Here is a 54,764-nt window from a genome sequence, read left to right as displayed (position 1 = left end):
AGGTACAACCGTAGAGCAATGGGGAGATGACTTCGGGACGGTCGCCGATGCAGACCCGAACCTGGATGCGATGACCATCGAAGTCGGTCAGAACAGTGACCGAGATGGGATATCTAATACGATCGAGGGTCACATCGACGATTATCCAGTTGGGGCATACTATACCCGTGATTCGATCGCCGACGCAGTCAACTCGAGCCCCTGGTCTCAATATGGGTGTTCGACGTGTGACACCAACCCAGAGATTTACGCCCCCGAGGTCGACTTCACGCTTCAATGCCAGGCGCCAGACGGGTCGACTTCCTCGATTCAGATGCAGGACCAAGTCCTACGGGAACAGGTCGCGCAGGGAGGTGACTCGGGTGGTCCCTGGGTTGGAATTTACCCGATTAACATCCCACACACGGTCGTGGCTGGGATGGTGAATGGGAGCACGGTTGTCAATAACACACCAGTGGACTTCGGCACTGCAGCATTCGCAATCCAACGCGATCTTGATGTTAGCTTCGGGCCGTTCAGAGCCCGCTGATTCAGGCATAAAATATTCAGTACTTCGCCACTATTCCTATGTATGGAGCGAAGAACAGTGTTATCGAATTTGGCGGTATTAACTGGTTTAGGTAGTGTTTCTACCGTTTTTCCAGAATCGAATATAGACAACGAGTCAATTAGTGATAATAGTATGAAACAAGAAGGTTTTGTTCGAATCACCGTGTCGAATTCGTTGGGAAGCGACGCACAGACATCACTGACGCTCCGGTCCGGGGATGATGAGTTCCTCTCCGCAGACTTCACCAGCACTCCTGACGAGCCCCAGGAACTCGGAATTCCAGCGCCGACTAATCGAGAGTTTCAACTTCACGTCTCTATCGACGCGACACTCGACGGGCCAGACGAAGTGACGCTCGGACGTGAAACGGTACAGGCCAGCGGTTCGTCATTATCGACCGAAGATAGTCATCGGTTCACCCACAGAGAAACCACAGAGTTGGACGTCTCAATTGGTGATGAACCGCTACTCGACATCGAACAGGTCGACTGAGAAACACCGATACGATAGTAGCGGCCACGTCCAATCACGTTCGCTCTGTTGACCTGACCTCAGAGTTAGTACCCCAGTTCTCTTGGGCGTAGAGGACGCGTCGATTGGTTTAGATCTACGTTCTGGGGGATACAGTAGTGTTTAATCCGCCTCCATCGCACTATGGTGTGTCGTATACTCGTCTAATGCGTTGGCGATACCCTCCAAGCGAGTTCGGGGGAACAGATTCTACACCCGCTGCCCAGTTCTTGATAGACCCGCACACTTACTCACAATCCACCTCAGGAAGATACAATCTGACTTCAAATGAGAAAGGTCGTGGCTGTGCGCACAGCGAGTGAGACGAACGGAGGCACGGAGTGAGTCTCGCGAGCGAGCACGGAGCGGTGGGTGGGGAGGAGGGGACGCGGTGCCAGGGCGACGAAGACCGTCCCAACCGGTTCGATGATGACCCGTCCCCTGACCAGCGAAGCGATGGCAAAAAAGAGAGCCGTTGGTGGCCGAGCGACCGTTCCCGAGCTCAGCCCCTGAGCACGTCCAGTTTCTGTCGCCTCGACCCGCCGCTGAAGTTCGCGTGGGTCACCGTCCCGTTTCGCGGGCTCGGACCGTCGCCGCGTTCGAGCACGGAAACCTCCGATTCCGACGTGCATGCCAGCGTCGGCTGGCCGCCGTACCAGCCGACCTCACAGTTCAAGAGCCGAATCCGGTCTCCCTCGCGGAGCACCGTCCCGACCTGGGAGCGCTTCCAGATCGTCACCTTCGCCGTTCCTGAGCCGTCTTCGAGCACGCCGACCTGTTGTTGGTTGACCGCCGCTGGCTGGTAGAGCGTCGTCATTTCGGCTTCGACGTTCGCCTGAATCGAGTACTTGGGATGGCCCATCCACTCTGCGATGGTCCCGATGGGCTGGATTGCGTCCGTGCCCTTCGCCACCTCCTCGTTCGTCTTCAGAACGGCTGCCGTCAACCCCATGTTCTGGCATGCCACCTTCTCCGCGAGTTGCTTCGCGTAGGTTGCCCGAGTGGGCCCACGGAAGCGCTCCGCCAGATGCATGCCGTATCGGTTCACCCCGCCCAGGGTCTCCGCGTCGAGTCGTTCACGAGGATCGACGTCGGGGTCGCCGCCGCTCCCGAGGACGCCCCGTTCTCTGAAGTCACGGACGCGCCCGCTCGATTCCCACTCCGTCTGCACCCTGCATGACCGCTCTCGGTCGAGGCCCGCCCTATCAGCCGCCAGCGCACGGTCTCGATACCGGTCTAACTCTCGTTCCTCACCCAGCCGCCGTTCCTCCGCTTCGAGCGTCGTTCCGTAGGGATGGTCCAGCCCGGCTTTCCGGCTCCAGTCGTAGTCGATTCGACCTTGCTTCTCGAGTTCCACCGTGGGTCGCAGCTCTGGGTCGTGCTCCCCACATTCCGCTTCCGCTAGCAGCCCGCTTTCGTCATCGATGGCCTCCCCGATGGTCAGCTGTTGAGTCGTCTGTGCGTCCGAACCTTCATCACGGATCGTGTTTCTACTAGACATTGGTATCTTGCTAGGTACCGCTGAAGGCGCTCACTCGGCGTCTTCTTCCGACATCACGACTCTCCAGCCGTGGCTTTCGTCACATCGTCCTCCCAGGGACGTTGTCCCCGAGGCGGTCGCGGCGCGCCTTCGGTGTAGTACTGGCGCGCCGCGACGCCGGCGACACTCCCAGACAGACCAGTGAGGGGTGGAAGCTCGCGGTGCGCGCGCGCTCACCGACGTAATCCTGCTGACCCGCGGGTCTGTATCGCCGCGTCCGTCGCCAGACGCAACGCAAGGCGGGACAGAGACGGCAAGCAGCACGGTTTACGTCGGTGGACGGCCTCGCACAAGGCCGCAGCGAGCGTCGACGCGAGAGCGGGTTCGAGCGTCGGCGCTCGCAGGCGAAGATGCAGCCGGTCCGGTCCCGGTCGGACCCGGTCGCGGGCCGAGTGCTCGCAGGCCCGCTCTCGGGTGCGTCCGGTATCGGGCGGCTGCACTCGGCCCGACCCGGCCCAGGACCGTGTCCCGTCCGTCGGAGACGCAACGGAAACGCGAAAGCCCGGGCCCGGCAGGAACGGTCTGCACGGCCGGAGCGCGCGCAACCCGAGGAGTCCACCCCGAACGGACCGTCGGTCGCACAGCTGTCCCCCAGGCTCTCGACGCGATTGAATTTCTGTAGTGGAGCAACCCGAGTGCAGGTGCGTTCGTCCAGCGTCGGAAAATGGGCGTAGTCAGCGATCTGACTAGCAGTTCGCTTCCGAATAGAACGAAGACAGGCGCCCGCCTTCCCTGATGAACGAATTATAATTCTTCGGGCACTCTGAAGCAGTGAACCGTGGTGAGAGGCTTTGACTGCTGCCGTTTTCTAGGACGATTTCGAGCCGATACGCCGCTGGTTCCGACGGGAACTCGTTGTAGTAGAATCGGCTGTCCATATTGTTCCCCGTCGCTGCGAGGGTTGCCTCCGTGTGCAGGATAGTTTCTTCGTTGCGTTCAACGGTGATCGTTGCGACGTGTTCGTCCGTGTCTTCGTTAATCATACCGACTGATTCGACCACACCGTGATTCGAGCCGGCCGTTGTCGTACTTTCTGGGTCAGCACTGCTGGAGAGACAGCCGGCAGCAGGTAGAATTGCTGTCCCACAGAGTAGCTGGAGGGCTTTTCGTCGATGCATGGATACTGGTACCATTTACTACGTTAAATCTCCTTCAGATATCGTCAATAGTGGTGAACTTCCCGGGAAGGGCGAACCAGTCCAAATAGTCCTCGTCTTCGGCGAACTGATGGAGTGGACTTCCGCGCTCGAGAGCGCTCTTGCGAATCCGATTCGAAGGGTAGCGTCGATGTAACTCTCGTCTGGTGAGACCGCGGTCGAGGACAGCGTCGACCACTACCTCGAGATTCTGGGGCAGGTCATGGGTACGGAGCGGTTCGAACGCGCCGTTCGCTCACCGGACGTGATTCGCTACATGGTGAAGGCGCTCTACGACCCAGTGAACGGCTCCGACGCCTTCTCACATCGAGAGCTACACGCAGCGGTCCGCCAGCTCCACGAAGGACAGACTGCACCGGCGGTCTCTGACCCGGACCTCGAACGGATGCTTGCGGGAGTCACGGCGAACCGCGCACGGTCGTTCGACGAGATCATGCAGGGGGTTGCGAACCGCATCGAGAAGATCCCCATCGACCAACGACTCGCCGCGATCTTCGACCACGTGCCAGAAGGCGACGACCCACACTTCGACCTTGTCGACTACCTCGACGAGAACGTCGTCATCATCCTCGACACGGGCTCGCTCCGGCCGGCTGCACAGCGCGTGCTTACGCTCGTGATGCTGTCGAACCTCTGGACGGCGCTGAGACGCCGCCTGCGCCGGTCCAACGGCGACCCGCAACTCGCGAACCTCTACATCGAGGAGGCCGCCAGCGTCGCCGACTCCGACCTCCTGCAAGAGTTACTCGCGCAAGCACGCAGCTTCGGCTGCTCGGTCACGCTCGCCATGCAGTTCCCCGCCCAGCTCAAGGAGGACAGACGAACCTACGACGAGATCCTGAACAACGTCTCGACGGTCGTCACGGGCAACGTGCCCCGCGACAGAGAGCTCGCCGCTCGATTAGCCACGGACGACATGGACGCCAGAGACGTGGGAAACCGCCTCCGTGCACTCCAGCGCGGCCAGTGGATGGTGAAACTCCCAGCCGCATACGGTCAACCGGAACCACGGCCGTTCACCGTCGAGTCCGTCGCTCCGCCCGCAGGCCATCCGGCCCACGGCCACAATCCATCCCGGAGAGAGGAGTGGAAGTTCCAGGACGCAAAGCTCGACGTCCACGAACGAACGCTCGAGTCCGCTGGCCTCGTGCTGGACTCGCCCAGTACCACGGTCGAACCGATCACTGACCCCGAACCGGACCCACAACCAGCCGACACCAGCCCCCGTACCGACTCCGCGCTCCCCCACACGAAGCGCATGCCCTCGACCGTCACGTACGACGATTCGACCCACGCCCTCAACTGTACAGAGTGCGAGAACCGCTACGACCCCGACATCAAGGGGATGAAACGCGCCATCGAGTGTTGCTCGTCACTCGACGACACTGACAGGGACGACATCCCCGTCTGCAACCTCAACCTGAAACTCACCGCCGAAGAGCTCACAGACGCCGACTGGAGTATCGAACAGCTGCTGTTCATGCAGGCCGTCTACAACGCACAGCAGTTACGGTACGACCCGCTGGAGTACGACCTGCTCAACGACTCGATGATCCGACTCACGGAGTACGTCGGCATCGACAACGGCGCAGTGCAGGACCTCATCGACGAAGACCTGGTCCGGCACGATACAGACCACCCGCACAGGCTCTACACCGTCTCACCCGAGGGTCGGAAGGTCATCGGCGAGAGCTACCGTCAGGGCATCGACTACGGCCACGGCGCCGGCGACCTCGAAGAGTCCTCCCTCCACGTGCTCGCCGTCGAGATTGCACGACGCTACCTCGAACAGGAGTACGTTGCGAACCCCGACTCGCGGGTCACGGAGACCGTTCCGTACCACGACATCGACGAGAAACGCCGGCTCGACCTCGCCGGCGTCGACGACGACGGAGACATCATCGTCGCAGTCGAAGCCGAACGAGTCAATCACGACCTCATCCGCGCCGTCCCGGAGGACTACGACAAGATCGCCGACGCCGACGTCGACGAAGCAATCTGGGTCGTCACGAGCCAGCCCGATGGCCACAAAGTGCTGGCTGCGCTGAACGACCCACCCGAAGGCGACCCCCGTGTCGAGAAGACGTACTCGAAGACCACTCCCCCACACCAGTTCAGGATCGACACACCTGGGCTGACCAGGATGTTCACGGTGAAGAACCTCCGGAACAGACTGAGGTGACGGTTCGGAGTTGGGAGAGATTCCGCGGAACACCCGAGAACGATACGCACCGCTCGAAGAAATTGGCCGTCGGAAGGAGTAGTCCTGGGAGGATTCGAACCTCCGTCGAAGCCCCCAGAAGGCTTCATGATTGGCCACTACACCACAGGACTTCACTCGAGTGGAGGAGACTGGGTTACTAAATCCTGTCGCTTTCTCCTGCATCGGTCGGCGCATCGAGGTGCTCCCGACGGTGGCAGTTCGCACAGAGGACCTCGCACTTTTCCACCTCGTCCCGGACCGCCGATTCGGGATAGCTGTTCGCGATCATGGCTCCGACGCCCAGTGTCTTCTCCGCGACGTGGTGGAACTGGAGGCAACGCGGGTCACGCTCCTCACACTGTCGACATCCTCGCTCTCGCTTGTACGTTCGAGTCCAAGATCGGAGACGGTCCTCTTTCGTTCTCTGTTCGCTGGAGGATTCGATTCGGGCCGTGTGTTCGCGAGCGTGGCAGTTCGCACAGAGGAGGATGCACTTCTCGATCTCGGCACGGATATCCGCCCTCGAGTAGCCGTGGGGGACCATCTTGTTCACAGCCATCTCCTTCTGCTCTCCCTCACGATGATGGAAGTCGAGACAGATTGGAGTGGACACGTCACACCGCGTACAGCCGTTACTCTCGCGTTTGATCTCGTGGATCCAGCGACGGAGCGACGCACGTCGTTCGAGCGTCCGTTCGGTGTTCCATTTCCGGTTCCGGTAGTGCCAGCGCTGGTCGACGGTAAGCGACTCCCAGGCGTCGTCGACGTCGGCAGGGAGGTCGTCGGGCTTGGAGCCGACGCGGGTCCCGGAGGAGGGGTGTGTGTCGAGTCCGGCAGCTTCTTTCGCGTCGTTCCAGCCACCCATCGTCCGCATGATGGTGGCCGATGCTGGACGCAGTCCGAGCTCCTCGTAGGCGGCTTTCGTGGGGGATTCATCGAGGCGTTGCGCAGCCGTTTGGAGGGCTTCGATGCAGGCTGATTCGGTCGTCATCACCCGTTCGTGACCGGACAAACTGGCTGGCGTGTGTCTGTGTAGGGACGCTGTCCGCTGTCTCTGAAGTCAGGCATGCACACTTCGAGCCGACCGAATAGGAGCGTGACTGGATTCTCGTTGAGCTGGCTTCACACAGATCACGTATCGACAGAAGTCCGTGTCATCAAGCACCTCGCAGTGCCGAAGCGTCCTATAGAACCCGCGTCACGTGCCGACTATCTCAGTACTGGTGTTCGAACTCGAGCACCGAGGAAGCGAAAGAGTACACGCTGACACCGTTCTCGTCACAGAACGAGGAGAGCTCGTTCGGCTGGTGGTAGAAGTCGTCGTCGACCACGTCCTCGAGCTGATGGAGGAACGCGACGCTGATGTCCTTTTTGTGCTCGTCGTTCGTTTCGACGACGACGGCGAGATCGGGGTCGTCGTAATCCGGTTTGATGACGTGATCGCCGGGAGTGAACGGCTGTTCTGCGTGTTTGAGGTTGGTGTGCTTGTAGGTGTAGAGCCTGATGCTCTGGTCGTCGCAGTAGGAGGCGAGCTTCGCGGGTGGGATCGTCCGCCAGTCACCGGGGCCGTCGTCAAGCATCTCGGGGAACGCCACGTTGACGGCTTCGCCGTCCATCGTCTGTCCGAACGCGGTCGTGTTCTTCTCCGGTGGGAGGACTTCGACGACGACCGCGACGGATGCGTCGTCGTCACCGGCTTTGGTGACTCTGTCGCCGGGCGAGAACGGGTTCTCGGGTTTCTGGTTGAGGTGGGCGGTGTTCGGCCCGAGGTCGTGCAGCTCGTTCATGGGTCTCGCGGAGAGGTGTGCGAGCTTCTCGGGTTCTTCACCGGAGTACTCCTCCTGGGTTTCGACCTTCGATTTCAGGGTCTCGGTTCGCTCCCAGCCCAGGAGGATGAGCCCGTCCTCGTTGTCTCGGTGCCAGACCATGACGACGATGTCGTCGTCCGGGTCGTTCTCGAGCATGTTCGCTGGTCGGAACGCGGAGACGTCCCGCGAGGTCTTCACGTCGATCTCGTAGCCGAACACCTCGAAGTCGTAGCCGGAGAAACTCTCGGGGTTGCAGCGACGGAGGGCTTCCTCGTTCTTCCACTCCCACATCTCGACGGGGAGGTACTCACGGCAGAACTGCTCGAACGCCAGCTCTCCGAGGTTGCCGATGCGCTTGACGTCGACATCCTCGGACCCCTGGATGACCGCCTGGTGATGTGCGCGCTCCCGGTCTATCTGATCCGGTGTGTAGAGATACACAGCATGTGTTCCGGCGAAGGGTGGTGATATATCTCTACTGCTGCCATATTCATGCCCGCTGTTTCCATCGGTGAGCGACCGAGTTATGTGACTGTCGTTCGGAGGGATTCGATGTGCTAGGGTTCGGTCAGCATAGTTGTTCGTAACCGACAATAGGGTCGTGTGAATCTGATGTACAAGCCGCGTTAGGGTTCCACGTAGTGCTCTTTCCGGTGGCAGTTCGCACAGAGCACTTCACAACGCTCTATCTCCTCCAGTATCGATTCTCGGCTGTATCCGTACATGACCATCTCAGCGATGCCCATCTCCTTCTCGCCGGTGTGATGGAAGTCGAGGCAGGCTGGGTCGCCTTCGCCACAGCGGACGCAGGCACACTGCTGTAGTTTGTACTCGTGGAGCCAGGACCGCAGTTCGGCGCGTCGTCGGTCCTTCTTCTCGATCTCCTGCTGTCGGTTCTTGTAGTACCAGCGCTGGTTGTCTGACAGCTCCTCCCACGTCACGTCCTCGGGGAGTTCGATGTCGTCGGGTTTCGGTTCGACGTCGTCGCCACCGAACTGGCCAGCGTAGTACGTCTCCAACCCGGCCGCCTCTTTCGCATCGTTCCAGCCACCCATCGTCCTGATGATCGTCCCGGACGCGGGTTGTAATCCGAGTTCCTCGTACGCCGCTTTGGTGGGTGATTCGCCCAGTTTCGAAGCAGCTTCACGCAGTGCGTCGATGCACTCTTTTTCGGTCGTCATCAGTCGGTCGTGCCGACGAATAAACTGGCTGCTGGTGCGCTCGGGAATCGAGCGGGCAGGACGTGTATGGTGCAGCGACCGTGATTTCTAGCGCTGTTGAGGCCCTCTCAGACCGAGACGCTCACCGCTGAAACGGCGGTTCGGTGTAGATGCGTATCGGTCATAGAGGGCTCATCAGAGAAACGCGTTGCCGCGCTCGTAGAACAGGCGTCGCTCCTCTGGGCCCGGAAGCCCGTGGTAGTCTGCCGGGGTCGTCCCGTTGGGGCGCTCGGCTGGCAATTCTGGATAGGCGGCAAGCAACTCGACAACGAGCGAGGCGCCCACCTTGGCGAGTTTGCGGTATACCGTATCGACGGTGTCGGCGTTGTCGAGGGGGAACGCCCGTTGGGCGAGAATCGGGCCTGCGTCGAAGCGCTCGGTCATACGATGTGCTGTGACACCCGTTCGGTCGTCGCCGTAGAACAGCGGCCAGAAGGCGGTCGCCCGGCCGCGGTACTTCGGCAGTAGTGACCCGTGAAGGTTCACCGCGTCGTTGGCGCTCTCCAGGACCGGCCCGGGAAGTCGCTGGCCCGCCACGATCGAGAGCAGAAGGTCCGGTGCGAGGTCCTCCATACGCTCGACGAACGTCGGGTCACTCACGTCGGGGATGCGCTCGACGGGGATGCCATGGGCTCTCGCGACCGACGGAACCGAGTGATACCGCCCGGTGACACGCCGGGCGACCTGCCCGGGCAACGCGTCAAGCCCCCGACTCCGTCCGTAGCGGAGTGCCATCCGGATGCCAGCGCGGGCACCGTACATGCCTGCCTGCGAGCGTAGTTGCTCAGCTGGGGATGCGTCGAAGGGGGCGATGACCACCTGGTCGATAGTGTCTGCGTGAGCCTCGAAGATCGGCTGGAGGTATCGGGGGAGATAGAGCGGTTCCGCACTCGTAAACAGGACGACGCACACAACCGAGGGGGAGAACCTGAGGCGCATATATCTTCTGCCCGGTCGACACAAAGCCTATTCCATCCTCTGTTGATGCGCAACCATGTCCCCAGCCTCCAAGGGCAACGCCCTCCGCGCGGTGTTCGGAGAGGTCTGTCGGGCTACCGGTGTCCTCCTCGCCGGTGCCCTCGCCATCGCCGTGCTGTCGCTATGGCACCGGGCCATCTCGTCGATCCAGGCAGCTAGACATAGACCCGGAGTTGAAGAGCGCGACAGCCCCACACTCGTCGAGTACGAATTCGACTGGTACCGATACATCAAGGCCTTCGACGCCCACCATGGCCCCGGCGGGGGACCCGGTCGAGCTATCGCTTCAGGGGCGTTCGTCCGCGGGCTACGCGTGTGGCTGGAAACGCGTTGTCTCCGGGGCTACACGCTCGAAAACGAGGTGTACGTGTGCCCGGACGCGCCGCGGGTGCTGCGCGTCCACCAGGCAGGCCACGCGCCTGCGTTCGGGAAGGAGTGTGAGACGCTGGTCCAGCCACGCCGCGAGAACGGCGGTCTCGACGACGAACCGCTCTACACTCTCGACGTGATGCTTCCAGGCGACTTCCCACACACATTGCTCCGCCTGCGCGACTCACGCGGACTCACGGACCGATACGAGACGTGGCTACGAGACGGCAAGATCGCGCGAGTTCGAGCCTGAGGGCAATTACGGTCGTCACCTCTCTCCCGAACTGGTTATCAAAACGTCGCGCGGCAATTCTGATGCCCTTCTGATAGAATGTGGAGCTCTTCGTTAATTCCTCCACCTTTACGCAGTGCGTCGATGCACTCTTCTTCGGTCGTCATCAGTCGTCCATGACGAGAAAAAACGGCTGTGAGTTCGCTCGGGAATGGAGAACACAGAAGGTGTGTGGTGCAGCGAACCCTGATTCCTCGATCTCTCAGTTCATCTTATGATCGATACGCCCGCCACTGGAACGGGTGTTCGGGAGTAGTGCGAGTCTAACACGGACCTCATTCGACGACGACTATTCTGCCGCCTGGAATTTTCCAAACGTGTACTCTAATACGAGCATGACGACCCCCATCGCGACCGCCTGAACAATATACAACTCCTCACTCAGGAGTAGCCCAACGACGAGAACGCCGGTAGCCGCCGATGCACCCAGAAAGACTGCATACCGGGCGCGAGAGAGATTGCTGGCCCACTGGTCAACTTGGTTGAACAGACGTCTGATAAAACTCATGTCTTAATCGCATGTGTCTGCGTATCAAGTAGGCTTCGAGAGTGGCCAGTTGTACCCTCCTGGTAGTAGACCCACCTTGCGAATTGACCACAGAACGTTCTGACAATTCAAAGGAGTGTTCCGATAGCGTGCAAGATACACAGCGCGTATCTCGCAGCGAGTGACTTTCGATCGGAATAGGACCCCGAGAATTCGTCCCGTTACTGATTCGAAGTCGGTGAATCTTCGATCCGTCGTATGGAGTAGAAGTATGCTAGTACTATCTTATATACTTCCACAACATGTTATCTAAATAATGTATTGGGGGCGTCGTGCAAACGTCGAAGGCATAGATACTGACAGCAGTACTCCTCTGGCGACGCGCCGAGCGGTCCTCGCTGCGGGTAGCGCTGTCGCACTAGGGAGCCTCGCTGGCTGCAGTGCAGTCGATGGACTGCTGGACCAGGCTGGTGAGCAGGTGGTCGGGACGACGGTGTCCGCACCAGCGGCGTTCTACGCCGGGCAAGCGCCGCCGCAGAACCAGGGCACTGACAACGACGGGCAATCCGAGGATGACGAACTGCAGTTCTCTGTCGGTGCTGATACCGAGGTTCGGGCGGTGCCGGCGACGGTCCGGGCTGACTCCCGCGAGATTGAACTCGAAGGCTGGTCGACCAGCGTGCAATATACGGCTTCACCGATTCCACCGAAGGCCCTGGCGGGCAGACCACCACGGAATCTGAGTCCCGACGGCGAGACGGACGCTGACGAGATGAACGAAGCCGCTCTCATCGAGTATCTGGAGAACGAGTCGACTATCGGAGAGCGGTTCACCATCTGTCTGCCCGACGCGAAGCTGCCGGGTGATCGTGGCTCACTGGCCGAGGAACTCACACTGGACCGGGCGCTCGCGTACTTCGCCCCCTCACGCGAGCCCGACGGTGTACGGGCACCGTTCCACGACCAATACGGTAGCCAGGGAATCGAGTACGACGAGAACGGCTGTCTCCAGATTGACGGCCTCGTGTCGCTCCACGAGGACATCACCTGTCAGAACATCCTCTCGGCGGAACTCGACACCTACCGCACCGCAAACCGGGGCATCGTCGGCTACGGGACCGCGGGGGGCGCTGTGGTCAGTGCCGCGCCAGTGTCGAGCGACACCATCGGAAAACGCGTCTTCCTCACGGCCGATGTCACCGGCGAAATCATCCTTGGCGAGGACAGAGACATGGTGGTGCCGGACAACGACGGCGAATCAGACTCGCAGACGCTGGTCTGTCCCGTGGCCGTGACGCCCGAGGACTGCCCGTGCCGACTCCCTGGGCTGTTCTACGTGCGGCGGACCCACCACGACGACCAGGTCATCTTCGCCGGGGGGTGGATACTCGACGAGGGTGCACTCTTCGAGGATTCGGTGACGCTCCTGTTCGACGAGGGTCAGACCGAGGTTGCGAGCGTGACGCCGGAGGATATCGAGAGCGACGACTACGGGGACCGCATCGTCGGGCAGTTCTCTCGCGACCGGAGCCAGTTGGGCTCGTTGGTCGGTATCGCGCAGGGACAGGGAACCGAGATGAATGGAGCAGAACTGATCGAGTCGATGGCATCAGCGGCATTCCAGACGGATCAGGGCCGCCGAGGGCTCAACGCCGTGAACGTGAAAGTCCTCGGTGAAGTGGGGGGCGGCGATGGCGACGACGGCAGCGACGGCCCGATTCAAGTGACCGCGACGGCGCTGGACGCCCCGCTCGTCCATCTTGGCACCGCTGCAGGGATGAGCAACGATGTGAAGTTCAAAGCTGGTGCGGAGCTGTCGAAGGCGGTCAACTGAACGGGTCCAGTTCCCCGAGTGCAATCGCCGGGGTCGCGTTCCAGCGTCTATCGCTTCCAGCCCAACCCGATGCGACGACACTGCTGAACGAATCCCCTGTATCTCGCACGGCGTCTTTGATAGATACCGATCAGATCAAATGGATGGTCGATACGTGATTCCCCTACACCGAACGGCAAAAGATCGATTGGCTGTTTACAGCCAATCTACGTTCCCTGGACACGATTGGGAGTGTGGCGGGTGGGAGATTGGTGAGTGCTCTGCTCACCGTTGTTTGTGGGGGGCACTTCTCCCGTATCGAAGATGGGTGGGAAAACGTATCAACCCCTACACTCACCCGTTTAATTATTCGTTACGAGGCCAGTGACAGAGCACCCATTCAACCGGATTCCGTAGACACGGAGAATCGATACGTACACACGAGCATCCACCGGACCTACGTAGGCAATGAGACCCCGTCGCAACGGATATCATCTGTTCGGCGCGATATTCTGGTTCACGTTGAACACGTTCTCGGGGTCCCACTCGGTCTTTATCGAGCGGAGGCGCTCGAAGTGTTCGCCATACGCCTCCCTGACCCGTGCTTCCCCTTCATTGCTCAGTACGTTCACGTAGACGCCGTCGCTTGCGTACGCAGCCAGGTCGTCGTAGACGTCTCGTGCCCATTCGATGAGTACCTGGTCATCGGCCGGGTCGGTCCACGCTGGCGACACCGTAATCGCAAACAGTGGCTCGCGGTGTGGGTAGGCCGTGGCGTCCGAATCGACCCGGCCGATCTCGCCTCCCAGATGCTCGAAGAATATCGACGAATACTGGGTGGGGAGGTCCTCGACGTGCGCAACGAGTTGCTCGATGAGTCCGTCCGGTAAGTCGTCGAAGTAGTTCGACTTCCAGTAGTACCGTCGTCCTGCGGGGAAGAGGTCGTCGGAGATCTGCTGGTACTCGACGTACGGCATCGGTTCGAACGAGTTGATAACCGGCTCACCGAACGCTCGAAACGGTTCGAACACCGCCTTTGCCGATTCGAGGTCGCCGGCGTAGAACAGCCGAAAGAGTAGAAGGGTCTCTCCCCACTGCTCCTCTGGGAAACGAGGCTCAGGCGGTGCCGGGATGAAGGCCGCGTAGACGCTGGCAGCGTCGGGAGCCTCCGCAGCGAACTCACGATAGAAACGGAGCACCTCGGCTACATCGTCGTGCGTGTAGGCCAACACCCCACCGGGAATCTCCGGACCGACCTCGTGAAGGTCGAATTCGAGTGAGGTGACGACACCGAAGTTCCCCCCACCGCCCCGGAGTGCCCAGAACAGCTCCGGGTGCTGGTCGTCGCTTGCCTGGACGAGGTCCCCATCCGCGGTGACGACGTCGGCCGAGCGAAGATTGTCGATGGCCAGGCCGTACTTTCGTCCCAACCGACCCCACCCCCCACCGAGTGTCAGTCCAGCCACGCCGGTCGATGAGATAATCCCGCCCGTGACCGCCAGGCCGTGTGTTTGCGTCTCGCGGTCGAGGTCGGCCATCGTCGCCCCGCCCTGAACCCGAGCCGTCCGTGCCGCAGGATCGACCCGGACGGCATCCATCGGCGAGAGGTCGATCACCAGCCCGTCGTCGCACAGTCCGTTCCCGGCGACGTTGTGTCCCCCTCCCTTGACGGCCAATCGCAGATCGCGGTTTCGGGCGAACGTCACCGCGGCAATCACATCACTCGCTCCCCGACATCTCGCGACGAGGGTGGGTTCTTTTTCGACCATCGCGTTCCAGACCGAAGTCGCCTCGTCGTAGCCTTGGTCGCTCGGTCTCAGCAGCGTCCCGCCTAACTGTCGTTCGAACGTTTCGATGGCTTCCGAATCGAGATGGACTGTTGCCATGACGTGGGCCTCCGAATGCCATCTAGTGGTAGACCGGGCTCCTATCTACACTTACTCCGTGGCGGTCCCGCCCACGGACTGAGTGAGTCACCCACACCATGAACACTGATAACACTGCACATGGTACGAGGGGTATGCATGGGGATCCGAACGAGATGCCTCACGACGCGATGGAGGACATCGCGTACCTCGGTCGTTCGGAGAATCGCTTTCCGCTTCTCAGCGCTGTTGCCGAAAGGTCGGCTACCCGGTCGGAACTGGGGGAACGGACCGGTATCGCATCGACGACCATCGGGAGGCTCATCAAGGAGTTCCAGGGACGCAACTGGGTGGAGCGGACGACAGACGGTGAGTACCGTGCAACACCGACCGGGCGAACTGTCGTTCAGGTGTTTGCGCCGTTCGTGGCTTCAATGGCGACCATCCGAAGCCTCGGTGATGCTGTGGGCTGGCTCCCGATGGACGAGCTATCGATCGACCTGCGGCACTTCAGCGATGCACGTGTCCTCCGGCCGTCACCGAACGCTCCGTACGAATTCGTCGAGCAGTTAGCCGACCGGATTCGAGCCGCACGTTCGTTTCGCGTGCTGACCTTCCTCGAGCCACCGCTACCGGCGGGTGAGGCGATGGAGACCGGTGTCGTAGAGGGGCGATTGACTGCGGAACACGTGCTCGCTGGAGGGCTCGTCGAGTACCTTCAAGAACGGAACAAACAGCCGCCACGATGGAAGGAGTACATCGAGGCCGGGGCCACGGTTTACGCGTACGATGGCCACATCCCGTGTAACTTATTCATCACCGATAGGTCCGTGCTGATAATGGACAAGCGGCCCGAAGGAGGTGGTGCCGCGCTCGAATCCCACGATGAGACCGTTCGGAGAGCCGTCACCGAACTCTACGGGAGCTACCGGGATGCTGCAACCCTCGTCGAGTCTGACCGATTCGGATAGTGGGTGTCGAGAGGGGAGACAACTGACGAATCGCGCCTCTGCCCGTCTCGGATGCTGACCTGCCGCTGGCCGCGCCAGTCACGCTGCAGGCACCAATCGACGGGAGGAGTCGGTGGCCGAGGTGCGGCGGGGCGGCGCGTGCATGTTCGCCCCGTTCGGCGTCCGGCAGCAGCTGTCCGTCCCCCGACCCCGAGCTCGGACTGGGCTCGGAGGGCGCTCCACGAGTACGAACCGGGGGCGCGAGAAGGGGGCCTTCCGAGCGGTCGATGTGGGCACGTCGGGAACCCGGGATTCGCCAGTTTTTCCTCCTCCATCACCCAAGTTGTGAGGGATGGTCGAACGCGAGACCTGGGCCACGCGCATCGGATTCCTCCTTGCGTCGATCGGGAGCGCGGTCGGGCTCGGGAACATCTGGCGGTTCCCGTTCCAGACCGCGGAGAACGGCGGCGCGACGTTCCTGGTGGTGTACCTGGTCGCCGTCCTGGTGATCGGCATCCCCGCGATCCTCGCCGAGCTCGTCGTCGGTCGCCGGGCGAACATCAATGCGATCACGGCCTTCGAGAAGCTCGGACGACCGAACTGGAAGATCGCCGGCGCACTGGGCGTGTTCACCGGCTTCTGGGTCCTGTCGTACTACAGCGTGATCGGGGGCTGGGTGCTCCGGTACATCGGTGCGAGCGCCACGGGCGGGTACGTCGACGACCCCGCGGCGTACTTCGGGGCCGTCTCGGCGGGTCCCGAGGCCGTCGCGCTCCACGCCGTCTTCCTGGGGTTGACCGTCGGTATCGTGGCCCTCGGTGTCGAGGACGGCATCGAACTGGCGACGAAGTTCATGGTCCCCAGCGTCGTGGTCCTGATGATCGGACTGGCGGTGTTCGGCGCGACGCTGCCGAACGCGGGCGAGGGGTTCGCGTACTTCCTCGCGCCGGACGTCGATGTCCTGGTCGCGAACCTCGGGAGCGTCGTGCCCGCGGCCGTCGGACAGGCGCTGTTCTCGCTGTCGCTGGGGTTCTCGATCATGATCACGTACGCCTCGTACATCGGCGAGGACGACAACCTGGTCGTCGACGGCGCGACCATCGCCGCGTTCAACACGTTCGTCGGGGTCCTCGCCGGGTTGATCGTCTTCCCGCTCCTGTTCGCGGAGGGCGTCTCGCCGGACACGGCCGGTCCGGGTGCCATCTTCATCTCGGTCCCGACCGCGCTGGGGGAGCTCCCCTTCGGGGGCGCCGTCGGGGTCGTCTTCTTCTTCATCGTCCTCATCGCGTCGCTGTCGAGTTCGATCTCGTTACTCGAGGTGGTCGTCTCCTACCTCGTCGATTCCTACGACGTCCCCCGGCCCGTCGTCGCCAGCGGGCTCGGTCTCGTCCTGTTCGTCCTCGGCGTCCCCTCGGCGTGGGACACCGACTGGCTCGGCTGGTTCGACGCCATCGCCGTGAACCTCTTCCTCCCGTTGACGGTGTCTCTCGTCGTCTTCTTCGTCGGCTGGATAGTCGCCGGGGACGCCGTCGACGAGGTCCGCCGGGGAGCCGAGGGGTTGCCGGACCTCTCGACGCTGTGGCTGTGGGCGGTCCGGACCGTCGTCCTCCTGGCGGTGCTCGGGACCCTCGCGCTGGGCGTCCTCGAGCTGGCGACGCCCACCGACGCGTACATCGTCCCGCCGCTCTGACCACGGACGAGCCGGCCCGTCGGCACACGGGGAGGGCTCCGTGACCGCACGAGCGCTCCGTTCCGCATCGCTGGCGCACGTGCCGTGGTGTTGGCCCTGAAACGTCGGAGGACGGTCGAACGGTCAGGTGCTCCGCCGTCGAGGCGTCGTGCGGGAGGGTCCGACCGTGGACGTCGAGGGAGGCAGGACGGCGGTCCGTGGCTCGCTCCGGGCCGTCGCGGACGGTCGCCGGGACAGTTCAGTCGAGGGTGACCGCGAGGTCGGTCTCGTTCTCGACGTTGTCGGTGACGGGACACCGGTCCTTCACGGCCGCGAGCCAGGCGTCGAGGTCGGCGTCGCCCGCGGTCTCGACCGCGAGCGTCACTTCCAGCCCCTGGAGACCGGCACGGTCCGCGACGTCCTCGCCTCGATAGGTCGCGTAGTTCACGTCGCCCTCGACCGTCGCCTCCAGCGACTCGATGTCGATGTCCATGTCGCGGGCGACCATCGTCGCGGTCGAGTTGAGACAGGCCAGGACGGACCCGAGGAAGTACTCCACGGGGTTCACGTCCTTGCCGACGGTGAACTCAGCGTCGCCGGTGTCGACGCGGGTTCGCTTCGGACTGACGCGCGATGCACGGACTTCGTAGTGGGTCAGTTCTGCGTCGCCCATGTTCGAGTGTCCGCGCCTTCGGCAGAATACGTTTGGGGTCGCGTGTACTTCGAACGCACCGGTGATGGGGACACGGCTGTCGGGGGAGTGGTGGGGTTCAACGTGTGGTCGTTCGGGGGACGTATCGCACGCGGTCGGTAGGCGACCACTCACGGGACGACGAGTGGTGTTCCCGGGCCCCCCGGTTTACTCGGGTGGGTGCAGTCGCCCGCCTCGTCGGTGAAAAACTGATTGAACCCTTCGATACCTTTTCACTTTGGTCCGTGGTATCCTGTGACGTGCCCCGTCTCCGAACCGTCTTCGTCCTTCTCGCGTGTCTCGTCCTCCTCGCCGGCTGTAGCGGCGGCCCGGAGACCGACACGACTGTCGCGCCGACGGACGCCGAGCCGACGGATCGAGCCACGGACCGGACTACTGCCGAACCGACGCCCGTCGGAACGCCGGCAACTCGGACGGCGGTGCCGACGGTCCCAGCGTCGACCGACGTGGCGGATCCACCCGACCCACGAGCTGTCGCGATGAACTTCGAGCCGAACCAGTCCCTGGACACGGTCTACCGGCGTGTGGAGGCACTTCGCGGGCTGACGGCACGTGAACAGGTGAACGTCTCCGTCCACGGAATCGACATCGTCAATCCCGAGACGAACGAGCGGATGCAGGTCGGCGACCCCTTCGACTATCCCGACGACGCTGCGGGCATGGACGAGACGCAGACGAAGGCCCTCCAGCTGTACTCCTCGGAGCCGGTCCCGCTCAGGGGACTCGTTGCGGCCGGGATGGCGCGAGCGACCGCGGTAAACGTGGCGAACGAGAGCGCGTACGAGCGCATCGCCGACGACTCGTTCGAGATCCTCCTCGTCCACGAGTTCGCGCACACGCTGCAGGAACAACACGGCCTCAACGAGCACTTGCGGACTGGGACCACCATGACGACAGACGCGGACCTCGCCGGCATGATGCTGACCGAGGGCGACGCCACCCTCACCGCGTACCAGTACTGGCAGGAGTACGACGCCGGCGGGGAGGACCCGCTCGCGCTCCGGAACACGACGGCAGAACGCGGAAACTGGACCCACGGATTCTACGACAAGACGCGGTACTACGGGGCGCGATACCTGCAGGCCGTCTCCGAAGACCGGCGGAACGCACACGTCAGCCAGCCGCCGGACACCACCGCGGAAGTGATGCATCCGAACACGACCTGGGACCTCCCAGGACCGGCAGTCACCGCACCTGCGCCGGCCGGCTGGACGGTCCAGAGCGAGAACCGCGTCGGCGAACTCACCATCCGGTACACGCTCCGGACGAACGGCATCCCGTACAGTCGAGCGGCCGCCGCGAGCACGGGCTGGTGGAACGATTCGATGCGGACGTTCGACCGCCCGGACGGGATCGCGACGTCGTGGTCGACGCGCTGGGCGACCGAGCAAGAGGCCAGGGAGTTCGCGAGTGCGTGGCGTGCAGTACTCGAGAACCGGGACGCGACACGCGACGACGGCGTCTTTCGGGTTCCTGGAACCGAACACACTCCGGAGCTGTCCTACGTGATCATCCGTGACGGGTCGGTCGTCCACGTCGCAGCCGCGTCCACGACGGCGGACGCACGCTCGATCGCGGCCGCCAGTGGCGCGTCGAACCGCTCGCAGACGGACGCACCAGCGGCTTCCGAGACGGCGAGCCGCACGGCCCCCGTCGACGACCGCTGGACGGAACGCGCCGCAGCCGACTCCACGTGGAACTCGACCGCTGACGGCCGGACTGGCGACGACGAGGGCGCGCCTCTCCACCAGCGTGCCCACGGCACGAACGTGGCGAGCGTCGACACCGATGGGGACGGCATCTCGGACTTCGTCGAACGTAGTCAGGTCGTCGGACACCATCCGTGGGTGGTGCTCCCCGAACTCCACTCCACCGAGAAGGACGTCGTCGTCGACGTGGTGTACGCTACCTCCGTCGCGGCCGACCAGCGATTACGCGAACACGAACTGACGGCCATGCGGTCGACCTGGGCGGGATTCCCCGTGGATAACCCCGGCAGTACGTCGGGCGTCCACCTCCACGTTCGGACGCACGACACCACGGCGCTCGACGGCGAGTTCGGCACGGATTTCGACGAGGACGACGTCGACGCGTTCTACGAGCGGCGCTACGGCCAGCCACCGGGGGACGGCGTGGTCAATCTGGTCGTCGTCTCGGCGTTCGACGTCGGGTCATCGGAGCTGGTCGCATTCGGTTCCAGAGGCGGAAACGTCGCCGTGGTTCGCGCGAGCGAGTCCCGGCCCATCGTCGTCACGCACGAGCTCATGCACCTCGTTCTCGGCCCCATCCACGGCGAGCGCGACTGCGATATCGCGGACAATAGCAGCCACACGTGCCGGGGGTACCTCGCCCCCGGCGGCCAGGCCGAGCCGTTCCTCACCGAGTTGCTGACGCAGGCGCTGAACCGGCCCTGGTCGAGCACGAATGCATCGCACACCGACAACAGCAGCGTCGTCGGTCGTCGACTCACCGCTGCAGCGTAGTGTCGGTGTAGAAGGGCGCCGGTCAGGGTCGCGATGTCCCGTTCGTCGCGGTCCAGGTCGCACTCACCTCGACAGCGTTCTCGAACGTGAGCTGTGCGACCTCCGGCGGGGAATCGTCCCCACCGCCTGCAGGGAGGAACTGGAACCTGAGCCGGTCGCCAGTCTCTCCGAGCCGGGCCTCGAGAGTCACGATGTCACCTCGATCGGCGGTGACGAACTCACGACGAACGGCCGTCTCCCCGGCAGCGACTTCGGCATCGAGTGCGGCGTCATACTGATCCGATTTTGTCTGTATCGAGACCCTCACCGCGCTGTCTCCTGTGTTCTCAGCGATGAGTGTTCCACCCGGATACTCGGGGCCCTGCTCGCCACCCGGGAGCATTTCAGTGCAACCAGATAGCGATAGCGCACCGAAACACCCCCCAACCGCTCGTAGATACCGTCTTCTCTGCATATCTAGACCTCCCTGTCGATGCCGAAACATCTTCCCATGAATCAAAAACCCGCTGGCGAATCTATTCTCCCTCGGGCTGTGCAAAGCCCACCCCGCCAGCGAGGATGGCGGTGCCGGCGAGGATCGTCGCTCCGAGGACGACGAAGCCGTCGGCTGGGTTCAATCCGGCGATCGATGCTGCAGCATCCACGACGAACACCGTGACGAACAGACTCAGGATAGCGAACGCGAGCATGACGATCCCGGCGAGTAGCGAACTGGCCAAGGAACCGAACGCATCAAGAATTCCCATACAAGCCCACTTGCTTGCTGGTCATAAGTATGTGGTCATCGCGTTGGTATCGGGTGTATACTTACGCCGGACGCTCACACGGATAGCTGATACCGATGCAGTCCCCCATCGACGTCCGGGACCGCGACCTGTACGAGGTGGACGAGTTCGACATCGGCGAGGTGTACCGGTCGGATCTCGACGGGGTGTTGATTCCACGGGATGAACTCGAAGAGCGCGTGGCGCAGCTCGCGGCGGCGATCACGGACGACCACCGCTCGAACCCCGACTTCTACCCGGTCTGTGTGCTCAAGGGCGCGATGCGCTTCTTCGTGGACCTGCTGGGCGAGCTCGACCTCCAGGTGCCCTACAGCGAGGGCGTCGTCCACTCTTCGCGCTACCAGTCCGGACCGACAACCGACAGGCCCGCCGTGCAGTTCTTCGACGAGGGCCGGTTCGCCGGGAAGGACGTCTTCCTCGTCGAGGACATCCTCCACGAGGGGTACACGCCGGCGACGCTTCGGGACCGCGTCGAGGCGTTCGACCCGAACTCGGTCTCTATCGTGACACTCTTCGAGGTCGGCGTCGACCGGGACGTGGACGTCGACCCCGCATACACCGGGTTCGTCCTTCCGGATTCCTTTTTCGTGGGGTACGGGCTGGACTACGAGGAACGGTACCGGGACCTTCGCCACCTCGGGGTCCTCGACCGGGCGCTCCTGGACGACTAGACAGCCCAGTTCGGGTGCCGGACGAGGCGTTCGGACCCCGGGGTGAGTCCAGGAGCACGACCGGCGGCTGGAGACGCGTCCCGGTCCGTCCCCTGAGTCGGTCAGAGCGCTGGGACCTTCGACGGCCGGGACGCCATCTGCGGTCACGGCCCCGACGGTCCCGCCGAGATGGTCGTGGGGTGACCCGCCGACCGGGGTGGTCGTGCAGTCTCCGCGAGGGCGTCAGTCGCTGCCGGGTCGTCACGACGTGGGCACCCCGTCACCCACTGCCGGTGTGTCACGGGTTAGCTACCTACCGTTCGAACTCGTATCGACCGGACTGGAGGTACCTGAACCACCATGACACAAGCACACAGGCTGGACTGTGAAGCGGCGGCGGCCGACTGCCGGTTCATCGTCCAGTCGGAGGACGAATCCGAGGCGGTCGAACTGGCGAAGAACCACATGCGCGACATCCACGGGAAGGACTACACGGACGACGAACTCCGGAGCGAGTACCTGCAGACCGTTTAGCGACAGCCATGGCAACAGAGCCCCGACCGAAGACGGACCCGATCGACGAACAGAAACTGACCGAACTCGTGGAGACGTCGCTCGTCGACCTCGGTGCGACGGTCCACACCGCCCTGGTCAACATCGGCGACGAGCTCGGGCTCTACGCGGCGTTGGACGAGGCCGGGCCGCTCACCGCCGCCGAGTTGGCCGCGGAGACGGACACGGCGGAACGCTACGTCCTCGAGTGGCTCCGCGCGCAGGCGGCCGGCGGCTACGTGACCTACGACCCCGAGACCGAGCGCTACGGGCTCTCCCCCGAGCAGGCGTACGTCTTGGCCGATGAGGAGAGCCCGGTGTTCATGCCGGGTGCGTTCCAGCTGGTCGCGTCGGTGTCCAAGATCGAGCCCGAACTCCGCGAGGCGTTTCGAACGGGGGAGGGAATCGGCTGGCACGAGCACGACGAGGACGTGTTCCACGGAACGGAACGCTTCTTCGGCCCGTCCTACGGGGCGAACCTGCTCGACTGGATCGAGTCGCTCGACGGGGTGGACGAGACCCTGACGGCGGGCGGTCGGATCGTCGACGTCGGGTGTGGCCACGGCGCACCGACGATCCGCATGGCCGAGGCCTACCCCGACTCGACGGTCGTCGGGATCGACTACCACGCGTCGTCGATCGCGGTGGCCCGCGAGCGGGCGGAGGATGCGGGTGTCGCAGACCGCGTCGACTTCGAGGTCGCGACGGCCAGGGAGTACAGCGGCACCGACTACGACCTCGTGACGATGTTCAACTGCTTCCACGACATGGGGGACCCCGTCGGCGTGGCCGCCCACGTCCGGGAGACCCTGGCAGACGACGGCTCGTGGATGATCGTCGAACCCTACGCGGAGGACCGGGTCGAGGACAACCTCACCCCGTTCGGCCGCCTCGCGTACTCGATCTCGACGGTGGCCTGCACGCCGAACTCGCTCAGCCAGGATGTCGGCTACGGGCTCGGCGCCCAGGCGGGGGAGGAACGGACCCGCGAGGTCGTCACCGAGGGCGGGTTCGGCCAGTTCCGCCGTGCGGCCGAGACGCCGACCAGCCTGGTGTTCGAGGCGAAGCCCTGACGGCCTGCCGACCCACCCGTCGGCTCCGGGCTACCGGAGGCGCCAGACGAGCGACCGGAGTTTGTAGCTCAGCGACCCGTTCTGGTACCCGCGCCACCCGCTCATGCCACCGAGGAGCGTCGACGCCTCGTACCCCTCGTCCCTGAGGACGCTCGTCGCCTGCCTGGCGACGATGCCCATCTTGCAGACGACGACCACGTCCTCGTCGGTCGGGACCTCGCCGAGGCGGTCACGCAGCGCCGACTCGTCGCCCTGGCGGAGCTCATCGTACACGGGGACGTGCCGGCTCCCGTCGATGGCACCCGACTCGAACGCCGGTTCGGGGCGGATGTCGAGGAGGAACGGCGCGTCCCCGGACGGCGAGTCGAGGCGGTCGTCCAGCTCGGCCGGACGGATGCTGCTCATTGGTTCGGTATCGTCCGTTCGACGGAAAGTTGTGCCGCTTGCGGGCGTCCAGAGACGTCCAGTCGGTCGCGGACTACTCCGCCGCAGTCTCCTCGGCGTTTTCGCCGCCGCCCCTGATACGGACCGTCGAGATGCGTGCGCCGTCGACGCCCGTCACCTCGATGACGTAGTCGCCGGCCTCGACGGTGTCGCCGACCTCCGGGAGGCGGTCGAGGCGTTCCAGCACGAAGCCGCCGAGGGTCTCGAAGCCGTCGCTCTCGAACTCGGTGTCGAGCTCCTCGTTGACGTCCGAGAGCGTGACGGAGCCGTCGGCGTCGTAGCTGCCGTCGTCCTGCCGGCGGATGGAGTGCTCGCGGATCTCGGCGTCGAACTCGTCGCGCAGGTCGCCGACGATGGCCTCGACGACGTCCTCGACGGTGGCGATGCCCTCGAGGACGCCCCACTCGTCGATGACGGCTGCCATCTGGCGGTGCTCCTCGCGGAACTGCAGGAGGAGGTCGTTGACCGTCGTCGTCTCGGGGACGACAATGACGTCGCGGGCGAGGTCGCCGGCGGTCGCGGCCTCGACGTCGGACTCGGTGGCGCGGAGCACGTCCTTCACGTCGACGTAGCCGACCACCTGGTCCGGGTCGTCGGCGTCGAGGACGGGGTACCGGGTGTGTTCGGCGTCGAGGACCGTCGCGCGGAGCTCGGACAGCGACAGGTCGGCGGGGATGCTCACCACGTCGGGTCGCGGGACCATCACCTCGCGGACCGTGGTGTCGTCGAGGTCGAAGACGCGCTCGATCATGTCGACCTCGGCCATCTCGACGTGGCCCTCCTCGCCCGAGCGCATCAGCACACGGCGGATCTCGCGCTCCTCGAGCGTCTCGTCGGTCTCCGACGCGGGCGGGACGCCCAGCAGTCGCGTGAAGGCGTTGGCAGCACCGTTGAACACGACGATGCCGGGTTTGAACAGGTAGTACGAGACGGCCATCGGCGGCGCGAGCAGCAGCGAGACGCGCTCGGCGTCGGCGATGGCGATGGTCTTCGGGGCGAGCTCGCCGAAGACGACGTGGAGGAACGTGATGATGCTGAACCCGATCGCGAACGCGACGAGGTGGACGAGGTCCCCCGGGAGCAACGGCCCGAGGACGGGTTCGATGAGCGCGGCGACGGCGGGCTCACCGATCCACCCCAGTCCCAGCGAGGCGAGCGTGATGCCGAGCTGGGTCGCCGCGAGGTAGTCGTCGAGGTTCTCCATCACGCCTTCGAGGGCTGCCGATCCGGCGAGCCCCTCCTCTGCGAGCTGTTCGACCGAGGTCGAGCGTACCCGGACGAAGGCGAACTCCGAGGCGACGAAGAAGCCGTTCAGGACGACGAGGAACAGCGCGGCGAGCACCCGTGCCGCGGAGAAGACGAGGTCTACCATCGCTCCTCCACGGAGGGGTGTCCGTTCGAGCGTCGAGTTTCCATGGCTGGACATCGGAGGTGGCGGTATTAAAACGGCGGCACTGACGGCCACACCGAGGCGGGTCGTGGAGCCGTCGGTGCGACGGCGGTCCGTCAGCCCACCGCGCCGAACACGGCCGACCTGATCGCCCGGTCCAGTTCGGCCTCCGCAGCGCCGATTGCTGGTTGGTAAGCGTGCCTTGCCATCGTAAGCCCGGAGTACCCGCCCGGAACTGGCGTTCGAAGCCGTGCTGAACCCTGTTCGCGACGCGGGGCTCGTGTGGAGCGGTTGTGGTCCGGTTACGTCGCCGAAACGGCCGTGTTACTAACTGGGTCGCGCCGCTGTGTTACGTGACTCATGCAAGCGTACGTGATGCGGTCGATCGGAGAGACGGGGCTCGTGGAGAAGGACCGACCGGAGGCCGGCCCGAACGACGCCATCGTGCGGCCGACGCTCGGGCTGGTCTGCACCTCGGACGTGCACACGGTCCACGGCGCGATCGGGGAGCGGGAGGACATCACGCTGGGGCACGAGGCCGTGGGCATCGTCGAGGAGGTCGGCTCGGAGGTCGACCACTTCGAGCAGGGTGACCGGGTCGCGGTCGGTGCGATCACGCCGGACTGGGGCTCGCCGGCCGCCCAGGACGGCCACCCGTCACAGTCGGGGGAGGCGCTCGGCGGCTGGAAGTTCGCGAACGTGAAAGACGGCGTGTTCGCCGACTACTTCCACGTCAACGAGGCCGACGCGAACATGGCCCACGTGCCGGACGGCGTCACCGACGAGGCGGCGGCGTACGTCACGGACATGATGAGCACCGGCTTCAACGCGGCCGAGCGGGCGGACATCCCGGTGGGGGGAACCGTCGCGGTGTTCGCGCAGGGGCCGGTCGGGCTGATGGCGACGAAAGGGGCGGCGCTCCAGGGTGCGGGACGGGTCATCGCCGTCGAGAGCGTGCCGAAGCGCCAGGAGCTCGCGGAGTCCTACGGCGCGGACGAGATCGTCGACTTCAGCGAGGTGGACACGGTCGAGGCCATCATGGAGCTCACGGACGGCGAGGGCGTCGACGCGGCCATCGAGGCGCTGGGCTCGAACGCGACGTTCCAGGACTGCATCGAGGTGACCAAGGCCGGTGGCGTCATCTCGAACGTCGGCTACCACGGCGAGGGGGAGACCGTCGACATCCCCCGTGAGGCGTGGGGGGTCGGGATGGCCGAGAAGGACATCGTCACCTCGCTCTGTCCGGGCGGCCGGCTCCGTCTCCAGCGGCTGCTGCGGCTGCTCGAGCAGGAGAAGGTCGACCCGACCCGGATGACCACCCACGAGTTCGCGTTCGACGAGATCGACGAGGGGTTCCACCTCATGGAGAGCAAGGAGGAGGGGATCATCAAGCCGGTCATCAGGTTCGACTGAGTTGACGGTCGCCGGCGCGACCGCCGGCCCGCCCGGCTACTGAGACGAACGTAGCCACCCGGAGACCACATACGAACGGTCAAGTCCGCGACCGACAGTCCAGTCTGCATGGCAGAGCCAGCAGTGACGGTCGCGTTCGTGTGTGTGCAGAACGCCGGCCGGTCCCAGATGGCCTACGCGTTCGCGGAGCGCGAACTCGAGGACCGGAACGCGGGAGATGAGTTCGAACTCGTGATGGGCGGCACACGACCCGGTTCGCACGTGCACCCGGCGGTCGTCGAGGCGATGGCCGACGTCGGGGTCGACATCGGCGACCGGACACCTCGCGAGGTGACGTTCGAGGAGATCCAGGGGAGTGACTACGTGATCACCATGGGCTGTTCCGCGTCGGACGTGTGTCCGGCGAGCTGGTCCGGCGAGAACCGTGACTGGGGGCTGGACGACCCGGATGGGCGGTCGGCGGCCGAGGTCGCACGGGTCCGCGACGAGGTCCGGGACCGCGTCGTGGCGCTGTTCGACGAGCTCCAGGCCGGCGAGGCGCGGTAGCGCTCCGTCGTCGACCGGTCACCCCCGCGGTGGCAGCCGGTCAGCGCCCCGCGCCGAACACGACCGACTCCGCTTCGGGGTCCAGTTCGACGTGCCCGCCGATGGGAATCGGGAGCTGCGGGTCGGTGTGGCCGAAGTCGAGGTCGAAGCAGATGGGAACGTCGGGCTGGTACGTGCGACAGGTCTCCGTGATGGCCTCGCGCTGTGCTCGTCGGTACGCCTCGCGTTCGTCGTCGCTCCGGGGCTCCCTGTGTCTGGTCTTCGGACGCCCGACAACCACGGCCGCAGTTTGCTCCAGGAACCCGCGCTCGCCGAGACAGCGGAGCACGGACTGCACGGTGTAGGGGTCGGGCATGAGCTCGGAGGTCTCCAGCGCGAGGACGAACGGTGCGTCGGGCTCGGGGACGAACCGGTCGACGGCGAGGAAGTGCTCCAGGACGACCACGCAGCCGCCCCAGAGCGGGCCGGAAACGGTCTTCTCGGTCGGGAAGTCCCACGTCCAGCCTGGGTTCGGCTCCCACTCGCGAGGTGCGCCGGTGTCGAAGTCGTAGTAGTCGTCCGTCCACTCGTCGGCGGGCGCGACCTCGCCGACCGTCTCGTCGAACAGCGCGCGACGGAGGTACCGCTCGGTGTAGTCGGGCAGTTCCGGGTCCAGCGCGAGCCCGGGGACGAACTGGCAGCCGTAGTAGGAGACGACGCCCGCGGCCGAGAGCGCGAGGTGGAGGATGGTGTTGTCGCTGATGCCGAAGAACCGGGTCGGGTGCTCGCGGAGTCGGTCGAGGTCGAGGTGCCGCAGCAGCCGCAGTTCGTCCTCGCCGCCGGTCACGGCGAAGACGGCGCTCGCGTCGGACTCGAACGCCTCGTGGACCTCTTCGGCGCGCCCGGCCGGGGACAGCTGCCCGTCGGCGTGGGCGCTCGGGTACAGACGTGGTGAGACGCCGAACGTCGTGCGGAGCCGGTCGACGCCGCGGTCGACGACCGACCGGGGTAGCTGTCTCGACGGGGCCAGCACCGCGACCTCGTCACCCGGCTCGACGGCTGGTGGAGTGACACCGTGCATTCGGGTCGAGAGAGCGGCCGGAGTCGTATCAAACTAGCTGGGCCTCGGCACGGGCTCACAGGGCCGGGACAGCAGCGGAGAACTGCAGCGGGCTGGTCGGTCCGGACTCAGGCGGTCAGCTCGACGTCGTCCTCGCCCTCGAGGTCGACCTCGTGCTCCTGGACGTCGTCGTGCTCCTGGACGTCGTCGGTGCGGCGGCCACGCACGCGACGGGCCACCGCGCCGACGGCGACGACGGCACCGACGACCGCGCCGAGGAGGGCGACGCGTCGGACACGGCCGGCCAGCGAGCGTCGGGAGCCCGCGTCGGACTCGGACTCCGTCGCCAGCGACTCGCCGGGCATCTCGTCGTCGTCTCCGGCGGGCATCTCGCCGCCGGGGGTGGCGTCTTCGACACGCAGCTCTACGAGGGTAATCTTCTCGAACATTATACTTCTAAGTACGCTGATATACGTATTAACCGTTGCGTGAGCCGTGCTACGTCGGGTGTCGGATCCTCGGAACTACAGCACGCTCGGCTGTAGTCGCTCGACGAGCCCGTCGAAGTCGTCGTCGAACGAGAGCACGTGGTCGATATCTCGACTCTCCGCCAACGCAACGGTGTTCGCGTCCGTGAAACTCAACGACTGGTCGTCGTACCGGTCGAACAGCTCTACCGTGGCCTCGAACTCCGCTTCGGTAACGTGCAATAGCTCGGCCAGTTTCGGGAACTCACCGGTGCCACGGATACGCTCGCCCAGCGTTCGAGCTGCCGCGTGGTCCCCGAACCGTTGTCTCGTGAGTGTGACGGCCTCGTCGTACACGTAGTCGCTGGTGTAGACGCGGCCGAACTCCCCGGACGCGAGCCGGCGCATGGCGTCGACAGCGGGTTCGTGGCGGGTTGCGTCGCTGTCGTGCTGGGCGTAGAAGACGCCGGTGTCGACGAAGACGCTCATCCGTACAGGATTTCGTCGATGTCGTCCTCGTCCGTCTCCGTCCCCGAGGAGATCGTCCCCGAGAGCCACTGTTCGGTCTCCGCTTCGGTGAGTCCGTCCCACTCGTCGCGGAAGGAGGCGACGAGTTCGTCGCGGGACTCGAACCCGTGTTCGGTGATGCGGCGCAACAACTCCTGTTGTGTCACCCGTTCGCCGGTCTCCAGTCGAATCTCCGCCTGGAGACGTTCCAGCAGGTCCTTCGTCCGGTCATCGACCTTCACGGATGTCGCCATACTACCGAGTAGAATGTGCTAACTGATACCGCTTTCTACTGCCTCCACTCGTCTTCGAGCAGCCCGTAGTACCGGGTGCCGACGTACTCGCCCTCGTAGTACTGGTTCTCGCGGAGGGTGCCCTCGAGGGTGAAGCCGAGCTTCTCCCAGATGCGCGCGGAGGCGTCGTTGGGTTCGATGACGCGGGTCTGGAGGCGGTGGAGGTTGCGCTCGGAGAACGCGTAGTCGACGAGCAGCTCGCTCGCCTCGGTGGCGTAGCCGTTGCCCCAGTGCTCGGGCGCGATGCTGATCGCGATCTCGGCCCAGCGCCTGCGGTCCTGGATCTTGAACAGGACGATGTCGCCGACCGGTTCGGGTTCGTCCCCGTCGTCGACGCAGATGAGGAGGTTCACCGAGTCGTCGCCGGAGACGACCTCCTCGAAGAACTCGCGGGTCTGCTCGCTGTTGGCGGGGTCTGCACTGGTCAGCGGCCGGCGGACGCGCGGGTCGTTGACGTTCCGGTTGAGGAGGTCGAGGTCCTCCTCCTCGACCGTCCGGAGGGTGACGCGCTCGCCGGAGAGGAAGGCGGCTCCTGGCATGGGCCAACGTCGTGTGCCCCACGAAAAAGCCGTTTCGGCGGTGTGTGAGGGGTTCTCAGACGCCGTCGCCGTCGAGCCACTCGTCCTCCAGCAGGCCGTAGTAGTGCATGTCGACGTACTCGCCGTCGTCGAACTCCTCCTCGCGGAGGGTGCCCTCGTGGGTGAAGCCGAGTTTCTCCCAGATCCGTCTGGAAGCCTCGTTCGTCGCCAGCACGCGGGCCAGGAGGCGGTGCAGATTGCGCTCCGCGAAGGCGTAGTCGACGACGAGTTCGGCGGCGGCGGTCGCGTAGCCCTCGCCCCACTGCTCGGGAACGACCCAGACGCCGAGGTCGCCCCAGCGGGTGCGCTCGTCCTCGACGGAGACGGAGACCAGGCCGACCGGGTCGTCGTCGTCGATGCAGATGAGGAGGCTGACGCCGTCGTCGTCCGAGAGGACGTTCTCGAAGAACTCCTCCATCTGCGTCTCGTTGGCCGGGTACGGCCAGGCGAGCGGGCGGCGGATTCGCTCGTCGTTCTTGTGCTCGGTGAGGAACGCACAGTCGTCGCGCTCGACGGTTCGGAGGGTGACGCGGTCGTTCGCGAGGAAGGCAGCACCTGGCATGGAGAGACGTGGCGTCGGCGGGTAAAAAGTGGTTGCGGGGGTGTGGGGCGGTGTGACGGTCCGGGCCTCGCTGCCGGGTTCAGTCGTCGCCGTCGAGCCACTCCTCTTCGAGCAGGCCGTAGTCGTGGACGTCGACGTGCTCGCCGCGGACGAACTTCGCGTCGCGGGAGACGCCCTCCTCGCGGAAGCCGAGCGACTCGAGCAGTCCCCGCGAGGCCTCGTTCGTCGAGAGCGCCCGGGCCTCCATGCGATGGAGGCGGCGGCTCTCGAACGCGTAGTCGAGGACGAGCGAGACGGCCTCCGTCGAGTAGCCCTCGCCGTGGACCGCCGGGGAGAGCCAGTACGCGACCTCGCCGTTGCCGGCGCGCTCGTTCACGTGGAAGAACATGACGAAGCCGATGGGCTCGACGCCGTCATCGGTGACGAACCGCTCGTCGTAGCCGGCGTCGTCGCCCTCGACGCAGACGAGGAACTGCGCGCCGTCGCCGTCGTCGCCGATGTGTTCGCGCTGCTCGTCGAGGTTCGTGGGACCGACGAGCGTCATCGGGTCGCGGATGCGTGGGTCGTTCGAGTGGGTGGCGAGGAACTCGGCGTCCTCGTCCTCGGCGGTTCGGAGGGTGATTCGTTCGCCGGCTTCGAAGATGGGACCGGGCATATCTCGTGGCTCTCGTGTACGGGACTAAGCAGTTCTGGGTGTCTGCGACACAATCACACGGTTCCACGGGCTCAGAACAGCCCGAACAGGTTCAGCTCCACAGCCAGCAGCGCGGCCGCAGCGAGCCACGACTCGAACACCAGCGTCCCGAGCGCCGACAGCGCGGCGAACTCGCGGACGTTCATCTCGCTCACGCCGGCGGGCACCGTCAGCATCCCCCGGGTGAACAGCAGCGCGTTGCTCACCGGAACCGCCGGCCGGCCGTAGCGGTGGAACCAGCCGTCGAAGCGGTCCAGACGGTCCTCGCTCACGCGGAACCAGGGTTTCTCCAGCAGCCACTCCCGCCCCCCGCGCTGGGCGAGCAGGAACAGCAGCGTCTGGCCGGTGGTCGCGCCCGCCACGGCGATGGCGAGGATGAGCGCCACCATCGCCACGTTCTCGCCGCCGCCCGCGAGCACGCCGATGCTCACCGGCACCAGCGCCTCGCTCGGCGCGAAGTACAGCAGCATCGCTCCCTCCAGCACGAAGATGGCGAACAGCGCGGCCAGCCCGTAGCGGTCGATGAGCGACCGCGCCAGCGCCTCGTCGCCCCAGACGAACAGCGCGATACCCGCGATGCCCGCGAGGAAGAACGCGCCAGCGACGACGAGCAGGCCGTAGTCCTCCGCGAAGACGCGGAGTCGGCTCCTGTCGGTGGACTCTGCGGTGTCGTACCCACCGTCGGCGCGTTCGTCTGTCATCCTTCTCGACTGGTCGGTCGGCGGGTAAATCGTTTCCGCACCCGGACGGCGGCGTGAGCGACGGTCAGCGACGACCCCGGCACCACGGTCGGTGGATTCATGCCGTCAGTGGCGGTACCGTCGAGGGAACGATGGAGCCGAGACGGTGCTACGTGGTCGGCCTCGGACTGTGCCTGGTCGGCGGGCTCGCGACCGTCGCGAGTCTCGTGCTCGCCGGGGCATTCGGAATCGGCGTCCTCGCGCTCGTGGCGACGGGCACCTTCGTGCTCGCGCTCTCGAACGTCCCCGACCGGGAGCCGTTCGACATCGAGCCGACGCTGGCCCACCGCGTCGCGACCTGGGGTGGGGCCGTCTTCGCGCTCGCGCTCGGGGTCCTCATGCTCGGTGTCGGGGTCGTCTCGGTCGTCACGTTCGGGTGACCGCCGACCCCTGCGGCCGGGTGGGTCCGCGCCCGGTCGCGTCGGTCGGCGGACGGTGCGGTTTTCACGCTCGCCGACAGAGGCCCGGGTATGGACCTCACGAACCGACCACGGCGGCTGCGCGGCGACGGGGTGCGCGGGCTGGTCAGCGAGACGAGCCTCGCACCGTCTGACCTCATCGCGCCGGTGTTCGTCGACGCGACGACCGACGAGCGGGTGCCCATCGAGTCGATGCCGGGGCACGAGCGGGTGCCGGTCGACGAGGCGGTGGCCCGCGTCGAGGAGGTACTGGAGACGGGCGTCGAGGCGGTGATGCTGTTCGGCATCCCGACGGAGAAGGACGCCGAGGGCTCGCGCGCCTGGGCGGTCGACGGCGTCGTACAGGAGGCGACCCGGCGCATCAAGAGCGAGACCGACGCCTACGTCATCACGGACGTCTGCATGTGCGAGTACACCGAGCACGGCCACTGCGGCCTGCTGACGGAGGGGGCACGCGAGGGCGACGGGCTCACGGTCGACAACGACGCGACGCTGCCGGCGCTGGAGCGCACCGCCGTCTCGCACGCCCGCGCTGGCGCGGACATGGTCGCGCCGTCGGGCATGATGGACGGGATGGTCGAGGCCATCCGCGAGGCGCTCGACGACGACGGCCACAGCGAGGTGCCCATCATGAGCTACGCGGCGAAGTACGAGTCGGCGTTCTACGGGCCGTTCCGCGACGCGGCCGACGGGGCACCGTCGTTCGGCGACCGCCGGCACTACCAGATGGACCCCGCGAACCGTCGCGAGGCGATGCGCGAGGTCGCACTCGACGTCGAGCAGGGCGCTGACGTGCTGATGGTCAAGCCCGCGCTGCCGTACCTCGACATCGTCGCGGACGTGCGCCGGGAGTTCGACCACCCCGTCGCCGCCTACAACGTCTCCGGCGAGTACGCGATGCTGCACGCCGCGGCGGAGAAGGGCTGGCTCGACCTGGAGTCGGTCGCCCACGAGTCGCTGCTCTCCATCAAGCGCGCCGGCGCGGACCTGATCCTCACCTACTTCGCGGAGGACGTGGCGCGGTCGCTGCCGTAGCGCGGCGTCCATCCTGAGTGCCGCTCGACCAGTCAGCGGTCGCTCCGGTGACAGTTCTCGCCGTCCACGACTGTCCGGTTCTGGCCCACGAACGCCCACGAAACCCCGCGATAAACAACCTTGTATGGATTATATTTGCTATTAAGATGGACGGATGCACATTAGGCAACGAAATTATGGACGAACGTCAACGCTAACCATTATATTGTTCTCTCCCATGTCCTGTGACCGTAGAACATGAGTACGAGTATGGCAGTATTGGTGGAAAACGTGGACGAACGTACAGAAAGTGGCAACATTTGCGCACCCCCGGCGGTGGTGGGATGCTAGAGCTCCTGCCCCTGCAGTCGGAGGCCCAGGCCATCGCGAACAGCATCAACTACGTGTGGGTGCTGGTGGTCTGCTTCCTCATCTTCTTCATGCAGCCGGGGTTCGCGCTGCTGGAGGCCGGGCAGGTGCGGGCGAAGAACGTCGGCAACGTGCTGACGAAGAACATGACCGACTGGGCGCTCGGCGTCCTGACGTACTTCGTCGTCGGGGCCGGCCTGGCGAGCATCGTCGGGATGCTCACCTCGGGGACGAGCCTCGACGTGATGGCCGCGTTCTCCTACATCGGCGCGCCCGGTGCGACCGGCTGGATCAACTGGGTGTTCGGGGCCGTCTTCGCGATGACGGCGGCGACCATCGTCTCCGGCGCGGTCGCAGAGCGCATGGACTTCCGTGCGTACGTCGTCTTCGTGGTGGTGCTGACGGCGCTCATCTACCCGACCGTGCAGGGGCTCACCTGGGCCGGCGGCCTGCTCTCGGGGCCGACGCCCGAGGGTACCGGCGGCTTCCTCGGCGAGCTCATCGGCGTCGGCTACCTCGACTTCGCGGGCGCGACCGTCGTCCACATGGTCGGCGGTCTCGCCGGCCTCGTGGCGGCGAAGATGGTCGGCCCGCGCACGGGCCGGTTCGACGAGAACGGCGACAGCCAGCCCATCCCGGGCCACTCGATGCTGCTCGCGGTGCTCGGGACGCTCATCCTCGCGTTCGGCTGGTACGGCTTCAACGTCGGCACGCAGGCGACCGTTCTCGCAGTCGGTGAGGACGGCTCCCTGACGTTCATGGGCGCGGCGCTCGGCCGCGTCGTCCTCGTGACGACGCTCGGGATGGGTGCCGGCGCGGTCGCCGCGATGGCCGTCTCGACGTTCTGGCAGGGCAAGCCCGATCCGCTCTGGATGGCCAACGGCCTGCTGGCCGGGCTCGTGGCGGTCACGGGCGCGGTCCCGCACGTCACCTGGTGGGGCGGCCTGCTCATCGGGGCGGTCGGCGGCGCGCTGGTGCTGCCCGCCTACCGGTGGACCGTCGACGTGCTGAAGATCGACGACGTCTGCGGCGTCTTCGCGGTGCACGGCGCGGCCGGCGCGGTCGGCACCATCCTCATCCCGGTGTTCGCGGCGTCCGGCTCCGGCACCGCCATCCTGGGCGACAGCTGGGCGTTCCTCGGCGTCGACCAGCTCGTCATGCAGGTCGTCGGCGTCGCGGTCATCGGCATCTGGACCGTCATCGCGACGGGCGTCACCGGCCTGGTGGTCGACGCGACCATCGGCCTCCGCGTCTCCCCCGAGGAGGAGGAGGCCGGCCTCGACGCGGGCGAGCACGGCATCTCGACGTACCCCGAGTTCGTCGGCGACAGCGGCCCCGAGTCCTCGCGGCCGACCGTGAGCGCCGACGGCGGCACCGTCCAGACCGACGGCGGCGTCGACGATGCGACGACGGCCCCCGTCGACGGGGGTGAGAGCGATGACTGACAGCGACATCGAGATGGTCGTCGCGATCATCCGGCCCGACCGGCTGACCGACGTCAAGCGCGCGCTGGCGACGGTCGGTGCGCCCTCCCTGACCGTGACGGACGTCTCCGGTCGTGGCTCACAGCCCGCCAAGAAGAGCCAGTGGCGCGGCGAGGAGTACGTCGTGGACCTCCACCAGAAGGTGAAGGTCGAGTGCGTGGTGGCGGACATCCCCGCCGAGGACGTGGTGGAGGCCATCGCCGACGCCGCCCACACCGGCGAGAAGGGCGACGGGAAGATATTCGTCCTGCCGGTGGCGGAGGCCTACCAGGTTCGGACGGGGAAGACCGGCGTCGACGCGGTCTGAACCGGTCCCCGTTTCCGGGTCTCTTCCGGAAGGCAGCAGATGTTCAGACCGTGCCTCGTCCGTCTGAACGATGGGTGTCAACACCTCGAAATCCCTGCCGTCTCGGCTCCCGGGGCCGGCGAGACTCCCTGCAGTCCTCTCGCTGCGTTCCGACCGCTATGCTCACCACACCCTCGCTTCGTTCGTCACGCGAGCCGGCCGCACACCGAGAGCGGAAGTTTACAATATTCGTAAACCTCGGCCGGGTGGCGAAACCGCTGCCCGATTCGGACAGTACTCTCGCGAAACCACTTACCCGGCGACGGCCGCCCGCAGCGCCTCCCGCTTCACGAGCACGAAGCCGACGCAGATGACGAGGAAGCCGACGACGGTCCCCGTGGAGACGACCTCGCCCAGCCAGTACCAGCCGACGAGCGTCGCGAACACGGGGGCGACGTAGCTGACGAGGTTGATCTCGACCGGGCCGAGCCGGTCGAGCAGGCCGAAGTACAGCAGGTAGCCGACGGCACCGGCGGCGAAGACGAGGTAGCCGAAGGCGATGGCGACCCGGGGCGAGAGGGCGACGGTCTGTGGCTCTCCGGCGAGCAGGCTCGCCGCGTGGAGCAGCGGCCCGCCGACGAGCATCATCCAGCCCTGGCGGGCGGCCACGTCGAGTTCGGGTGTCTCCCGACGGAGTCCCACGCCGGCGAGCGCGAACACCGCCGCACTCGCGAACAGCAGGCCAACGCCGACCGGGTCGGGGGCGTCGACCGCCATCGGGCCGGGGACGGCGAGGATGGCGGTGCCGACGAGGCCGAGACAGACGCCGGCGACACGGGACGGTGTGGGGCGGGCGGTGTCGAGGAACGCGGCGGCGAACCCGACGCTCCAGATGGGGACGGTCGCGAGCACGACCGACCCGATCGCGCCCGAGACCCGCGCCTGCCCGACGAACAGCAGGCCGTTGTGGACGGCGACGATGCCGACGCCGCCGACGAGCACGGCCCGGAGGTCGGCCCTGCCGGGCACGATGGACTGGCCTCTGGCGAGCGCGTACCCGAGCACGACGACGCCGATGGCGTCGAACCGGAGCGCGGCCATGAGCAGCGGGTCGACGCCGGCCTTCGCGGCGCGGATCGCCGGGTAGGACGCACCCCAGAGGGCGGCGAGCGCGACGAACCCGACCAGGTTCTCGTGACGGTTCACAGTTCGGCCGAGGAGAGGCCCAACAATAGCAGTTGCGTGGTGCCAACGCTCAACATGGTTTCACTCGTTCGTCCACCGCGTACGGGTACCGACGACCGGGACCGACGCGCGGTGAGACAATCCTTTTACGCCCCCCTCCGAACGCCCGACCATGCACGAGGAGAACTCGCGGAACCTGTACGACCGGGCGCTCTCCGTTATGCCCGGCGGGGTGAACTCGTCGGTGCGGGCGGCCATCGAGCCGTACCCCTTCTTCGTCGAGCGCGGCGACGGCGGCCACGTCGTCGACGCCGACGGCAACCGGTACATCGACTGGGTGATGGGGCTCGGCCCGCTCCTGCTCGGCCACGACCTCCCGCAGCCGGTCGCGTCGGCGGTCCAGAAGCACGCGAGCAACGGCCCGATGTTCGGCGCGCCGACGCCCATCGAGGTCGAGCACGCCGAGTTCGTCACGCGGCACGTCCCGAGCGTCGAGATGATACGGTTCGTCAACTCCGGCACCGAGGCGACCGTCTCCGCGGTCCGGCTCGCCCGCGCCTACACCGGCCGCGACAAGGTGGTCGTCATGCAGGGCAGCTACCACGGCGCGAACGACACCACGCTCGTCGAGGGCGAAGGCACGCACGTCCACCCGTCCAGCCCGGGCATCCCCGACGACTTCGCCGAGCACACCATCGCGGTGCCGTTCAACGACCACGAGGCCGCCCAGAACGTCTTCGAGGAGCACGGCGACGACATCGCCTGCGTGCTCGTCGAACCGGTGCTCGCGAACTACGGCATCGTCACGCCCGCCGACGAGTACCACGAGACCCTGTCGGACCTCTGTGACGACCACGGCTCGCTGCTCGTGTTCGACGAGGTCATCACCGGCTTCCGCGTCGGCGGCCTCCAGTGCGCACAGGGCGAGTTCGGCATCGACCCCGACCTCACCACGTTCGGGAAGATCATCGGCGGCGGCTTCCCCGTCGGGGCCATCGGCGGCAAGGCGAAGATCATGCGCAACTTCACGCCCTCCGGCGACGTGTTCCAGGCCGGCACGTTCTCCGGCCACCCGGTCACGATGGCCGCCGGGCTGGAGACCCTCACGTTCGCCGCCGAGAACGACGTGTACGACCACGTCAACTCGCTGGGCGAGCAACTGCGCCGCGGCCTCACCGAGATCTGCGCGGACCAGGCCCCCGAGTACACCGTCGCCGGGCTCGACTCCATGTTCAAGGTCATCTTCACCCGCGACGGACCGGACGACCTCGACGGCCAGTGCGAGGCGGGCTGTCGCCAGCGCACGTCCTGTCCGCGCTACGACTACTGCCCGAAGAACGGCGGCGACGTGGCCGCGGGCGAGACCGACCGCTGGCGGCGCGTCTTCTGGCCGCAGATGAAGGAGCAGGGGGTCTTCCTCAGCCAGAACCAGTTCGAGTCACAGTTCGTCTCCTACGGACACACCGAGGAGGACGTCGAGGAGACGCTCGAGGCGTACAAGCAGGCGCTGTAGGCGGTTCTCCCTCTCTCCCGTCTTCGACGCGGCCTCTTTCTCGCTCCGGCACCTAGCATCGTCGATGCCCGACGACCCGGTCCTCTCCGAGACGGACCGACAGAAGCTCGATTCGAGCCCCGACGACGCGTTCTACGACCAGCCGCGCTTCGTCCAGCACGTCGACGAGGGGTTCCGCGAGCGCCTCACCGAGCTGTACTGCGACCACCTCGCCGACGGCGACCGCGTGCTCGACGCGATGTCGAGCTGGGTGTCGCACCTCCCCGACGACCGCGAGTTCGCCCGCGTCGTCGGTCACGGGCTGAACGAGGCCGAGCTCGCGGCGAACCCCCGACTCGACGAGTACGTCGTCCAGAACCTGAACGTCGACCAGCGGTTGCCGTTCGACGACGCGAGCTTCGACGCGGTGCTGTGTGCCGTCTCCGTGCAGTACCTCCAGTATCCGACCGCAGTCTTCCGCGAGTTCCACCGCGTCCTCGCTCCGGATGGCGTCCTCGTCGTCTCCTTCTCGAACCGGACGTTCCACACGAAGGCCGTCCGGGCGTGGCGCGAGCGGTCGATGGACGACCGCGCCGCCCTCGTGCGAAGATACTGCGAAACAGCCGGCTTCGAACGGGTCGAGACGGTCCGCGACCCCCGGAACTCCGTCCTGCCCGGTCTGGGCGGTGACCCGTTCTACGCGGTCGTGGCCCACCGCGACTGATTTCGTATCGCAACATGCAGTTTAACCGCGGGTTCCCCCCACGACTGCCTCGATGCACGTGGAGACGCCGCTGTCGTCCGGAAACGGTCGATTCGACGGCCGAGCGCGCCGTCACCGACAGCACCGACCCGTCGACCGCAAACTGGTGGGCTTTTCACCGTCGGCCACCGACTCCCCCGCATGAGAACACGTGGGACAATCCGGCTGGCGACACGGGGCTCCGACCTCGCCATCCGGCAGGCGACGACGGTACGCGACGCGCTGGCGGAGCGACGCTACGAGGTGGAGCTCGTGGAGGTCGAGACCGAGGGCGACAAGATCCGAGACGAGCTCATCGCGGACCTCGGGAAGACCGGCGCGTTCGTGCGATCGCTCGACGAGAAGGTCATCGAGGGCGAGGTCGACGCGGCCGTCCACTCGATGAAGGACATGCCGACCGAGATGCCCGACGAGCTCGTCGTCGCGGGCATTCCCGAGCGCGCCCCGGCGGGCGACGTGCTCGTGACGCCCGACGGCAGCACGCTCGACGAGCTGGAATCCGGTGCTGTCGTCGGGACTGCTTCGATGCGGCGACAGGCCCAGCTCCTGCACGACCGCGACGACCTGACCGTCGAGCCCATCCGCGGGAACGTCGACACGCGGGTCGAGAAGGTGCTGGCTCCTGCCCTCCAGGCCGAACACGAGCGCCGGACGGAGGCCGAGAAGGAGGAGAAGGGCAACGCCGGTAACGACGATTTCGAACCCGAGTTCGACCGGACCGTCGAGGAGTGGTTCGACGACCGGAGCGAGATCGAACGCCGCGCGCTCGGCCGCGAGGTCGAGACGGAGTACGACGCGATCGTGCTCGCCGAGGCCGGGCTCCAGCGCTCCGGGCTGGCCCACCACGTCGAGTACCAGCGACTCTCGAACGAGTCGTTCGTCCCCGCGGCCGGACAGGGCGCACTCGCCATCACGGCACGCGACGACGAGACCGCCGAGGAGCTCCACGAGGTGCTCGACTTCCCGCGAACGCGGGTCGAGACCACCGTCGAGCGGACCGTCCTCGCGGGCCTGAACGGCGGCTGTATCGCCCCTATCGGTGTCCACGCCGTGCTCCAGGGCGAGTACGTCCACACGAGCGCGCAGGTGCTGCACCCCGACGGCGACGACCTCGTCCAGCAGCGCCGGGACATCCCGGTCGAGACCCACGTCGCGGCGGCGAAGGAGTTCGCCCAGAACCTGCAGGATGCCGGCGCGGACGAGTACGTCGCGGCCGCTCGCGAGCGATGACGGGCTTCGTCTACCTCGTCGGGAGTGGCCCCGGCGACCCCGACCTCATGACGGTGAAGGCCCGCCGGTTGCTCGACGAGGCCGACGTGGTGCTCCACGACAAGCTCCCTGGCCCGGAGATCCTGGGCACCATCGACGAGGAGCGCCGCGAGGACGTCGGCAAGCGCGCCGGCGGCGAGTGGACCCCGCAGGAGTACACCAACAGACGGCTGGTCGAGCTCGCAGAGGCGGGCAAGACCGTCGTCCGGCTCAAGGGCGGCGACCCGTTCGTCTTCGGCCGCGGCGGCGAGGAGGCCGAACACCTCGCTGCCCACGACATCCCGTTCGAGTACGTCCCCGGAGTCACGTCGGCCATCGCGGGCCCCGGTGTCGCCGGCATCCCCGTCACGCACCGCGACCACGCCTCCTCGGTCTCCTTCGTCACGGGCCACGAGGACCCGACGAAGGACGAGTCGGCGGTCGACTGGGAGGCGCTCGCGGCCACCGGTGGCACGCTCGTCGTCCTGATGGGCGTCGGGAAACTGCCCGACTACACCGCCGCGCTCTGCGAGGCCGGCATGGACCCCGGGACGCCCGTCGCGCTGGTCGAACGCGCTACCTGGCCGGACATGCAGGTCGCGACCGGCACGCTCGACACCATCGTCGACGTGCGCGACGAGGACGGTATCGAACCGCCCGCAATCACCGTCATCGGTGACGTGGCCGGAACCAGAGAGCGCGTCGTCGAGTTCCTCAGGACCCGAACATGACCACGAGAGACACCACCGTCGCGGTGTTCCGCCCGGACGACGAGCGCCTGCGCGACGCGGTCGAACTGATCGAGTCGCTCGGTGCGACCCCCGTCCCGGACCCGATGCTCGAAGTGCGGGAGACGGGTGCGTCGCCCCGAACGGACGCAGAATACACCATCCTGACGAGCAAGACCGGTGCGGAGATCGCTCGTGAGTCCGGCTGGGAACCCGGCGAGACGACGGTCTGTGCCATCGGCTCGGCGACCGCCGAGGCACTGCGCGAGCAGGGGTACGAGGTCGACGTCGTCCCCGAGGAGTACACCTCGACCGGGCTGGTCGAGACGCTCGCCGACAGCGTCGACGGGGCATGCGTCGAGGTCGCCCGGAGCGACCACGGCAGCCAGGTGCTGCTGGACGGACTGGAGGCGGCCGGGGCGTACGTCCACGAGACCGTGCTGTACGAGCTCGTCCGTCCCCAGGGCGCGGGCGAGTCGGCCGAACTGGCCGCCGCCGGCGGGCTCGATGCGGTCTGTTTCACCTCCTCGCTGACCGTCGAGAACTTCCTCGATGCGGCCCAGGAGCGAGGCGTCCGGACTGAAGCGGTCTCGGGGCTGAACGACGCGGTCGTCGGCGTTATCGGCGAGCCGACCCGCCAGACCGCCGAGGACGAGGGTGTCGCTGTCGACGTGGTTCCCGAAAACGCGGACTTCGACGAGCTGGCCTGTGCGGTCGTCGAACGGGCCGCGCCGACGTACCACGACTGAGCGGATTCGCTGTTTTCGGACGATTTGGGCGTCCTCTGAGCCGTTGCCTCGCCGTCGGCGTCGAGTACCATCTCGCGGGAATAAACTATATTCCACGATACGAAATGCGGGTCGGGCCGTGAACGGTGGGCTTCGTCGAGTCCGTCGGTTCGGCGTGCGCGGTCGTCCCGTGGCCGCCCCCGGCCGACCCGACGGTTTAAACCGGACGACGACCCATGCTCCGACGAATGTCCGCCAGTGCCCCCGTCCCGGAACTCGCCGACCGCGCCGCCGCGTGCGCCGAGCGCCTGCGCGCGGCCGACGAGGTGTTGCTCGCGTCGCACATCGACGCCGACGGGCTCACCAGCGCGGCCGTCGCGTCGAGCGCGCTCGAACGTGCCGCCATCCCGCACGAGGTCGTCTTCGAGAAGCAACTCGACGCCGAGCGCATCGCCGCCATCGCCGAGACGGAGTACGACACCGTGCTGTTCACCGACTTCGGCAGCGGCCAGATCGACGACATCGTCCCGCACGAGGAGCGCGGGGCGTTCACGCCGGTCATCGCGGACCACCACCAGCCCGGCGACGCCGACACCGAGTTCCACCTGAACCCCCTGCTGGAGGGTATCGACGGCGGCTCCGAGCTCTCGGGCGCAGGGGCGGCGTACGTGCTGGCCCGGGCACTCGAAGGTGACGGCGACAACCGGGACCTCGCACGGCTGGCCATCGTCGGCGCGGTCGGGGACATGCAGGACCAGGACGGCGAGCTCCACGGCGCGAACGCGGCCATCGTCGACGACGGCGTCGCGGCCGGCGTCGTCGAGGGTGGCACCGACCTCGCGGTGTACGGCAAGCAGACCCGGCCGCTCCCGAAGCTCCTGGAGTACGCGAGCGACGTGCAGATCCCGGGCGTGACGAACGACCACAACGGCGCTGTCGCGTTCCTCGACGGGCTCGACGTCGATTGCCGAGCGGACGGCGAGTGGCGGCGCTGGGTGGACCTCACCGCCGACGAGCGCCAGACGGTCGCGAGCGCGCTGGTCAAGCGCGCGGTCGCCTCGGGCGTGCCGGCCGACCGCATCGACGACCTCGTCGGCACGACGTACACGCTCACGGCCGAGCCCGAGGGCACCGAACTCCGGGACGCCAGCGAGTTCTCGACGCTGCTGAACGCCACTGCGCGGTACGAGCGCGGCGACGTCGGACTCGCGGTCTGTCTGGGCGACCGCGACGAGGCGCTGACGGCGGCCCGGACGTTGCTGCGGAACCACCGGCGGAACCTCTCGGAGGGGCTGGAGTTCGTGAAGAACGAGGGGACGACGACCGAGGAGCACGTCCAGTGGTTCCACGCCGACGACCGCATCCGGGAGACCATCGTCGGCATCGTCGCCGGGATGGCACTCGGTGCGGGCGGCATCGACCCTCGCAAGCCCATCCTGGCGTTCGCGAACGAGAGCGACACCGAGGTCAAGGTGTCCGCACGTGGCAGCGGCGCGCTGGTTCGGAAGGGGCTCGACCTCTCGGTCGTGATGCGCGAGGCCTCGCAGTCGGTCGGCGGCGACGGTGGTGGACACGTCGTCGCGGCCGGTGCGACGATTCCCCGCGGTGAGGTCGAGGCGTTCGTCGCGGAGGCCGACCGAATCGTCGGGGAACAGCTCGGCTGAACCGCAGGAGTCGACGCCGTCCGTTACTCGAAGAAGCGTGCCGGCACGTGCCGTGCGACCGGCTCGGGGAGTACCCGGGCGAGCGTGCCCCACACCGTCGCGAGGCGCTTCCGGAGTGCGACGTACACCGCGCCGACGGCCAGCAGTCCGAAGGCGAACGCCGGAACGGGGTCGGGGAGCGTCGCCGCGGGGAGTGCCAACACGGTGGCCGTGGCGAGGTCGTGGGGCGAACCGTCGTAGGGAACGAGGCGCTTCGGCGCGAGCCAGCGGCCGTGATAGTGACTGTAGACGGCCCGCTCGGAGCGACCCTCCCACGGACGGAGCTCGAGGCCGCCGCCGTAGATGTCCATCACCGGGTGGAGCGCGGCGGCCACGAGGAACGTCGCCAGGGCGACGGTCGCGTTCGTCTGGACGACGACGGCGAGTGCGACGGCTATCCCTGCCGGAATCCACCCGTACACCGGGTAGTGCAGCGTCTTCCGGTGGCCGGCGTAGATGTCGAGGTCGGGGAACAGGCTTCCGGCGAGCCCCACGAGCGCGACTGTCACCGGGTCGCCACCGACAGCGACTGCGAGCGCGGCGAGGACGAGCCCCGCCAGCGCGTGTGTCATGGCCATCATCACGCCACCGTACGAGGTGGGGCCTTAGTAATCTGTCCCCTCTACGAGGACAGTGGATGGGTTTTTCACGCTGCCACCGTTACCGAGCGGTATGGACCGCCTTCGGCTGCTGAATCGCACCCTCCAGGTCGGTCTCATCGCTGTCCTCGCGTTCGGCGTTCTCGCGCGCAACGTCAGCGTAGTGGTGAACGCCCTCGCGGGCTTCGGTGTGACGCTCGTCCCCGCAGTGCTCGCACGTGACCGTGACCTCCTGCTCGACCCGCGGTTCACGCTCGTCGTCTCCGTCGCGGTGTTCCTGCACTCCATCGGGATGGTCGGACTGTACGACCGCATCTGGTGGTGGGACCATCTGACCCACACGTTCTCCGCGACCATCGTCGCGGTCATCGCGTACACCGTCGTCTGGGCCGTCGACGTCCACCGCGAGGACATCCACCTCCCGCCGCCGTTCACCGGGCTGTTCGTGCTCACCTTCGTGGTCGCGATGGGTGTGCTCTGGGAGGTCGCGGAGTTCCTCGCCCGCGAGGTCGCCATCTTCCTCGGCCAGGAACCCGTCCTCGTCCTCTACGGCCTCGACGACAGCATGCTCGACCTGCTGTTCAACCTCCTCGGTGCCGTGACGGTGACGGTGTTCGCGACGACCCGGCTGCGTCGCTGGGGCGAGCAGCTCGCGGCGTGGCTCGACCGGCAGCTGGAGGCAAACTAGAAACCCTTCGGGTGTGAGACACCGACCGTGACACACACGCGTTTCCTCGCCGAGGACGCCGACCGCCGGCAGGTCGCCGTCGGGATGGCCATCTTCGCCCTCCTGCTCGTGGCCGGTGGGCTGCTCACCAGCAGGTTCCTCTGGCTCTTCGAGGAGCCCGACGCCATCCGCGAGGCCGTCACCGCGTTCGGGCCGTTCGCGCCGCTGGCGTTCGTCCTCATGCAGGCGGCACAGGTCGTGGTCGCACCCATTCCGAGCCACGTGCTCTCCTTCGCCGCCGGCTACCTGTTCGGCCCGGTCTGGGGGTTCGTCTACAGCATGACCGGTGCGATCGCCGGAACGCTCGTCGCGCTCGTCATCGCACGCCGGTACGGTCGGCCGGTCGTCGAGCGGTTCGTCGCGTCCGAGGCGCTCGACCGCTTCGACGCCTACCTCGGCGAGTACGGGCTGGCGGGCGTGTTCGTGGTGTTCCTCCTGCCCGGCTTCCCGGACGACGTGGTCTGTCTCGTCGCCGGCTGCTCCGACCTCGACATCCGGAAGATACTGGCCGTCGCGACGCTCGGGCGGATTCCGGGCTACCTCGTGCTGGTCCTCTCCGGTGCCGGGGTCGCCGAGGGACAGCTGTACGGGTCGGTGTCGCTGCTGCTGGCCGCCGCGGCAGTCGGCGGGCTCCTGTTCTGGCGGCGGAAACGCCTGCTGGAGTGGCTCCGCCGGCAGCTGGCCGACGACGACGACGGTCGCCACCAGCCCGGTTCCTGACCCGGTTCCGCGCGTTCGGTCGCTTTCGTGCATGAACGGACCCGTTCTCCCAGCCTGTGGCTCGCCGACCGCGGACCATTCTATATCGTGGTATGTGATTTATAGGATGGGTGTCGTGGCCGACCCTCCTCTCACTGGGGGAGCGGCTGGAACGACCGAAAACAGTCGACTGAGTGCTCAAACGTGGCTTCCTTCGTCGGTCAGGCCCGCGGCGACCGGCCGAGGCGTCGAGTCGTCACCGACGCGTCGGCCAGCCGCTCGAGGACGGCGAGCTCGCGTTCGAGAGTATCGTCGCCGATTTCGGCCATCTCGGCCTCGAAGTATCCGGCGAACGACTCGAAACGGTCGGCGTACTCGGGGGAGACGGCCAGGTCGGTCGACTGGCGCTCCCAACGCCCGAGGTCGCCGTAGTCGGCAGGTGCAATCCCGTCTGCGGGCGGTTCGCCGTCGTCCTCGCGCATGGCGACCGCCCAGTTCCGGCAGAGGTCGGCGTAGCGCGTCAGCAGGACGGCCTTGCGGACGCCCGTGTTGGCGAACTGTTCCGGGCCGTCGTCGGGGACGTCGACGGTCGCGGTCGTCTCGCTGGTCTCGCCTTCCCGGTTCTCCCAGCTGGCCCGCAGCTGGAGGGAGCCACTCCCACCGGTCTGGCGGAGCTTCGCGAGGACGACACCACCCTTCGTCTCCCCGCCCTCGCGGTCCGAGGCGAACAGCGTGTTGACGCGCATGACCTCGCCGGTGGACTCCTCGGCGGCAGAGGAGCCGTACACCGTCTCTATCTCGTAGCCCTCGGCGTCGAGTTCGAGCGAGAGGTCGAACACGAGCGGCGTGACCATGTACTGGAAGCCGTCGGTGAGACGCTCCTCGAACTCGTCGGGGGAGTGGACCGAGTAGTGGTTCGCACCGCGGACGGCCGTGATGGCGTCGATTATCTCGGTGTTGAAGTCGACGCCCACGCCGACGAACGTCGCGTGGACGCCGCGCTCGGACTCGGCCGCGAGCCGTCCCTGCAGGCCGCCCTGACTGGTGTCGCCGAGGTTCGGCATCGCGTCCGTGAGCACGGCGAAGCGGTTCTCGTACTCGTCCGGGTCGGCGTCGGCGACGTCGTCGAACAGGGCGCTGGCCTCGTCGAGGCCGGCCGAGAGGTTCGTGCCGCCGCCGGCCTCGATGTCCGCCTCGATGTGGCCGCGGATGGCCTCCATGTCGGTCGTCTCGACGGCGTTCAGTGGCTTCGCGACCGTCGCCTGGTCGTTGTACAGCACGACGCCGAAGCGGTCGCCGGGACGGAGCTGCTCGGTCAGCGACGTGAGCGCGTCGCGTGCGACCTCGATCTTGGGCCGGTCGTCGCCGTCGCCTCCGTCCCCGTCGTAGTGGTACTCGTCGAAGGGGGAGGACATCGACCCGGAGACGTCGAGCACGACGACGAAGTTCAGCCGTTTGCGTTCGAAGTCGTCGGCGTCGAGCCCGGAGTTCAGCCCCATCGAGAGGTATCGTTCGGTCTCCCCGGAGAGGGGGTCCGCCGAGACGGCCGGGGCGTAGCGCGGGCAGAACAGCGACGAGCAGTCGCCCCCGTTGCCGGTGTCGAAGTAGTAGTCGTAGAACAGCCCCTCGTAGGGCATGTCGGTGGGGAGCGGGAGGAAGCCCTCCTCGACGTTCTGCCGGAAGTTGTTCACGTCCTTCGCGCCGCCGGCTGCGAGGCCGACGGAGCCGCTGTCGGCCGACGTGGACTCGTAGCTGACGTTCGCGCCGCCGCTCGAACCGCCGGAGCCGCCGTCGTCGTTCTGCTCGAGGTCGCCCGGGTCGTACTGCCAGTCGTCGACGAGTTCGCCGGGCGGTGCAGTCGTCGGCTGGTCGGTGCCGGGGCCGTCGACGGGGGTCGAGCCGGTGCTACAGCCGGCCAGCGAGGCGGCAGCCGCCGTCGCCAGCGCGAGGAACGAGCGTCTGTGTCGCGGGGACATGTGCGTTCGTTCGCCGGCGACCCCCATAACGTGGTTCCAAGCTGAAACCTCGGTTTCAGCCAGCTCGCTGTCCGAGGCGGCCGTTCCGTGTGCTGGCGATTCGGGGGCCTGCCCAGGCCATAAATCGGATAACGCGATACGAAATACCTCCCGGCCCTGCGAGAGGACGCGCTGCGCGCCGCCGGTGAAACGCCCCGCTTTTGACCGTCCTGACCGTTCTCCCCGATATGACCGAGTTCGACCCGGACCGCTTCGAGGCGGAGAAGTACGTCGACTACTTCCAGCAGCTCCAGCGCGCCTACAAGAACGCGTTCGAGACGATGAACGAGGAGTTCGACTCGACGCTCATCCACGGCATCGACCAGCAGGTGCTCAACGAGTCCGAGCCGTTCTACGACGAGGACGAGGGCTTCACCGTCGAGCTGCCCGACGACCCACACGACCGGCTCACGGCCGTCGTCGTCGACGAGGAGAAGTTCGAGGCGGTGATGGAGCGCTACCGGGAGGAGATCCGGAGCGAGCTCCGGCGCGTCTTCGGGCTGTAGTCCGGGTCAGTTCCCGTCGAGGTACGACATCGCCTCCTCGTCGGAGACCTGCGTGAACGACTCGTAGAACTGACCGACGGCGTGGAACTGGGGCGGTATCAGCAGGCAGACCACCTCGTCGGCCTCCGCCCGGAGCCGTTCGACCGTGTCCGGGGGGCCGACCGGCACCGCGAGGACGACCCGTTCGGCCCCGGCCTCGCGGGCCCCACGGATGCAGGCGATGGTCGTCGCGCCCGTCGCGACGCCGTCGTCGACGACGACGGCCGTCAGCCCGTCGAGGTCGAGCGGCGGCTTGCCCTCGCGGTACGTCTCGGTCTTCTCCGCGGCGACGGCGTGCTGGCGGCCGGTCTCCTCGTCGAGGTACGCCTCGCTGATACCGAGGTCTTCGACGAGGTCGGCGTTCACCCACACCGCGCCGTCGCTCGCGACCGCGCCGACCGCGAGCTCCGGGTTCCAGGGGGACCCGAGCTTCTTCGCCGCGATGACGTCCAGCGGGGCGTCGAGTCTGTCGGCGACGGGTCGCGCGACGGGCAGGCCGCCGCGTGGGACAGCGAGGACGATGTCTGCCGTGACGCCGCGGTCGACGAGCAGGTCCGCGAGCCGTCGACCGGCGTCCGTTCGGTCCGCGAACATGGCCGACACTACGCGGTGCTGTTCCTTCCGTATTTATCGACGTGTCAGTGGAGCTACCCGGGAGTCGGAGTTCGCGGCCGGTCTCCTGCTCGGCGACCGCTCCGACACCTTCCGAGATGGCCTCCGTCGCACCGGCGTCTCGGAGCCCCGCTATCGTCTCCAGAACCACCTCGAGTACGTCCAGGGTTGGCACGGAGGCGGTACCCGGTCACATATGCGTTCGCTCCGTCCGCGGGGAGCGGTGCCAGCGACCGGGCGAAACGCCGGCCTCACCGTGCGAACGCGTGGTGCGCAAGGTTTAGGGACGCCCGTCCCGAACCTCGGCACATGAGCACCGAGACACAGGGCGGCGACGACCTGGAGGAGCGCGTCACGAACTTCCTCCGTCGCAACTTCCCGCAGATCCAGATGCACGGCGGCAGTGCGGCCATCCAGGACCTCGACCGGGAGACCGGCGAGGTCACCATCCTGCTGGGCGGTGCCTGCTCCGGCTGCGGTATCTCCCCGATGACCATACAGGCGATCAAGAGCCGCATGGTCAAGGAGATACCCGAGATCGAGCAGGTCCACGCCGACACCGGCATGGACGGCGGCGGCCACGGCGGCGGCGGTGGTGGCATGTCCCCCTCGTTCCCCGGCGAGACCGTCGACGACGACGACGGCGAGGAGGACGAAGGTCCGCAGGCCCCGTTCTGAAGCCATTTAAATCGTGCTGACGTGACGGTCGGTCCACGGAAAACAACAGTTCTTAATCCTCCGTGCCCTCGAAGCCGAGTATGAACCCCACAGCCGGGCAGAACGTCCTCTTCGTCGTGATGGACACGGTCCGGAAGGACCACCTGTCCGTCTACGGGTACGACCGCCCGACGACGCCCGGTCTGGAGGCGTTCGCGTCGGAGGCGGCCGTCTACGAGGGTGCCGTCGCGCAGGCACCGTGGACGCTGCCGGTCCACGCCTCGCTGTTCACCGGGCTGTACCCGAGCCAGCACGGGGCGAGTCAGGAGAACCCGTATCTGGAGGGTGCGACGACGCTCGCGGAGACGCTCTCGGATACCCACCGGACGGCGTGTTACTCCTCGAACGCGTGGATCACGCCCTACACCCACCTCACCGACGGCTTCGACGACCAGGACAACTTCTTCGAGGTGATGCCCGGCGAGTTCCTCTCCGGCCCCATCGCCCGTGCCTGGAAGGCGATGAACGACAGCCCGACCCTGCGGCGGGTCGCCGACTGGATGGTCTCGGTCGGCAACACCATCCACGAGTACACCGCCTCGGGCGAGGGCGCGGACTCGAAGACCCCGCAGGTCGTCGACCGCACGCAGGAGTTCGTCGCCGAGGCCGAGGCCGACGGCGAGAACTGGTTCCAGTTCATCAACCTGATGGACGCCCACCTGCCGTACCACCCGCCCGAGGAGTACCGCGCGGAGTTCGCCCCCGGCGTCGATTCGACGGCGGTGTGCCAGAACTCGAAGGAGTACAACTCCGGGGCGCGCGACATCGACGCCGACGAGTGGGCGGACATCCAGGGCCTGTACGACGCCGAGATTCGCCACATCGACGCGGAGCTCACCCGGCTGTTCGACTGGCTGCAGGCCGATGGGCTCTGGGAGGACACGCTCGTCGTCGTCTGTGCGGACCACGGCGAGCTGTTCGGCGAGCACGGCCTCTACGGCCACGAGTTCTGCATCTACGACCCGCTCGTGAACGTCCCCTGCATGGTCAAGCACCCCGACCTCGACCCGGGCCGCTACGACCGGCAGTTCGAGCTGCTCGACCTCTACCACACCGTGCTCGACCACGCGGACGTCGAGAACGCGGGCGGCGACGGCGTCGACCTCGACCCCACGCGGTCGCTGCTCGACGACGCACACGGCGACCGCGAGGGTGGCGAGTACGCCTTCGTGGAGTACTCCCGGCCGGTCGTCGAGCTCAAGCAGCTGGAGGGGAAGGCGGCCGACGCCGGCATCGAGCTGGACGAGGACTCCCGGTTCTACTCCCGGATGCGCGCCGCCCGCCGCACGGACGGCAAGTACATCCGGAACGAGCGCATCCCCGACGAGTTCTACCGCGTCGACGAGGACCCCGGCGAGACCGACGACCGGCTCGGCGAGGGGGACCCCGTCGAGGCGGAGGTCGAGTCCGCCCTCGACGCGTTCGAGGAGCGCGTCGCCGACGAGTGGGACGGCGGCCCCTCGACCGACGCGAGCGACGGCGAGCTCGACGAGATGAGCGACACCGCGAAGGAACGGTTACAGGACCTCGGGTACATGGAGTAGTGTGAGCGGGACATCTGGTGGGGCGTTCGGGGACCTGTTCGGTCGCAGGACGCTCGCGAAGATGGGGGTGGGCTTTGCCATCTCGCTGCTGCTCGTCTACCTCCTCGGGACCGCGGTCGGCTGGGAGCGCACCCTCGACCAGCTCGCGCGGGCCGACCCCGTCTGGGTCGCCGCCGGCTGTCTCTCGACGTTCCTGTGTCTGGCGGCGTGGGGACGTGCGTGGCAGATCGTCCTCGCCGTCGGCGGCGTCGAGGTCCCGTACCGGAAGCTCGTGGTCACCTACTTCGCCGCGACGTTCGCGAACTACGTCACCCCGTTCGGGCAGGCCGGGGGCGAGCCGTTCATCGCCTACGTGCTCTCGCGGGACACCGACGCGGACTACGAGCAGAGCCTCGCGAGCGTCGTCACCGCCGACCTGCTCAACCTGCTCCCGTTCTTCAACTTCGCGGCGGTCGGGACGGCGTACCTCGTGGTCCAGACCTCGCTCGGCGACACCGAGACCGTCGGGAACCTCGTGCTCGTGCTGGGGCTGCTCGCGGTGAGCATCCCCCTCCTCGTCTGGTTCGGCTGGCGGCACCGCTGGGCCGTCGAGGGGCTCGTCGTCAGGCTCGTCCGACCCGTCGCCCGCGTCACCAGCCGGGTGAGCGTCGACGGCACCCGCGAGCGTATCGAGCGGTTCTACGGCTCCGTCGAGGACATCGCCAGCGAGCCCCGGGAGCTCGCCCGGGCGCTCGGCTACTCCTACGTCGGCTGGCTGTTCTTCACGCTCCCGATGGTCGCCGCGCTCCGGGCGGTCGACGCGAGCATGCGACTGCTGCTCGTCTTCTTCATCGTCCCGGCGAGCACCATCGCTGGCCTGGTGCCGACGCCGGGCGGGCTGGGCGCGGTCGAGGGCGCGCTCACGGGCCTGCTCGTCGAGATCGGGCGGCTCCCGGCGGACACGGCGTTCGCGGTGACGACGCTCTACCGCCTGGAGAGCTTCGTGTTCGCGCTGGTGGTCGGTGGTATCGCGGCGCTGTGGGTGACCGCGCGGGTGTGAATTCGGTACGTAGAGAGAGTGTGCCTACGACCCGAACGAGACCGTGGGTTCCTACGCGGGTGGATCTGCGTCGTCACCGAACCCACTCCCGTACGCTTCGAGGACCTCTGTGACAGTGACCTCGTACGCATCGTACCACTCTGTCCACCGTTGCTTCGCCCGTTCGTGGGTAGCATCTGCTCCGAACGACTCGAGCCCGTCCAACGACTCCCAGTAGTACACGACGAGAACCTCCTCGCTCTCCGGGGCATGCCACGTCCGCTTGCCCAGGTATCCCTCCGTGTCCTCGGCAACCGCCTGTATCGCATCGTTCAGTTCGTGGAACTCCGCGTCGTACTCCCCTGGATCGAGGCGGAACGTAACCAGGTACATCGATACCGGCACTTGCCCGCTTGCGGTCAATAAGGTTCGCCTACGGGAGCACGAGACGCATCGTGGACACTTCCCTCTGACCGATACGCATAGCTATCTACCAGGTGTTCCAGCGACGAGGGTACCTGCACCCGGGTCTCGCCCGGGCCACTCACCTGAGGCCCCGCGCCTCCTCCCACGCCCTGAGAAGCCGGGTCGTCGTCTCGCAAACGGGAACGGCAACGTCGGCGTCCCGGATCTCGCCGGCGCGGTCGACGACGTAGCCGGTGATGGCGTCGACCTCGGTCCGGCGGCCCGATTCGACGTCCTGCAGCATCGAGGAGGTGTTCGCGGCGGTGGTCTCGGCGACGGACTCGACCGCGGCGACGGCCTCGCGGTTCGACAGGGACACGTCGTGACCGCGGGCGACGCGGGCGGTCTCGCGGGCGGCGTCGCGCGCGAGCCCGCTGGCGGTGCCGTCGAGGAGGGCACCGTTCTCGCTCCGGGTGAGTGCGGTGACGGTGTTGATGCCGGCGTTGACCGCGAGCTTCTCCCAGAGCCGGCGTGGCATGTCGTCGACGACCGCGGCGGCGAGGTTCCCCCCGACGAGCGCGCGTTCGAGCAGGTCGTCGACCGGCCCCGCACCGCCCTCGGGGGAGCCGACGACGACCTCGCCGACGCCCGTGCACTCGACGCGGCCGGCCTTGTGGAGGATGGCCCCGTAGGTGACCGTGCCGGCGTAGACCGGGCAGTCGACCTCGGCTGCGAGCGTCGCCTCGTTGCCCATCCCGTTCTGGAGCGAGCAGACCGCGTCGAAGGTGCCCGTGGCGAGGTCGGCCGCGGCAGTGTCGGTGTCGAACGCCTTCACCGTCACGAGTGCGAGCTCGGCTGTCAGGTCGGCTCCGTCGGTCGTCGCGTCGGGGTGGACGGTCTCCGTCCCGTCGGGGGTCTCGACCCGGAGGCCATCCGACCGGACGGTGGTGACGTGGGGGTCCCGGCCGACGAGGACCACGTCGTGTCCACCGGTCTGGAGGAGGCCGCCGAGGAGGCTACCGAGACTGCCCGCGCCGTAGACGACGATTCGCATGGCTCGACGTGGGCGGGCGACGGAGAAAAAGCGTGCCGGTCAGTCCTCGGTCCAGTAGTAGATGTCCTCCTTCTCGGTGCCGCAGTTCGGGCACTCGTCGGGGATGTCGCTGTCGAGCTTGCCCATCTCGCCGCACTCCCAGCAGCGCCACATCAGCTCGCCCTCGCCGAACTCGTGGCCGGCGCGGTGGTGCTCGATGCTCAGCCCCTCGATGCCGTCCTCCGCGGTCACCTGGAAGCCGTGTTCGTCGAAGCCGCGGACGTGCCCGACCTTCGTGCCGTCCTCGGTGTAGATGCCCGCGCCGAAGCTGATGCGTGGCTTCTCGTCTTGCTGGCTCATGTGCGAAGAGACGACGTCCAGAATCTTAAGCTGTATGTCAATGCTTCTCATGGTTGGTGGGGGACACAGGTCGCTCACACGGCCGGACCGCGAGCTATTTCCACCCGTCCGCACAACCACGACACGATGATCGACCTACGCAGCGACACGGTCACGAAGCCGGACGAGGCGATGCGCGAGGCGGCCGCGACGGCCCCCGTCGGCGACGACGTGTACGAGGAGGACCCGACGGTGAACGAGCTCGAAGCCGAGGCGGCGGACCTCGTGGGCATGGAGGACGCGCTGTTCGTCCCCACGGGGACGATGGGCAACCAGGTCGCGGTGCGCACGCACACCGACCGCGGGCAGGAGGTGCTCTCGGGGCGCGAGAGCCACGTCGTGAAGTGGGAGCTCGGTGGGATGGCGCAGCTCTCCTCGCTGCAGGTTCGCACCTTCGACGGCGGCGAGCGCGGCGTGCCGACGCCCGAGCAGGTGCGCGAGGGCTACGTCGCGGAGGACCTCCACCGACCAGGGACCGGACTCCTGACGCTGGAGAACACGCACAACTCGAAGGGTGGGGTGGCCATCACGGCCGAGGAGATCGCGGCGGCGGCGTCGGCCGCACACGACCTCGACGTGCCGGTGCACCTCGACGGCGCGCGGGTGTTCAACGCGGCCGTCTCCCTCGGCGTGCCGGCGAGCGACCTGACCGACCCCGTCGATTCGGTGATGTTCTGTCTCTCGAAGGGACTC

At 66.5% G+C, this 54,764-nt stretch carries 58 protein-coding genes and 1 tRNA gene (2 of these 59 cut by a window edge); 30 read left to right on the top strand and 29 right to left on the bottom strand.

Translation table 11 applies throughout. From position 1 onward, the window contains the following. Both NOW55_RS15550 and NOW55_RS15545 read left to right on the top strand, forming a co-directional pair. On the top strand, positions 1-529 hold the 3' portion of the coding sequence (locus NOW55_RS15550; protein ID WP_256401027.1) for a hypothetical protein. Its footprint begins 638 nt before the window's first position; the window shows 529 of its 1,167 coding nt (coding positions 639-1,167); the start codon falls outside the window, past its left edge; its stop codon occupies positions 527-529. A gap of 42 nt (positions 530-571) precedes the next feature. After that, positions 572-1,042 carry a hypothetical protein gene (locus NOW55_RS15545; RefSeq protein WP_256401026.1) on the top strand — a complete coding sequence of 157 codons (471 nt, stop codon included), beginning with the start codon at positions 572-574 and terminating at the stop codon, positions 1,040-1,042. A gap of 520 nt (positions 1,043-1,562) precedes the next feature. Here NOW55_RS15545 and NOW55_RS15540 read toward each other — a convergent pair. Both NOW55_RS15540 and NOW55_RS15535 read right to left on the bottom strand, forming a co-directional pair. Beyond that, positions 1,563-2,561 (bottom strand): single stranded DNA-binding domain-containing protein, encoded by a 999-nt coding sequence (locus tag NOW55_RS15540; RefSeq protein WP_256401025.1) that lies wholly within the window; start codon positions 2,559-2,561, stop codon positions 1,563-1,565. A 725-nt stretch (positions 2,562-3,286) separates the two neighbouring features. After that, the gene (locus NOW55_RS15535; RefSeq protein ID WP_256401024.1) at positions 3,287-3,718 is read right to left on the bottom strand and encodes a hypothetical protein; all 432 of its coding nucleotides are present in this window, start codon (positions 3,716-3,718) and stop codon (positions 3,287-3,289) included. A gap of 241 nt (positions 3,719-3,959) precedes the next feature. Between NOW55_RS15535 and NOW55_RS15530 the strand changes: the two genes are divergently transcribed. Then, a complete protein-coding gene (locus NOW55_RS15530; RefSeq protein ID WP_256401023.1) occupies positions 3,960-5,939 on the top strand; it encodes a TraM recognition domain-containing protein in 1,980 nt (659 codons plus the stop codon). A gap of 79 nt (positions 5,940-6,018) precedes the next feature. On the opposite strand, the gene NOW55_RS15525 is transcribed toward NOW55_RS15530, so the two are convergent. The 5 genes from NOW55_RS15525 to NOW55_RS15505 all read right to left on the bottom strand — a co-directional run bounded on the left by NOW55_RS15525 (position 6,019) and on the right by NOW55_RS15505 (position 9,900). Beyond that, positions 6,019-6,091: transfer RNA gene (locus tag NOW55_RS15525), tRNA-Gln, on the bottom strand. Between the two features lie 26 nt (positions 6,092-6,117). Further along, entirely contained in the window at positions 6,118-6,951 is an 834-nt protein-coding gene (locus NOW55_RS15520) for a homing endonuclease associated repeat-containing protein (protein ID WP_256401022.1), read from the bottom strand. Positions 6,952-7,174: 223 nt separating this feature from the next. Next, positions 7,175-8,209, bottom strand: a complete 1,035-nt coding sequence (locus NOW55_RS15515) for a DUF7961 domain-containing protein (protein ID WP_256401021.1) — start codon at positions 8,207-8,209, stop codon at positions 7,175-7,177. A gap of 185 nt (positions 8,210-8,394) precedes the next feature. Beyond that, positions 8,395-8,949, bottom strand: coding sequence for a homing endonuclease associated repeat-containing protein (locus tag NOW55_RS15510; RefSeq protein WP_256401020.1), 555 nt, complete (start codon positions 8,947-8,949; stop codon positions 8,395-8,397). A 174-nt stretch (positions 8,950-9,123) separates the two neighbouring features. Next, positions 9,124-9,900, bottom strand: a complete 777-nt coding sequence (locus tag NOW55_RS15505) for a methionyl-tRNA formyltransferase (RefSeq protein ID WP_256401019.1) — start codon at positions 9,898-9,900, stop codon at positions 9,124-9,126. An 82-nt stretch (positions 9,901-9,982) separates the two neighbouring features. Here NOW55_RS15505 and NOW55_RS15500 point away from each other — a divergent pair, with 82 nt between their 5' ends. Next, positions 9,983-10,588, top strand: coding sequence for a hypothetical protein (locus NOW55_RS15500; RefSeq protein ID WP_256401018.1), 606 nt, complete (start codon positions 9,983-9,985; stop codon positions 10,586-10,588). Positions 10,589-10,916: 328 nt separating this feature from the next. Here NOW55_RS15500 and NOW55_RS15495 read toward each other — a convergent pair whose 3' ends face one another. After that, on the bottom strand, positions 10,917-11,135 hold the full coding sequence (locus tag NOW55_RS15495; protein WP_256401017.1) for a hypothetical protein: 219 nt from the start codon (positions 11,133-11,135) through the stop codon (positions 10,917-10,919). Positions 11,136-11,430: 295 nt separating this feature from the next. Here NOW55_RS15495 and NOW55_RS15490 point away from each other — a divergent pair, with 295 nt between their 5' ends. Continuing rightward, entirely contained in the window at positions 11,431-12,948 is a 1,518-nt protein-coding gene (locus NOW55_RS15490) for a hypothetical protein (RefSeq protein ID WP_256401016.1), read from the top strand. Between the two features lie 470 nt (positions 12,949-13,418). Here the strand turns inward: NOW55_RS15490 and NOW55_RS15485 are convergent, their stop codons facing one another. Next, positions 13,419-14,813: an FAD-binding oxidoreductase gene (locus tag NOW55_RS15485; RefSeq protein ID WP_256401015.1), complete on the bottom strand. Its 1,395-nt coding sequence runs from the start codon at positions 14,811-14,813 to the stop codon at positions 13,419-13,421. A gap of 134 nt (positions 14,814-14,947) precedes the next feature. Between NOW55_RS15485 and NOW55_RS15480 the strand changes: the two genes are divergently transcribed. Both NOW55_RS15480 and NOW55_RS15475 read left to right on the top strand, forming a co-directional pair. Beyond that, positions 14,948-15,763: a helix-turn-helix transcriptional regulator gene (locus tag NOW55_RS15480; protein ID WP_256401014.1), complete on the top strand. Its 816-nt coding sequence runs from the start codon at positions 14,948-14,950 to the stop codon at positions 15,761-15,763. Positions 15,764-16,094: 331 nt separating this feature from the next. Next, entirely contained in the window at positions 16,095-17,432 is a 1,338-nt protein-coding gene (locus NOW55_RS15475; protein WP_256401013.1) for a sodium-dependent transporter, read from the top strand. Positions 17,433-17,670: 238 nt separating this feature from the next. Here NOW55_RS15475 and NOW55_RS15470 read toward each other — a convergent pair whose 3' ends face one another. After that, positions 17,671-18,084 (bottom strand): OsmC family protein, encoded by a 414-nt coding sequence (locus NOW55_RS15470; protein ID WP_256401012.1) that lies wholly within the window; start codon positions 18,082-18,084, stop codon positions 17,671-17,673. Positions 18,085-18,362: 278 nt separating this feature from the next. Here NOW55_RS15470 and NOW55_RS15465 point away from each other — a divergent pair, with 278 nt between their 5' ends. Further along, a complete protein-coding gene (locus NOW55_RS15465) occupies positions 18,363-20,606 on the top strand; it encodes a hypothetical protein (protein WP_256401011.1) in 2,244 nt (747 codons plus the stop codon). A gap of 22 nt (positions 20,607-20,628) precedes the next feature. On the opposite strand, the gene NOW55_RS15460 is transcribed toward NOW55_RS15465, so the two are convergent. Next, the gene (locus NOW55_RS15460) at positions 20,629-21,060 is read right to left on the bottom strand and encodes a hypothetical protein (protein ID WP_256401010.1); all 432 of its coding nucleotides are present in this window, start codon (positions 21,058-21,060) and stop codon (positions 20,629-20,631) included. A 61-nt stretch (positions 21,061-21,121) separates the two neighbouring features. Then, entirely contained in the window at positions 21,122-21,352 is a 231-nt protein-coding gene (locus tag NOW55_RS15455; RefSeq protein WP_256401009.1) for a hypothetical protein, read from the bottom strand. Positions 21,353-21,447: 95 nt separating this feature from the next. Here NOW55_RS15455 and NOW55_RS15450 point away from each other — a divergent pair, with 95 nt between their 5' ends. The 3 genes from NOW55_RS15450 to NOW55_RS15440 all read left to right on the top strand — a co-directional run bounded on the left by NOW55_RS15450 (position 21,448) and on the right by NOW55_RS15440 (position 23,666). Beyond that, the gene (locus NOW55_RS15450; RefSeq protein ID WP_256401008.1) at positions 21,448-22,062 is read left to right on the top strand and encodes a phosphoribosyltransferase; all 615 of its coding nucleotides are present in this window, start codon (positions 21,448-21,450) and stop codon (positions 22,060-22,062) included. Positions 22,063-22,401: 339 nt separating this feature from the next. Next, complete coding sequence (locus tag NOW55_RS15445) at positions 22,402-22,575, top strand: DUF1059 domain-containing protein (protein WP_256401007.1); 174 nt, start codon at positions 22,402-22,404, stop codon at positions 22,573-22,575. An 8-nt stretch (positions 22,576-22,583) separates the two neighbouring features. Then, positions 22,584-23,666, top strand: coding sequence for a class I SAM-dependent methyltransferase (locus NOW55_RS15440; RefSeq protein WP_256401006.1), 1,083 nt, complete (start codon positions 22,584-22,586; stop codon positions 23,664-23,666). A gap of 30 nt (positions 23,667-23,696) precedes the next feature. Here the strand turns inward: NOW55_RS15440 and NOW55_RS15435 are convergent, their stop codons facing one another. Both NOW55_RS15435 and NOW55_RS15430 read right to left on the bottom strand, forming a co-directional pair. Beyond that, positions 23,697-24,071, bottom strand: a complete 375-nt coding sequence (locus NOW55_RS15435; protein WP_256401005.1) for a rhodanese-like domain-containing protein — start codon at positions 24,069-24,071, stop codon at positions 23,697-23,699. Positions 24,072-24,144: 73 nt separating this feature from the next. Further along, a complete protein-coding gene (locus tag NOW55_RS15430; RefSeq protein WP_256401004.1) occupies positions 24,145-25,482 on the bottom strand; it encodes a hemolysin family protein in 1,338 nt (445 codons plus the stop codon). A 378-nt stretch (positions 25,483-25,860) separates the two neighbouring features. Here NOW55_RS15430 and NOW55_RS15425 point away from each other — a divergent pair, with 378 nt between their 5' ends. After that, a complete protein-coding gene (locus NOW55_RS15425; protein WP_368407773.1) occupies positions 25,861-26,913 on the top strand; it encodes an NAD(P)-dependent alcohol dehydrogenase in 1,053 nt (350 codons plus the stop codon). 108 nt (positions 26,914-27,021) lie between these two features. After that, a complete protein-coding gene (locus tag NOW55_RS15420; RefSeq protein ID WP_256401002.1) occupies positions 27,022-27,459 on the top strand; it encodes an arsenate reductase/protein-tyrosine-phosphatase family protein in 438 nt (145 codons plus the stop codon). A gap of 40 nt (positions 27,460-27,499) precedes the next feature. Here the strand turns inward: NOW55_RS15420 and NOW55_RS15415 are convergent, their stop codons facing one another. The 8 genes from NOW55_RS15415 to NOW55_RS15380 form a co-directional block, all read right to left on the bottom strand. Next, positions 27,500-28,519, bottom strand: coding sequence for an LD-carboxypeptidase (locus tag NOW55_RS15415; RefSeq protein WP_256401001.1), 1,020 nt, complete (start codon positions 28,517-28,519; stop codon positions 27,500-27,502). 107 nt (positions 28,520-28,626) lie between these two features. Further along, on the bottom strand, positions 28,627-28,947 hold the full coding sequence (locus tag NOW55_RS15410) for a hypothetical protein (RefSeq protein WP_256401000.1): 321 nt from the start codon (positions 28,945-28,947) through the stop codon (positions 28,627-28,629). Between the two features lie 75 nt (positions 28,948-29,022). Continuing rightward, positions 29,023-29,454 (bottom strand): type II toxin-antitoxin system VapC family toxin, encoded by a 432-nt coding sequence (locus NOW55_RS15405; protein ID WP_256400998.1) that lies wholly within the window; start codon positions 29,452-29,454, stop codon positions 29,023-29,025. Further along, positions 29,451-29,726 (bottom strand): hypothetical protein, encoded by a 276-nt coding sequence (locus NOW55_RS15400; protein ID WP_256400997.1) that lies wholly within the window; start codon positions 29,724-29,726, stop codon positions 29,451-29,453. The genes NOW55_RS15405 and NOW55_RS15400 overlap by 4 nt, the downstream gene beginning before the upstream one ends. Before the next feature lie 35 nt (positions 29,727-29,761). Next, a complete protein-coding gene (locus tag NOW55_RS15395) occupies positions 29,762-30,304 on the bottom strand; it encodes a GNAT family N-acetyltransferase (protein WP_256400996.1) in 543 nt (180 codons plus the stop codon). Between the two features lie 55 nt (positions 30,305-30,359). Then, the gene (locus NOW55_RS15390; RefSeq protein WP_256400995.1) at positions 30,360-30,905 is read right to left on the bottom strand and encodes a GNAT family N-acetyltransferase; all 546 of its coding nucleotides are present in this window, start codon (positions 30,903-30,905) and stop codon (positions 30,360-30,362) included. 79 nt (positions 30,906-30,984) lie between these two features. Then, on the bottom strand, positions 30,985-31,560 hold the full coding sequence (locus NOW55_RS15385) for a GNAT family N-acetyltransferase (RefSeq protein ID WP_256400994.1): 576 nt from the start codon (positions 31,558-31,560) through the stop codon (positions 30,985-30,987). A 71-nt stretch (positions 31,561-31,631) separates the two neighbouring features. After that, positions 31,632-32,300, bottom strand: a complete 669-nt coding sequence (locus NOW55_RS15380) for a DedA family protein (RefSeq protein ID WP_256400993.1) — start codon at positions 32,298-32,300, stop codon at positions 31,632-31,634. 131 nt (positions 32,301-32,431) lie between these two features. Here NOW55_RS15380 and NOW55_RS15375 point away from each other — a divergent pair, with 131 nt between their 5' ends. The 4 genes from NOW55_RS15375 (at position 32,432) to glnK1 (ending at position 35,932) form a co-directional block, all read left to right on the top strand. Further along, positions 32,432-32,719 carry a hypothetical protein gene (locus NOW55_RS15375; RefSeq protein ID WP_256400992.1) on the top strand — a complete coding sequence of 96 codons (288 nt, stop codon included), beginning with the start codon at positions 32,432-32,434 and terminating at the stop codon, positions 32,717-32,719. A gap of 90 nt (positions 32,720-32,809) precedes the next feature. Continuing rightward, positions 32,810-33,793, top strand: coding sequence for a porphobilinogen synthase (gene hemB / locus NOW55_RS15370; RefSeq protein ID WP_256400991.1), 984 nt, complete (start codon positions 32,810-32,812; stop codon positions 33,791-33,793). A gap of 323 nt (positions 33,794-34,116) precedes the next feature. Next, positions 34,117-35,586, top strand: a complete 1,470-nt coding sequence (locus NOW55_RS15365; RefSeq protein WP_256400990.1) for an ammonium transporter — start codon at positions 34,117-34,119, stop codon at positions 35,584-35,586. Then, positions 35,579-35,932 (top strand): nitrogen regulatory protein GlnK1, encoded by a 354-nt coding sequence (gene glnK1 / locus NOW55_RS15360; RefSeq protein ID WP_256400989.1) that lies wholly within the window; start codon positions 35,579-35,581, stop codon positions 35,930-35,932. The genes NOW55_RS15365 and glnK1 overlap by 8 nt, the downstream gene beginning before the upstream one ends. Before the next feature lie 291 nt (positions 35,933-36,223). Here glnK1 and NOW55_RS20650 read toward each other — a convergent pair whose 3' ends face one another. Further along, positions 36,224-37,117: a DMT family transporter gene (locus NOW55_RS20650; protein ID WP_368407772.1), complete on the bottom strand. Its 894-nt coding sequence runs from the start codon at positions 37,115-37,117 to the stop codon at positions 36,224-36,226. 151 nt (positions 37,118-37,268) lie between these two features. Here NOW55_RS20650 and hemL point away from each other — a divergent pair, with 151 nt between their 5' ends. The 6 genes from hemL to recJ all read left to right on the top strand — a co-directional run bounded on the left by hemL (position 37,269) and on the right by recJ (position 43,719). Then, positions 37,269-38,609 (top strand): glutamate-1-semialdehyde 2,1-aminomutase, encoded by a 1,341-nt coding sequence (gene hemL, locus NOW55_RS15345; RefSeq protein ID WP_256400988.1) that lies wholly within the window; start codon positions 37,269-37,271, stop codon positions 38,607-38,609. A gap of 64 nt (positions 38,610-38,673) precedes the next feature. After that, complete coding sequence (locus tag NOW55_RS15340; RefSeq protein ID WP_256400987.1) at positions 38,674-39,312, top strand: class I SAM-dependent methyltransferase; 639 nt, start codon at positions 38,674-38,676, stop codon at positions 39,310-39,312. 180 nt (positions 39,313-39,492) lie between these two features. Then, positions 39,493-40,581 (top strand): hydroxymethylbilane synthase, encoded by a 1,089-nt coding sequence (hemC, locus tag NOW55_RS15335; RefSeq protein WP_256400986.1) that lies wholly within the window; start codon positions 39,493-39,495, stop codon positions 40,579-40,581. Further along, positions 40,578-41,330: a uroporphyrinogen-III C-methyltransferase gene (gene cobA / locus NOW55_RS15330; protein ID WP_256400985.1), complete on the top strand. Its 753-nt coding sequence runs from the start codon at positions 40,578-40,580 to the stop codon at positions 41,328-41,330. Before hemC ends, cobA begins: the two co-directional genes overlap by 4 nt. Beyond that, positions 41,327-42,076 (top strand): uroporphyrinogen-III synthase, encoded by a 750-nt coding sequence (locus tag NOW55_RS15325; protein WP_256400984.1) that lies wholly within the window; start codon positions 41,327-41,329, stop codon positions 42,074-42,076. Before cobA ends, NOW55_RS15325 begins: the two co-directional genes overlap by 4 nt. 227 nt (positions 42,077-42,303) lie before the next feature. Continuing rightward, positions 42,304-43,719: a RecJ family nuclease gene (gene recJ / locus NOW55_RS15320; RefSeq protein ID WP_256400983.1), complete on the top strand. Its 1,416-nt coding sequence runs from the start codon at positions 42,304-42,306 to the stop codon at positions 43,717-43,719. 23 nt (positions 43,720-43,742) lie between these two features. Here the strand turns inward: recJ and NOW55_RS15315 are convergent, their stop codons facing one another. Next, complete coding sequence (locus NOW55_RS15315; protein ID WP_256400982.1) at positions 43,743-44,339, bottom strand: metal-dependent hydrolase; 597 nt, start codon at positions 44,337-44,339, stop codon at positions 43,743-43,745. 91 nt (positions 44,340-44,430) lie between these two features. Between NOW55_RS15315 and NOW55_RS15310 the strand changes: the two genes are divergently transcribed. Together NOW55_RS15310 and NOW55_RS15305 are read left to right on the top strand one after the other, a co-directional pair. Then, on the top strand, positions 44,431-45,045 hold the full coding sequence (locus tag NOW55_RS15310; RefSeq protein ID WP_256400981.1) for a DUF2238 domain-containing protein: 615 nt from the start codon (positions 44,431-44,433) through the stop codon (positions 45,043-45,045). Positions 45,046-45,072: 27 nt separating this feature from the next. Further along, the gene (locus NOW55_RS15305; protein ID WP_256400980.1) at positions 45,073-45,804 is read left to right on the top strand and encodes a TVP38/TMEM64 family protein; all 732 of its coding nucleotides are present in this window, start codon (positions 45,073-45,075) and stop codon (positions 45,802-45,804) included. Positions 45,805-46,004: 200 nt separating this feature from the next. Here NOW55_RS15305 and NOW55_RS15300 read toward each other — a convergent pair whose 3' ends face one another. After that, on the bottom strand, positions 46,005-47,759 hold the full coding sequence (locus NOW55_RS15300) for a vWA domain-containing protein (protein WP_256400979.1): 1,755 nt from the start codon (positions 47,757-47,759) through the stop codon (positions 46,005-46,007). 227 nt (positions 47,760-47,986) lie between these two features. On the opposite strand from NOW55_RS15300, the gene NOW55_RS15295 reads away from it, so the two are divergent. Next, positions 47,987-48,304 (top strand): DUF5783 family protein, encoded by a 318-nt coding sequence (locus NOW55_RS15295; protein ID WP_256400978.1) that lies wholly within the window; start codon positions 47,987-47,989, stop codon positions 48,302-48,304. 6 nt (positions 48,305-48,310) lie between these two features. Here NOW55_RS15295 and NOW55_RS15290 read toward each other — a convergent pair whose 3' ends face one another. After that, the gene (locus NOW55_RS15290) at positions 48,311-48,937 is read right to left on the bottom strand and encodes a phosphoribosyltransferase (protein WP_256400977.1); all 627 of its coding nucleotides are present in this window, start codon (positions 48,935-48,937) and stop codon (positions 48,311-48,313) included. A 327-nt stretch (positions 48,938-49,264) separates the two neighbouring features. Here NOW55_RS15290 and NOW55_RS15285 point away from each other — a divergent pair, with 327 nt between their 5' ends. The 3 genes from NOW55_RS15285 (at position 49,265) to NOW55_RS15275 (ending at position 52,255) form a co-directional block, all read left to right on the top strand. Next, a complete protein-coding gene (locus tag NOW55_RS15285) occupies positions 49,265-49,633 on the top strand; it encodes a NifU family protein (RefSeq protein ID WP_256400976.1) in 369 nt (122 codons plus the stop codon). A gap of 80 nt (positions 49,634-49,713) precedes the next feature. After that, positions 49,714-51,216 carry a sulfatase gene (locus tag NOW55_RS15280; RefSeq protein WP_256400975.1) on the top strand — a complete coding sequence of 501 codons (1,503 nt, stop codon included), beginning with the start codon at positions 49,714-49,716 and terminating at the stop codon, positions 51,214-51,216. A 1-nt stretch (position 51,217) separates the two neighbouring features. Continuing rightward, a complete protein-coding gene (locus NOW55_RS15275) occupies positions 51,218-52,255 on the top strand; it encodes a lysylphosphatidylglycerol synthase transmembrane domain-containing protein (RefSeq protein ID WP_256400974.1) in 1,038 nt (345 codons plus the stop codon). A gap of 51 nt (positions 52,256-52,306) precedes the next feature. Here the strand turns inward: NOW55_RS15275 and NOW55_RS15270 are convergent, their stop codons facing one another. From NOW55_RS15270 to NOW55_RS15260, 3 genes are all read right to left on the bottom strand, one after another. After that, positions 52,307-52,627: an antibiotic biosynthesis monooxygenase family protein gene (locus NOW55_RS15270; protein WP_256400973.1), complete on the bottom strand. Its 321-nt coding sequence runs from the start codon at positions 52,625-52,627 to the stop codon at positions 52,307-52,309. Positions 52,628-52,778: 151 nt separating this feature from the next. Beyond that, positions 52,779-53,693 (bottom strand): ketopantoate reductase family protein, encoded by a 915-nt coding sequence (locus tag NOW55_RS15265; RefSeq protein WP_256400972.1) that lies wholly within the window; start codon positions 53,691-53,693, stop codon positions 52,779-52,781. A gap of 39 nt (positions 53,694-53,732) precedes the next feature. Next, positions 53,733-54,032 (bottom strand): DUF7130 family rubredoxin-like protein, encoded by a 300-nt coding sequence (locus NOW55_RS15260; protein WP_256400971.1) that lies wholly within the window; start codon positions 54,030-54,032, stop codon positions 53,733-53,735. 126 nt (positions 54,033-54,158) lie between these two features. Between NOW55_RS15260 and NOW55_RS15255 the strand changes: the two genes are divergently transcribed. Next, a protein-coding gene (locus tag NOW55_RS15255; RefSeq protein ID WP_256400970.1) for a threonine aldolase family protein crosses the window boundary here: on the top strand, positions 54,159-54,764 show its 5' portion. Its footprint extends 411 nt past the window's final position; 606 of the gene's 1,017 nt are visible here — the first part of the coding sequence; it begins with the start codon at positions 54,159-54,161; its stop codon lies beyond the right edge, outside the window.

The organism is Haloarchaeobius litoreus (genome assembly GCF_024495425.1).
In the GTDB taxonomy this organism is placed as follows: Archaea; Halobacteriota; Halobacteria; order Halobacteriales; family Natrialbaceae; genus Haloarchaeobius; species Haloarchaeobius litoreus.
The sequence above is the reverse complement of the archived record's forward strand: the minus strand, read 5'-3'. Positions and strand labels throughout refer to the sequence as shown.

What these genes read in the sequence shown, in the direction of transcription:
- NOW55_RS15500 (WP_256401018.1), top strand. Translation starts at nt 9,983, where the DNA reads ATGTCCCCAGCCTCCAAGGGCAACGCCCTCCGCGCGGTGTTCGGAGAG.
- NOW55_RS15440 (WP_256401006.1), top strand. Translation starts at nt 22,584, where the DNA reads ATGGCAACAGAGCCCCGACCGAAGACGGACCCGATCGACGAACAGAAA.
- NOW55_RS15405 (WP_256400998.1), bottom strand. Translation starts at nt 29,454, where the DNA reads ATGAGCGTCTTCGTCGACACCGGCGTCTTCTACGCCCAGCACGACAGC.
- NOW55_RS15425 (WP_368407773.1), top strand. Translation starts at nt 25,861, where the DNA reads ATGCAAGCGTACGTGATGCGGTCGATCGGAGAGACGGGGCTCGTGGAG.
- NOW55_RS15290 (WP_256400977.1), bottom strand. Translation starts at nt 48,937, where the DNA reads ATGTTCGCGGACCGAACGGACGCCGGTCGACGGCTCGCGGACCTGCTC.
- NOW55_RS15535 (WP_256401024.1), bottom strand. Translation starts at nt 3,718, where the DNA reads ATGCATCGACGAAAAGCCCTCCAGCTACTCTGTGGGACAGCAATTCTA.
- NOW55_RS15470 (WP_256401012.1), bottom strand. Translation starts at nt 18,084, where the DNA reads ATGGGCGACGCAGAACTGACCCACTACGAAGTCCGTGCATCGCGCGTC.
- NOW55_RS15300 (WP_256400979.1), bottom strand. Translation starts at nt 47,759, where the DNA reads ATGTCCCCGCGACACAGACGCTCGTTCCTCGCGCTGGCGACGGCGGCT.
- NOW55_RS15385 (WP_256400994.1), bottom strand. Translation starts at nt 31,560, where the DNA reads ATGCCCGGTCCCATCTTCGAAGCCGGCGAACGAATCACCCTCCGAACC.
- NOW55_RS15325 (WP_256400984.1), top strand. Translation starts at nt 41,327, where the DNA reads ATGACCACGAGAGACACCACCGTCGCGGTGTTCCGCCCGGACGACGAG.
- NOW55_RS15415 (WP_256401001.1), bottom strand. Translation starts at nt 28,519, where the DNA reads ATGCACGGTGTCACTCCACCAGCCGTCGAGCCGGGTGACGAGGTCGCG.
- cobA (WP_256400985.1), top strand. Translation starts at nt 40,578, where the DNA reads ATGACGGGCTTCGTCTACCTCGTCGGGAGTGGCCCCGGCGACCCCGAC.
- recJ (WP_256400983.1), top strand. Translation starts at nt 42,304, where the DNA reads ATGTCCGCCAGTGCCCCCGTCCCGGAACTCGCCGACCGCGCCGCCGCG.
- NOW55_RS15450 (WP_256401008.1), top strand. Translation starts at nt 21,448, where the DNA reads ATGCAGTCCCCCATCGACGTCCGGGACCGCGACCTGTACGAGGTGGAC.
- NOW55_RS15280 (WP_256400975.1), top strand. Translation starts at nt 49,714, where the DNA reads ATGAACCCCACAGCCGGGCAGAACGTCCTCTTCGTCGTGATGGACACG.
- NOW55_RS15375 (WP_256400992.1), top strand. Translation starts at nt 32,432, where the DNA reads ATGGAGCCGAGACGGTGCTACGTGGTCGGCCTCGGACTGTGCCTGGTC.
- NOW55_RS15540 (WP_256401025.1), bottom strand. Translation starts at nt 2,561, where the DNA reads ATGTCTAGTAGAAACACGATCCGTGATGAAGGTTCGGACGCACAGACG.
- NOW55_RS15315 (WP_256400982.1), bottom strand. Translation starts at nt 44,339, where the DNA reads ATGATGGCCATGACACACGCGCTGGCGGGGCTCGTCCTCGCCGCGCTC.
- NOW55_RS15395 (WP_256400996.1), bottom strand. Translation starts at nt 30,304, where the DNA reads ATGCCAGGAGCCGCCTTCCTCTCCGGCGAGCGCGTCACCCTCCGGACG.
- NOW55_RS15435 (WP_256401005.1), bottom strand. Translation starts at nt 24,071, where the DNA reads ATGAGCAGCATCCGTCCGGCCGAGCTGGACGACCGCCTCGACTCGCCG.
- hemL (WP_256400988.1), top strand. Translation starts at nt 37,269, where the DNA reads ATGCACGAGGAGAACTCGCGGAACCTGTACGACCGGGCGCTCTCCGTT.
- NOW55_RS15285 (WP_256400976.1), top strand. Translation starts at nt 49,265, where the DNA reads ATGAGCACCGAGACACAGGGCGGCGACGACCTGGAGGAGCGCGTCACG.
- NOW55_RS15265 (WP_256400972.1), bottom strand. Translation starts at nt 53,693, where the DNA reads ATGCGAATCGTCGTCTACGGCGCGGGCAGTCTCGGTAGCCTCCTCGGC.
- NOW55_RS15260 (WP_256400971.1), bottom strand. Translation starts at nt 54,032, where the DNA reads ATGAGCCAGCAAGACGAGAAGCCACGCATCAGCTTCGGCGCGGGCATC.
- NOW55_RS15475 (WP_256401013.1), top strand. Translation starts at nt 16,095, where the DNA reads ATGGTCGAACGCGAGACCTGGGCCACGCGCATCGGATTCCTCCTTGCG.
- NOW55_RS15430 (WP_256401004.1), bottom strand. Translation starts at nt 25,482, where the DNA reads ATGGTAGACCTCGTCTTCTCCGCGGCACGGGTGCTCGCCGCGCTGTTC.
- NOW55_RS15270 (WP_256400973.1), bottom strand. Translation starts at nt 52,627, where the DNA reads ATGTACCTGGTTACGTTCCGCCTCGATCCAGGGGAGTACGACGCGGAG.
- NOW55_RS15390 (WP_256400995.1), bottom strand. Translation starts at nt 30,905, where the DNA reads ATGCCAGGTGCTGCCTTCCTCGCGAACGACCGCGTCACCCTCCGAACC.
- NOW55_RS15480 (WP_256401014.1), top strand. Translation starts at nt 14,948, where the DNA reads ATGCATGGGGATCCGAACGAGATGCCTCACGACGCGATGGAGGACATC.
- NOW55_RS15520 (WP_256401022.1), bottom strand. Translation starts at nt 6,951, where the DNA reads ATGACGACCGAATCAGCCTGCATCGAAGCCCTCCAAACGGCTGCGCAA.
- NOW55_RS15400 (WP_256400997.1), bottom strand. Translation starts at nt 29,726, where the DNA reads ATGGCGACATCCGTGAAGGTCGATGACCGGACGAAGGACCTGCTGGAA.
- NOW55_RS15460 (WP_256401010.1), bottom strand. Translation starts at nt 21,060, where the DNA reads ATGCAGAGAAGACGGTATCTACGAGCGGTTGGGGGGTGTTTCGGTGCG.
- NOW55_RS15445 (WP_256401007.1), top strand. Translation starts at nt 22,402, where the DNA reads ATGACACAAGCACACAGGCTGGACTGTGAAGCGGCGGCGGCCGACTGC.
- glnK1 (WP_256400989.1), top strand. Translation starts at nt 35,579, where the DNA reads ATGACTGACAGCGACATCGAGATGGTCGTCGCGATCATCCGGCCCGAC.
- NOW55_RS15340 (WP_256400987.1), top strand. Translation starts at nt 38,674, where the DNA reads ATGCCCGACGACCCGGTCCTCTCCGAGACGGACCGACAGAAGCTCGAT.
- NOW55_RS15295 (WP_256400978.1), top strand. Translation starts at nt 47,987, where the DNA reads ATGACCGAGTTCGACCCGGACCGCTTCGAGGCGGAGAAGTACGTCGAC.
- hemC (WP_256400986.1), top strand. Translation starts at nt 39,493, where the DNA reads ATGAGAACACGTGGGACAATCCGGCTGGCGACACGGGGCTCCGACCTC.
- hemB (WP_256400991.1), top strand. Translation starts at nt 32,810, where the DNA reads ATGGACCTCACGAACCGACCACGGCGGCTGCGCGGCGACGGGGTGCGC.
- NOW55_RS15545 (WP_256401026.1), top strand. Translation starts at nt 572, where the DNA reads ATGGAGCGAAGAACAGTGTTATCGAATTTGGCGGTATTAACTGGTTTA.
- NOW55_RS15310 (WP_256400981.1), top strand. Translation starts at nt 44,431, where the DNA reads ATGGACCGCCTTCGGCTGCTGAATCGCACCCTCCAGGTCGGTCTCATC.
- NOW55_RS15420 (WP_256401002.1), top strand. Translation starts at nt 27,022, where the DNA reads ATGGCAGAGCCAGCAGTGACGGTCGCGTTCGTGTGTGTGCAGAACGCC.
- NOW55_RS15495 (WP_256401017.1), bottom strand. Translation starts at nt 11,135, where the DNA reads ATGAGTTTTATCAGACGTCTGTTCAACCAAGTTGACCAGTGGGCCAGC.
- NOW55_RS15380 (WP_256400993.1), bottom strand. Translation starts at nt 32,300, where the DNA reads ATGACAGACGAACGCGCCGACGGTGGGTACGACACCGCAGAGTCCACC.
- NOW55_RS15510 (WP_256401020.1), bottom strand. Translation starts at nt 8,949, where the DNA reads ATGACGACCGAAAAAGAGTGCATCGACGCACTGCGTGAAGCTGCTTCG.
- NOW55_RS15485 (WP_256401015.1), bottom strand. Translation starts at nt 14,813, where the DNA reads ATGGCAACAGTCCATCTCGATTCGGAAGCCATCGAAACGTTCGAACGA.
- NOW55_RS15530 (WP_256401023.1), top strand. Translation starts at nt 3,960, where the DNA reads ATGGGTACGGAGCGGTTCGAACGCGCCGTTCGCTCACCGGACGTGATT.
- NOW55_RS15490 (WP_256401016.1), top strand. Translation starts at nt 11,431, where the DNA reads ATGTATTGGGGGCGTCGTGCAAACGTCGAAGGCATAGATACTGACAGC.
- NOW55_RS15455 (WP_256401009.1), bottom strand. Translation starts at nt 21,352, where the DNA reads ATGGGAATTCTTGATGCGTTCGGTTCCTTGGCCAGTTCGCTACTCGCC.
- NOW55_RS15365 (WP_256400990.1), top strand. Translation starts at nt 34,117, where the DNA reads ATGCTAGAGCTCCTGCCCCTGCAGTCGGAGGCCCAGGCCATCGCGAAC.
- NOW55_RS15410 (WP_256401000.1), bottom strand. Translation starts at nt 28,947, where the DNA reads ATGTTCGAGAAGATTACCCTCGTAGAGCTGCGTGTCGAAGACGCCACC.